The organism is Hymenobacter perfusus (assembly GCF_003944765.1).
In the GTDB taxonomy this organism is placed as follows: Bacteria; Bacteroidota; Bacteroidia; order Cytophagales; family Hymenobacteraceae; genus Hymenobacter; species Hymenobacter perfusus.
In genome coordinates, this window is the sequence record NZ_RWIU01000004.1 from 399,431 (window position 1) to 457,101 (window position 57,671).

The following is a 57,671-nucleotide window of genomic DNA, read 5'->3' on the forward strand; positions in this document are numbered from 1 at the left end:
TCCAGCATCTTTCTGGATTTCAACCTGAAGGAACGGCCCCGGCTATCGAAGTTCGAGTTCACCGGTATTGGCAAGGGCCAGTCTGATGAACTGAAGAACAAAATCAAGCTGATTCGGGGCAAGGTGGTAACCGATGCACTGTTGAGCAATACCCGCTCTCAGGTGCGGAAGTTCTATACCAATAAGGGCTTCCTAGATGCAAAGGTGAATATCACGCAGAAGCCGGACTCCGCGTTGTCGAACAGCGTGGTGCTGCTCATCAACGTGGATAAGGGAGCAAAGGTGAAAATCAACGACATCGTGTTTGAAGGCAATACGGCCTTCTCAGATGGCAAGCTCAAGGGCAAGTTCAAGAAAACGAAGGAGAAGAAGTTTCCAAAACTGTTCAACTCCGGTAAGTATCAGGCCAAGGAGTTTGCCGACGACAAGGATAAGCTGATCGAGTTCTACAACAGCCAGGGCTACCGTGACGCAACCATCCTCTCGGATTCTCTGGCCCGGGTGGGCGAGGGCCTGCGCCTGACGGTGAAGGTAGATGAGGGGCCGAAGTACTACTTCCGCAACATCAGCTGGAAGGGCAACTACTTATACGATGACAAGACACTGGCTTCGGTACTAGGCATCAAGGAAGGCAGCGTGTACAGCAAGGAAACGCTGGATAAGCGCCTGAACTATAACCCTACGGGCCAGGACGTGACGTCGCTCTACATGAACGATGGTTACCTGTTCTTCCAGATTGAGCCGGTAGAAACCAAGGTGGAAGGCGACTCCATCGACATTGAAATGCGTGTGACGGAAGGTGTGCAGGCTCGCATCAAGGATGTGAACATTGCCGGCAACACCAAAACCTCCGACCACGTCGTGCGCCGCGCCCTCTACACGCTGCCCGGCGACAAATTCAGCCGGGAGCAGCTCATCCGCAGCCAACGTGAAATTGCCACGCTGGGCTATTTTGACCCCGAGAAAATTGGCCTCAACCCAGTGCCCAACCAAGCCGACGGAACGGTGGACATCAACTATACGGTGGAGGAAAAGCCTTCCGATCAGATTACGCTTTCGGGTGGCTGGGGCGGTTACGCGGGCTTTATCGGTACGGTTGGCCTCGTGTTCAATAACTTCTCGCTGCGCAAAGCCGGTACACTGCGCAACTGGACGCCGGTGCCTGCCGGTGACGGTCAGCGTCTGGCCTTGAACGTACAGGCCAATGGCTTGCAGTATCAGGCGTATTCCTTCTCCTTCACGGAGCCGTGGCTGGGAGGGCGTAAGCCTAACTCGCTGTCAGTAAGCCTGACCAAGACGATTTACCGCGTTGGGACCAACTTCGATGCCAGCACCGGCAGCTACCTGAAAACCAACGGGGCCAGCGTAAGCCTGGGCCGCCGGCTACGCTGGCCCGATGATTACTTCACGCTGAGCAATGCTCTGTCTATCACGCAGTACAAGCTGAACAACTATCCGGGTCTGGGGGCCGACTTCTTCCCGACCGGAACGGGTAACGCGGCTAACGTAACCTTTAACACCACTCTGTCGCGCAATAGCATCGATAACCCCACGTTCACGCGGCGCGGTTCTTCTCTGTCGTTGAGCGTAAACCTGACTCCGCCTTACTCGCTTTTCCCGGGCTCACACCCCAGCGTGAATGAGTGGGTGGAGTTCCATAAATGGATGTTTGACGCCTCGTGGTTCTCACCTATCGTAGGCAAGCTAGTGCTGAATACACGGGCGCATTTCGGCTTTATTGGCAGCTACAACAGTGCCCGTCCTATTGGGCCATTTGAGCGGTTTAAATTGGGCGGAGCCGGCTTGGGCTACGGTGGTTCTTCTAACTTCATTGCTGGTACCGAATATGTGGGCCTGCGTGGTTACGCCGACCCGAACGAAGCCGATGCGTTGCCCACGGCCCGACAGTCTTCGTCCGGTGGGGTAGTGTACAATAAGTTTGTAATGGAAATGCGTTATCCGGTCAGCCTCAACCCGGCGGCCACGGTGTATGTGCTGGGATTTGCGGAAGCTGGTAACTCCTTCGAGCAGTACACCAACTATAACCCATACAAGCTGTACCGCTCCGCCGGGGTGGGTGCCCGGATTTTCATGTCGGCATTCGGTTTGCTAGGGTTCGATTACGGTTGGGGTTTCGACAAAGTGCCGGTGCAGAGTGCCGGGCAGAAACAAGAAGCCGGCCGCTTCCATTTCATCATTGGTCAGCAGATCCGCTAAGCCTGGCGGCGCGGCGGGCCGTACATCTTCCTTCTTATCTGTATGAACAAATTGTTTTTGTGGACGGCAGCCGTACTGGGCCTGCTATGTGGAGTGATGGGTCCGCAGGTCGCCCAGGCGCAGAAATTCGGCTACGTTGATTCGGAATTCATCCTGAGTAAACTGCCCGACTACACCCAGGCGCAACAGGAACTCAATACGCTTTCTTCGAACTGGCAGAAGGACATCGAGACGCAAAAAAAGGACCTCGACAAGCTCTACCGGAATTATCAGGCCGAAGAAGTGGTTCTTACGGAGGCCATGAAAAAAAAGCGGCAGGACGAGATTCTGAAGAAGGAGCAGGATATTAAAGCCTACCAGAACCGAATCTTTGGCTTTGAGGGCCAACTCTTCAAGAAACGCCAGGAGCTCACCAAGCCGGTGCAGGACAAGGTGTTCGAAGCCGTTGAAAAAGTAGCCAAGAAGAAGCAACTGGCTATTATGTTCGATAAGTCCGGCGACCTGACCATGCTTTATACCAATCCAGTGCATGACTACACGGAATTTGTGCTGGAAGAACTCGGTTTAGCTTCTGAAGACCGGAACCAGCCGGCCCAGAAGGGAGCCGTGAAAACGGTAGCTACCCCAACTGCTCCCGTCGGCGAGGCTGCCACGGAGGACGAACCGGTACCCGGCCGGCAGCCCGCCCGGCCCGCCGCGCGGCCGGCAGCCCGAAAAAAGTAACTTTGCGCATCTAACTCTCTGACTTTTCTCTTTTTGATGACCACTATGAACAAATTCCGCGTTGCGCTGGCTGCTGCCGCCCTTACCTTCACTACGGCTACGGCTTCGATGGCTCAGACTGCCGCACCGCTGAAAATCGGCTATACCAGCGTGGAATACGTGCTGAGCCAGATGCCCGAAAGCAAACAGATTGAGTCGCAGCTTAAAGACTACAGTACCCAGCTCAAGAACCAGCTGGATGCTAAAGCCACCGACTTCCGCACCAAAGGTGAAGCCTACCAGAAAGGAGCGGCTGCCATGTCGGATCCGGTTCGCGCTGATAAGGAAAAGGAATTGCAGAATCTGCAGCAGTCCATTCAGGAGTTCCAGCAGAACGCCGAAAACTCGTTGCAGCAGAAGCAGCAGACGCTGCTGAAGCCAGCCCTGGACAAGCTCCAGAAGAACATCGATGCCGTGGCTGAGGAAAACGGCTATACCTACATTCTGAACTCAGATGGTGCCAGCCCGGTGCTGCTCCACGGCCCCAAGGAAGGTGACGTATCGGATCTGATTCTGAAGAAAATGGGCATCACACCCGGCGCGGCTACCGCCCCCAAGGTAACGACCCCGGCTGCCCCGGCTCCTTCGGCTGTGCCAGCAGCTTCGGCCACCAAAACCAAGACCAAAACTAAGAAATAAGGCATCAACCTGTTTCTGTACTGACCATCGGCACAGCCGGGGCATATGCTCCGGCTGTTGCTGTTTGATAGACACCCACCTGCCACTGTCGCCCAGGAGCAGATGTGGCCACACCCTGTTGATTTGAGCCGTATGTCGGAACTGGAAGAAGACCAGCAATACCTTGCCCAGCCGCCAGTTCCGGTGGCTGCAAATAGTGATGAAGAGGAAGACGATGAGGAGCGGGGCGACGAATTGTATGAGCATCACCGCATCACGGCCAACCGCAAGCAGGAGCTGCTGCGGCTGGATAAGTTTCTGCTAAACCGGCTGCACAGCAGCTCACGCACCCGCATCCAGAACGCCATTAAGGCAGAAGCAGTGCAGGTGAACGACCGGCCGGTAAAGTCGAACTATCGGGTAAAGCCCTTCGATGTCATCACCATCACGCTGCCCGAACCACCTCAAGAGTTTAAGGTCATGCCGGAACCAATGCACCTGGACATTCGCTATGAGGACGCCGAACTACTGCTAGTGAACAAACCCGCTGGCATGGTGGTGCATCCGGCTTTCGGCCATTGGAGCGGCACGCTGGTTAATGGCTTGGCGCATCATCTGCAGGGCCTGCCAACGGGGCGTAACGGCGAAGTCCGCCCGGGGCTGGTCCACCGCATTGATAAGGATACGTCGGGGCTGCTCGTCATCGGCAAGTCAGAGTACGCCATGACGCACCTCTCCAATCAGTTTTTCCACCATACTATTGAGCGAACCTACCTGGCACTGGTGTGGGGGGTACCCAAGGAAACCGAGGGCACCATTTGTACGCACATCGGCCGCAGCCTCAAGGACCGGAAGGTGCAGACCGTATTTCCGGAGGGTGACCAGGGCCGGCACGCCGTGACGCATTACAAGGTGCTGAAGACGTTTGGAAAGGTTGCCCTGGTGCAGTGTAACCTTGAAACCGGCCGCACTCACCAGATTCGGGTGCATATGAAGCACATTGGTCACCCGCTGTTCGGAGATGCTACCTACGGCGGCGACAGAATTGTATACGGCCAGCGCACAGGGGCTTATAAGGTGTTTGCGGAGAAAACCTTGGAGCTGATGCCCCGGCAGGCCCTGCATGCCAAGTCGCTGGGCTTCGAGCACCCCGTTTCGCGTGAGCACCTGCAGTTTGAAGTAGAGCTGCCCGCCGATTTCATGGAATTGCTGGCCCGGTGGGAACAGTATACTGCCGAAAACTAGTTATGGCCGCCAGGGTGCGCTAAAAACGCAAAAGGGCCCGCTACTGGTGTAGCGGGCCCTTATTGATTACCGTAAAGCGAAGTTATTTGCGCTTCACGGGTGCCTTTGCAGCAGGTTTAGTGATTTCACTCACGGCTGTTTTGGCCTGCTGGTCGTTGGGGTCCAGTGTCAGGGCCTGCTGCCAGTAGGGCAGAGCGGTGGTCTTGTCGCCCTTTTGATAGTAGTAGTAACCCAGGTACTTGTTGGCCTCAATCAGGCCCGACTTGTACTTGGACGCATCTTCAGCGGCCGTAGCTACTTTGATGTACTGCTCGTAGTACGGCTTGGCTAGGCCCTGCTTGGAGTCTTTATCCATGTTTGCATTGGCCCGGGCACGCATCTGGTAGCCAGGAATGTAAGTCGGGCGCTCGGTCACTACCATGCTATACAAGCTATCAGCCTGTGCATACTGGCTGTTGAGCTCGTAAGCGCGGCCCAGATACACTTTGTCCGTTAGCTCGCCGCCTTTGTTGGCTGCCATCCGCTGCTTCAGAACCGTAATGGCACTGGGGTAGTCTTTGGCTGCCAAGTAAGCCTGAGCCAACTCATTCTGCAGTTCGGCTGCTTTCTTGGGGTCAGCATCGATGGCCTTCTTGATGATAGCCGCGCCTTCCGTGGTTTTGCCGCCTTTGATGAGCATCTTACCGTAGTACACGTTGTCTTCGGTAATCACTTTGTTCTCAGCCTGAGCTACCTGCAGGTATTTCTGCATAGCAGCCAACGCCTCCTCGTTTTTGCCAGTTTCGTACAGGCTATAAGCCCGCAGACGGTTCATGGTGAGGTTATTGGGTTCCTTGGCCAGAACTTTATCTACCTCTACCAATGCCTCAGGATACTTCTTGGTCAGGTACAGGAACGAAGCATATTTAGCGTCCGTCGTCGAAGACTTCTCGGCCAGCGAGGAGTACTTCTGGAACTGGGTCAACGCGTCGTCGTAACGGCCGGCGAAATAGTAGGTTTCTGCCAGCGCATTATAAGCTGGCGCGTAGTTCGCATCCAAGCTAATGGCCTTGTCGAAGTTGGTTTTGGCTTCGTTGTACGAACGGGCGCGCATGTTCAGCTGACCTTTGCGCACGTACGCCTGCACGTTGTTGGGGTCGGCCAGCGAGGCGCGCTCGTAGCTATTCATCGCCTCACCACCACCGGTTTCGCTTTTTAGATACAGGTCGCCGCGGGCAATCATAAGGGCCGGATCGTCCTTGCCTTTGGCCAGCTTCTCACCGGCGCTAACGTAGGTCAGGGCTTTGGTAGCGTCCTTCACGTCTGATTCCGCGTAGGCCTGCGCAATCATCGTGTATACCTTGGCATCCTTACCTTTCGAGGCCTTCACGGCGTTGTCGAACTGAATTTCGGCTTCGGCAACTTTACCCTGGGCCAGCGCGGCGCGGCCGGCGGCTACCATGGTCATCGGGTCTTTCTGGTTCAGAGAGACCTTGTTGAAATAGTACGCGGCCGAATCCGGCATGTCGCGCATTTGATACAGGCGGCCCAGTTCAAACGCAGTTTCGTTCGATTGGGGTGCACGCAGCAAAGCAGCACGGGCTTCGCCGTAACGCTCCAGCTCAATAGCTTTCTGAGTGCTGGTGGTCTGAGCAAGAGCGGCCGAACCGGTAACAGACAAAGCAGCGAGGAGCGTGAGCTTCCAGGGCTTAAGATTCATGAGCAAAAGGTTTGGTGAAAAGACTTGGGAAGGAAGAGAAAACAGCATTAGTTGGGCTTTACTTCAATCATGCGTACTTGGCCGGTGGCGGGCATTAGGCCCGCTTTCAGCATGATGAGCTGCCCTTTATTGCCTGCCAGGAAGGATGCAAAACCGGTGCCAAGTCCGGCCCGGGCTTCCCGGCTGATAACGTACAGCTCCCGGCGCAGCGGATAAGTTTTCTGGGCCAGATACGCCTGATAAGGCTGAACGTAATCGGATGAAACCGAGCCGGTAGCTTTCGGACTAATACCAGCAACCCGCACACGGCTCAGAAACTTCGGAACCTTGGGGTCATCCCGGTCACTTATCCAGTTCACCCCAATTACCCCAATAGCGTTGGGATGAGTAGCAACGTAATCTAACAGTGCCGGGTTCGATTTAGAGGCAAAAACTCCTTTGGCCAGAGCTCCGCCGCGAGTTACTGAGTCCTGCACGAAGCGGGCCGTGCTGGAGTTGTTGTTGTCGAATACCGCCGTGATGGTACCCAGTTTATTCTTCGCGCTTAGCTGGCTCCACTGCGTTAGCTTACCCGTGAAAATGCCCTGCAGTTGCGCAATGGTCAGCAAAGAGTCAGCATTGCTCGGGTGTACGATAATGGCCACACCATCTACCCCGATACGAATGGTGCGCGGTTCCAACTTCTGGCGCTGGAACGTAGCCCGTTCGTCAGCAGTCAGGTCACGCGCGACAATGGCGAGACGTATGCTGTCCTTGAGGAAAGCCTGCATTACATCCAGCTCCGGCTTGTACTGCGCCTGAATGTGGGCACTAGGATACAGCTTCTGGAACGTGTCTACCTGTGACGTCAGAATAGGAGCAAACGTCTCATCTACACCAATCCGGATGGTACCGCTGCTGGTCGTATCCAACTCTTGCTGGCTACCGGACGAGCTATTGCCGCAACCAACCAACAATGAGCCACACAGCAAACTCGCTCCGATACTCCAAAAGTTACTACGCTTCATCCTGATTTTTTTTGAAATGTTGCTGGTAGGTGCGGACAAATCTAATGATTCCGTAAAAAACGAAGACGGCCGCCAATAAGCGGCGCGGGGTATCAGTGAGGCCAAACAGGCCGGCCGGTGAAAACCAGAGGAACACCCCCACGCAGGCATACAAAGCCGACATGATCAAAGTAAAGTAGCGCACCACAGTCGGTTGGCTGCGGTTGCCTAACCGTTCATCGGTGGTCGGACGTTCAGGAATCATAGCGGGCGAAAAAGCAGGTTGTTAACTCATAAACGTGAAAACGGCACGTTTTTGTTCGATTGTCTCTGGTTTTGAAACAGCAGAACCAAATATGGAAAGCGCAAAAAAAGCCAAAAAACGGCTGGGTTTATGCATCCCAGCCGTTTTTCGACTTCCGAAAAACCAATTCACAAAAGTCTATGTAGTAAGCTGGCCGCTACTCGTATTTAAACGTGATAGGCAGCGTATAGCGCACCGGCACCGCGTGGTTGTTCTGGTAGCCCGGTTTCCAGGCCGGCATCTGCCTGATTACCCGGCCGGCCTCTTCATCGGTGCCGTAGCCCAGGCCCTTTAAAACAGTAACATCGTTGATGGTCCCGTCGGTGTTCACGGTAAATGACATGAACACCTTACCTTCCACGCCCGCCCGCAAGGCCTGCGCTGGATAGTGCAGCTGTTTCTGCAGGTATTTGATAAGCGCGGCATTGCCTCCCATAAATTCCGGCATCTGTTCTACATGCACAAAAGGCTGGGTTACGGCCGGGGCAGCGGGTTTGGTGGCGGTGTCATTACCTACCGGTCCGCTAACAATGGTAGTGCCGCCATTGCCCACTCTGGCTATATCGCCTACCACAACCGGCCCATCTGCAATGACAGGGGCTAGATCGTCCGGTTTCGGCACGTCTTTCACCTGCTCATCCGGAGCCACCCGCGTTGGGATAACGGTGACGGGCCGCACAACCACCGTAACCGTGGCCGGCGGCTCAACGGCAGCAGTTGGGGGCGTAATAGTAGTAGGATCACGAAGAAGCGTTACTACCGGACCTTTTGGTTCAACGATAGGCGGTACATCTGCTACAGGCCAGATACGTTGCACCAGTACGGGTACTGCAATCAGAACTAAGGCCAAGGCAATGGAGATGGTCACGGCTTTGGCAACGTGCTGACCATACACTTTGCGCAGGACGTACGCCCCGTAGGCCTTGTTGCGGCCCTCGAACACCATGTCGTCGAGGGATGGGAGGGAGGTGTGAGCGGCTGTGGTCATGGGCTGGATAGGTTAAGTGAACGATGGACTGGTACAAACCCGGAACGCGTAAAGCCAAACCTCCTTTCTCCCGCACATGCTTACTGGCTGGCTTTCAGATATTCAACGCAGCTCCAAAGAGTGGTAGTATGCGAGCCTACTATATTTTTTTATTGGAGTATAGGAAAAAAAAACCCCGAGCCGGACTCGCGTCCAACTCGGGGCTTATGTTACTTCTGGTCGTAGCCAGAGGGTAAAACTTACTTGATGGCGAAGGTCACCGGAACCGTGTAATACACGGGCACTGGACGACCATTCTGACGGCCGGGGGTAAAGCGGGGCAGGTTCTTGATAACGCGGAGCGACTCTTCGTCGCAACCGGCACCAATGCCTTTCTGCACTTCAGCACCCGTAACACTACCATCGGCACCAACTACGAATTTGATGAAAACTTTGCCTTCCACCTGGTTACGCAGTGCCATAGCGGGGTATTTGATGTTTTTGCCGATATATGCCAGCAAAGCTTCAACACCACCGGGGAAAACCGGCATTTGTTCTACGTAGGTGTAGGGTTTGGTTTCTACCACTTCCTCTACCGCTTTCGTACCTTCACCGGGCTCCAAACCGGCCAAGTCGGCGGGGTTGTCGGTGTTGCCTTTTACGGTTTCGTTGGCTACCACTTTTTCCTTCAATTCTTCCTGGTCCGGAATTTCTTCCTGCTTGCGTACCTCTTCATCTTTCTTGATGACCGGTGGCACAAACTTTACCGTGGAGAGCTTTGGCGGCGGCGGTGGCGGCGCGTCTGGTGGCGGCGGCGGTGGGGGTGGCGGCTTGGTGGCATCCAGCGGTGGGGCTTCCAGCGTATTCACCGTCAGCATTTTGTCATCTACTACCACCTCTTCTTTCTTCAACATGCGGGCCACCAGGGGAAACGCAATGAGAAGAGCAAAGACGGCAATGGCGATGAGAACTGCCCGGGTTACGTGCTTGCCATATACCCGCCGGATTACGTAGGCGCCATAGGCCTTATTGCGCCCCTCGAAGACTATGTCGTCGAGGCTTGCCTGGGCCAACTGCGAGTTGTCCATCATAATCCAGAAGATGTAATGAGTTCCTGGTCATTCTTCGCAATGTCTACCAGCGCGTACTTTTTGGTACCCGTGATGTTCATTTCATCGAGAATATCGACCATATTCTTGTAGTTCGAGTCGTCGGCGGGCTTGATCAGTACTACCAGCTGAGGGTTCCGCTTGCGCTCCAGAAGCACTTGGCGAATACCTTCGGCACCGTAGTTTGATAGCTTCAGCTCGGGCTTCACTTCTCCGCTCAGCAGGCCGTCGTAGTAGTAAAGCTTGTTGTCCTTACCGAGCAGCAGCGTCAAGGCATTCGATGCTTTGATGGCTGGCGGCTCAGGGTCATCGGCCTTCGGCTTTACCGGCATCGCCACTTCCATAACGGTGGGCTTGCTGAAGGTGGTGGTGAGCATGAAGAAGGTGAGCAACAGGAAGGCAAGGTCTACCATCGGGGTCATGTCGATTTTGGTCGACATTTTCTTGGCCCGCTTTTTCCCGCCTTTACCGGAGTCACCTCCTGATTGTTGTATTTCTGCCATGTCTGTGCGGATTAATTACCGGCTACTGGTTTGGTTTCCAGATCGGTAATGAGATTGAACCGGTTAATGTTCTTCTCCTGCATCAGCTTGATGACTTTCCTTACTGTTGGTACGTCCGTCTTGCCGTCACCCTTGATGGCCACGTACTGCGGCTTACCATAGGCTGATTTACGGCTGAGCTGCTGCGCGGTCTGCACCCACTCGATGAACTGGTTGTTAAGTGAGTCGGATGGAATACCATCCTGCTCCACTTTCTTGCGCTGCTCGCTGTCGAGGCTAAGCAGGGCCGGCAGTTTTTCGATGGGGGTACCGAAGCTCGATGCTACGCCTTTGAAAGCCTGAATCTGGGCGGCCGTGAAGCTCACACCATATTTGGCTCCCACCTGCGTCAGCAAATCGGACTTGATAGCGTCATCATCTACGCCGAAGAATACGCGCTTCTTGTCGTCAACCGCAATGGTAATTACGTGTGACTCCGGCAGGCGGATTTCCGAGGTAGAGGAGGGCGTATCCACCACCACAGCCTCTTCTGGGGCAAACTTGGTGGTGAGCATGAAGAAAGTCACCAGCAGGAAGGCCAAGTCCACCATCGGGGTCATATCCAGCGACGGCGAGGTTCTATGAGGCTTTACTTTGGGCATTGCTGGTGTCGTTTAGTAGCGTTATTCAGAAACGAAGTAACCTCTGCTTTAGTGCGTTGCGGCACTAAAAATTAAGCAGGGTGGCTATGGTCGGTTTCGCCGTGCTGAGCAGCGAAGGTCTGAATGATGCTGAAACCAGCTTCGTCGATGCTGTAGGTCAGCTCGTCAATTTTGCTGGTGAAGAAGTTGTAGGCTACGATGGCCAGGGCCGACGTACCGATACCCAGTGCCGTGTTGATCAGAGCTTCCGAAATACCGTTAGCCAGACCTACTGCATCAGGAGCACCACCTTGGGCCAGAGCCGAGAAGGCCTTGATCATACCCAGTACCGTACCGATCAGACCGGTCAGCGTAGCTACCGAAGCCAAGGTTGAGATGATAACGAGGTTTTTCTCCAGCATTGGCAGCTCCAGCGCCGTCGATTCTTCGATTTCCTTCTGGATGGCCAGTACTTTCTGGTCTTTCTCCATGTTGCGCTCACGCGACATCTCTTGGTATTTCACCAGACCGGCACGTACTACGTTGGCTACCGAGCCTTTCTGCTGGTCGCAGGTAGCAATGGCGCCCGTGATGTCGTTCACGTTCAGTTTCTGACGGATGGTGCGAACGAAGGTTTCGATGCTTTTCGAACCTTTGGCGCGGCTGATGGTCAAGGCGCGCTCAATCGAGAAGATGAATACGCACAGGAACATGGTCATCAGGACCGGTACTACCGGACCACCTTTGTACACTACACCGAAGTAGTCGCCGGCGAGGGGGTTGTTGTCATGGTTACCACCTTGGAAGTGGCTCCCGTCGCCCAGGATAAAGATGAAGATCAATACGCTGACAACAAACGCCGCCAAAATGGCGATAACGGCAAACGAGGATGAACCACCGCCCTTGGACTCGCTCTTAGGCGCGGCAGCAGCGGCGGGCCGGGCCGCAGGCTTGTTCATGGCATTCTTTTGTTCCATTGTTCCGGAGAATTAGTGGGTTGTTGGTGAAAGGTTGAACGTACGGGTAAAAAAAAGAAAAACGCTTGGCTGCCTGTTAACGAGTGAACTCTGCTCACCCGCACGCTGCTTAGGTGCCCGAAGGCTGGCAGTGTGGGTCTGCTCGTGTGCGAAGTCCGTCCCAAAAACAGGGGTAGCCTTGGCAAACCTAAATAAAAAACCTGAGTGCCGCCAAATGAAAAATGGGTTTAAACGCTTTAAACCGATGTGGACCTCAAAAAAAGGCTATTTTTATTGCGTTCTTTCACTGTTGCCTCTAGGTAGCCTTTTGGCCTGCTCCCAATAAACGTCCATCTGAGCTAACGTAAGTTGATGTAGCTGGTGGCCGTCCTGCGCCGCCTGGGTTTCAAGATACTGAAAGCGGTGAATGAACTTTCGGTTAGTGCGTTCCAGTGCCTCTTCCGGGTTGATGCCCGCGTGCCGGGCAAAGTTGATGAGCGAAAACAGCAGGTCGCCAAATTCGGCAGCGGCCCGTTCCTGGTTGATTTCTGCGGCCGGAAGTCCGGAAAACTCCGCTCCGAACTCCGAAAGTTCCTCCTGCACCTTTTCCCAGACCTGCTCCGGCTGCTCCCAATCGAAGCCGGCCCCGCGTGCTTTTTCCTGAATGCGCATGGCCTTTACCAGCGCCGGTAACGACGAGGGTACGCCGCCCAGAACCGAAGAGTTGCCTTTCTCCTGAAGTTTCAGCTGCTCCCAGTTGCGCTTCACGGTTTCTTCGTCCTCAGCTTTTACGTCGCCGTAAATGTGCGGGTGGCGGAAGATAAGCTTCTCACACTGGGCGTTGAGCACGTCGGCAATATCGAAGGCACCCTGCTCGCTGGCTATTTTGGCGTAGAAGGTCAGGTGCAGCATCACGTCGCCGAGTTCCTTTTTCAGGTCGGGCAAATCGTGGCGGATGATGGCGTCACTGAGCTCGTAGGTTTCCTCAATGGTGAGGTGGCGCAGGCTTTCCAGGGTCTGTTTCCGGTCCCAGGGGCACTCGGCGCGCAAACGGTCCAGTACATCGAGCAGGCGGCCGAAGGCTTCCAGTTGGGCCGGCCGGCGGGCAGCGGTGTTATATTCCATTAGGCCAAATATACAACGGCTTACGGCTTTTGTGGTAGCTACACGAATAGGATCATGGTGGGCTTCATCCAGACGGGCAGATTCTTTCGTAGGGAAAGCAGGACTGGTTGGCTACTTTTGCGGCCTCATTTCGCCGACTCTCGCACTTTCAACATAGCACAACATACTGTGGCACTGATCAAATCAATTTCGGGCATCCGGGGCACCATCGGGGGCAAGGCCGGCGACGGTCTGACGCCCATTGACGTGGTGAAATACGCCGCTGCTTTTGGTACCTGGGTTTTGCAGCAAACCAATAACAATACCATCGTTATCGGCCGCGACGCCCGCCTGTCGGGCGATATGGTGAGCCGGCTGGTTGCTGCCACGCTGCAAGGGCTGGGCATTCACGTTATCGACCTGGGCCTGAGCACGACGCCCACCGTGGAAATGGCCGTGCCGGCCAAAAACGCGGGAGGCGGCATCATCCTCACGGCTTCGCACAACCCCAAGCAGTGGAACGCGCTGAAGCTGCTCAACAACAAAGGCGAGTTTATTTCGGATGCCGACGGGCAACTGGTGTTGGCTTTGGGCGACTCGGAAGCCTTCGACTTTGCGCCGGTAACCAAGCTGGGTTCTTATACCACAGACGACACGTTTCTGCAAACCCACATCAATACCATTCTGGCCCTGCCGCTGGTCGATAAAGATGCCATCAAGGCCAAGAACTTCCGGGTGGTGGTGGACGCTGTGAACTCCTGCGGTGGGTTTGCTGTGCCGATGCTGCTGGAGCAGTTGGGCGTGGAAATCATCGAGAAGCTGTTCTGTGAGCCGACCGGTGACTTCGCCCACAACCCCGAGCCACTGCCCGAAAACCTGCGTGAAATTGCCAAGACGATGGAAAAAGGCTCCTTCGACCTGGGTATTGTGGTGGACCCCGACGTGGACCGCCTGGCCCTGGTGAACGAGGACGGCACCATGTTCGGCGAGGAATACACGCTGGTGGCCGTGGCCGATTATGTGCTGCAGCAGAATGGCGGCGGCAACACTGTGAGCAACCTCAGCAGCACCCGCGCGTTGCGCGACGTAACCGAGAAGCACGGCGGGCAATACGCGGCTGCGGCCGTGGGCGAGGTGAACGTGGTGAATAAGATGAAGGAAACCAACGCCATCATTGGGGGCGAGGGCAACGGAGGTATCATTTACCCCGAGCTGCACTACGGCCGCGACTCGTTGGTGGGCATTGCGCTGTTTTTGAGCCATCTGGCCAAAACCGACCTGACCATGACGCGCCTGCGGGCCTCATACCCGAGCTACTTTATCTCGAAAAACAAGATTGAGCTGACCCCCGAAATCAACACCGACCAGGTGCTGGTGGAAATGGAAAAGCGTTACGCCAAGCAGCCGGTAAATACCATCGACGGCGTGAAAATCGAGTTTGATAAGGAGTGGGTGCACCTGCGCAAATCGAACACCGAGCCGATTATCCGCATCTACGCCGAGTCGGATTCCAACGCCACGGCCGACCATCTGGCCAATAAAATCATCGGCGACATCAAGGAGATTATCAGCAAATAGCGGCTGCAACGGCACTGTTAATACGGGAAGTGAGTTATTTGCCAGAGCCCTGCGGGGCCGGGGCAGATGGCTCACTTCTCTGCATTTAGAAAGGTATTGCGCGGCCCGGCCCGCCGGAATCCGCTATTTTTGCGGCACAATTTCCTTTTTCATTGGTTTTCACCGCTTTTTGCCCTGCTCATGAACGTGTATTTCGATAACGCCGCTACCACGCCGCTGGATCCCGAAGTGCTGGACGCCATGCTGCCGTTCCTGCAAAACCACTTCGGTAACCCCAGCAGCATCCACGGCCACGGCCGGCAGGTGCGGGCCGCCATCGAAAATGCCCGGAAAACCATTGCCCACCTGATCAATGCCGCGCCGGCCGAAATCGTGTTTACCTCCTGCGGTACGGAGGCCGATAACTACGCTGCCTTCGGGAGCGTGCCGACGCTGGGCCTGACTCACGGCATCACCTCCAAGCTGGAGCACCACGCCGTGCTGCACACGATGCAGGCGCTGGAAAAGCAGGGCATGGAGCTCAGCTACCTCCGGCACGATGCCCAGGGCCGCCTCGATCTGGCTCATCTGGAGGAATTGCTGGCCACCCACCCGCGCACCTTCGTGAGCCTGATGCACGCCAACAACGAAATCGGTAACCTCAACGACATCGTGGCCATCGGCGACATCTGCGCGCAGCACAACGCCGTGTTTCATACCGACACGGTGCAGACGATGGGGCACTACAAGCACGACGTTCAGCAGCTAAAAGCCAACTTTCTGGTGGGCTCCGCGCATAAATTCCACGGGCCGAAAGGCATAGGATTTCTGTACCGCCGCTCGGGCCAGACGGTGAATGCTCTCATTCACGGCGGTTCGCAGGAGCGCAACCAGCGCGCCGGCACCGAAAACGTGTATGGCATTGTGGGACTGGCGAAGTCGCTGGAAATTGCCTACCGTGGCATGGCGGAGCACCAGCAGCATATTCAGGGCCTGAAGGACCGGTTTATGGCGAAGCTGCGGGCTGAAATTGAGGGTGTGGAGTTCAACGGTACCTCGGCCGAATCGGACCAGAGCCTGTACACCGTGTTGAGCGTGAGTTTGCCGCCTTCCGACCTGAACGAGATGCTACTGTTCAACCTCGACATCAACCACATATCCTGTTCGGGCGGCTCGGCCTGCACCAGCGGGGCTAATGCCGGCTCCCACGTTCTCAACGCGCTGGGCTGCGACCCGAACCGGGGCACCATCCGCTTCTCGATGAGCAAGTACAACACGGCGGAGGAAGTAGACTACGCTGTGGTACAACTGGCCAAAATGTACCGCCGGGAGCCGCTGAAAGTATAGCCGGAAGCAGGAGAATATATCATTGGAAAGCCGCCTGTACAACTATGCAGGCGGCTTTTTTGGCGAGTGGCAGCGTCCAGAAATCAATAGGCTCCATCGGCCCCGCCCCCGCCCGAGTGGCCGCCGCCAAACTCGAAGCCATGCGTGGGAGCGGTGGGTACGGTAGCCGTTTGCGCTACCACCAACGACTCCAGATTAAAGGACGTGGGCAGGTCGGCGTCGGCCAATGAGGTGAGACCGTGGCGGGCGGGACGTAGGTAACGAACTGCCCACACCGCCAGCAGCAGGAGGAAAATGCCGCCCAGCACGGCCGCAATTTCGGGGGGCAGTACCGAGCGGTAGTAGCGAAGCGTGAACAGCGAAAACGCCGCTGCTGCCAGCCCGGTCAGCAACCAGAGACGGCTGGGCTTGCGTAGGCCCACGGCAATGTAGGCCAGCGGAATTACGGCCGTGAACAGGTAGAACAATGGCGCCAGCGGAATCTGCTCGGAAAGGTACAGGCCGCTGATTTCGGCATTGCCTTCCCGCACGATGTAGTAGTTGCCGGCTAGGTAGAACGTCGCCAGCGTGAGCACCTCCAGCACCAGCAGGCACGACCGGTAGTAGGGGTAATCGGGCCGTTGCCGTAGCCGGCCCACCAGCCAGTGTACGCCAGTTGCGGCCAGCATCAGCGCAAACGGCAGCAACAGGCGTCCCATCGGGAACAATAACAGCCAGTTGGCCAGCAGCGCCAGCAGCACGAGGTAAGTAGCCGCCGCCGCCAGCCGGTCGGCGTAGCGGAGGGTGGCCAGCAGCAGGAGCCCCCACAGCGGCAGCAGTACCAGCGTTTGGTAGGGGCTGCCAAAACCTGCCGAATAGCGGCTGCCGGGAGGCGTCAGGGATTCGGCCCAATCTGCTAACAGGAGTGCCAGCACGCCCAGGCTAATATAGAGCAGGGCACTATCGGCCCCGGAGCGGTAGTGGCGGGTATTGCGGATAAGCAGTTCCTGCGCGCCCAGGCAGCCCAGCGCCACCGCCCAGCCCAGCAGCCGGAAGTCTTCGATGCGGGCGGCGGCTCCAAACAAAGCCAGCAGCGCCGCCGCCCCGGCCACCCCCACGCACGTAAACAGCACCAGCCCAACGCGCGAAAACAGCCCCGGTCGGTAAAAATCCGGCTTATACGCTGCCTGCAAGGCTTGATGTTGGGTGGCTGTAAGTAGATGGCGGCGAAACCAGCGGGTGGCAGCGGTTTGCATGGCTTCCTGCAGGGCCCATGCTGAGGGGTAGGCTTTCATCTTCATGCCCGACGGAGAAATTCTTTGCTGTGCATGAACAGGACGATAACCCCGCCCGCCGATAACATGAAGTAAAGGGAAATCAGTAATACCCCAGCTTCCCCACCATTGCTGAAGTCGAGCAGGCGGATAAATGAATAGGTCAGGGCGAGGTAGCCGTAGCAGACCCCCATCAGTAGAAAAAGATACGACCGGGCGTGCCGAGCATACCAGATCAGGCCGGCACTCAGCAGTAGCACCAGTAGCACGGCTATCCATTTGGGGAGCCAGGGCTGCGGGTAGTAATCGAAGAGTACGGCGGTGGCCGCCAGCAGCGCCACGTTGGCCCCCAACGAAATGTAGGTGAAGGCGAAGTGAGGCTTGTGCCGGGTAAACTCGGCGTGCAGGCCCGCCGCCGTCAGGGCCAGGCCCAGCAGCACGCCCGCTATGCCCAGCTGGGAGGTAAGCAGGGCGTTGGCCGTGAACACCGACAGCGGCTGCACGCTCACGCCCACCCACGCGCCCAGCGCCGTGAGGCCCATAGCCAGCACGCCCCGGTGGTCGAGGCGGTAGGCCAGGGCCAGAAACAGCACGGCCGGCAGCAGCGTGGCCAGTCCGTAGCGGCTACCGAATAGGTTGAATACGGCTTGGCAATACGTTTCCAGCGCCAGAAACAGCAGGCATCCCAGCAGCAGCGCGTAGTCGGGCAGGAAGCTGCCGGGCGTATTCTGGCCCCACGTAAACGACTGACGTCGCCGCCAGGCATAGCCGAAGCTGGTCAGCATCAGCAGGGCCATTACGGCCAGTAGCACCAGAAACCCAATGCCATCGAGGTGCTGGTAGAGCAGCACGCCCAGCCCGCCGGTGAGCAACGTAACGCCCAGGTATAGCGCCGCCCGTAATTCCTGGTGCAACGACATGGGCCGCGTCTGTTCGTCATCGGCAATGGCCCGGATTTGGGCCGGTAGCAGCAGGCCGCGTGCCTGCAGATCGGCAAGAAGATGCGAAAGGAGCATACACCAGAAAGGGGAGAGGTACGCAGCGAATGTAGCGGAAAGCACGAAACCCCGGTACGCATCGTATTTTGGCCGGCTTCCGTATGGATTGCTCAAACTCCAGCCCGTTCGTTTCATGGCAGACATCAACATTCAACGCAAGAAAAGTCCTCCCAGCCGCTGGCTGATTCTGTTATTGGTGCTGGCCGCGCTGGCTGTGGCAGCCTACTTCCTGTTCCGGGCCGAAACCGCGCCGCCTACCGATGTGCCCGCCCCGGCCGGCTCCGGCATCCCCGCCCCGCCCGACAGCACCACCGGTGCCGAAACCGGCCCCCGTCCGGCCCCCGATGCTGTAGCCGATATGGCTGCTGCGCCGGCTCCGGCCACGCCGGAGGTACTGGCGGCCTTCGCCCAGGGCGATGCTGCCCAGCCCACGTACGGCCGCGAAGGCCTGCGTCTGCTGGCGGCCAACCTAGTGAGCCTAGCCGACCGGGACGACCTGCGCCGGCCCGCCATCCAGACCCGCCGCGACGACCTGACCAGTGCCATCAGCCGCCTGGATGAGGCCGGTACCAGTCTGCGGCCCGGCTACGTGGCTGCCGCCGCCCTTGCCCTAGCCATGCAGCAGCAAAGCTATCCGGCCCTCGAAACGGAGGCCCGCGAGCTGTCGGCCGTGGCCGGAAACCTGAGTGGGCGCACCACCACGGCCGCCGAGCAACAGCAGGTGCAGGACTACTTCACGCGCGCCGCGCGCCTAGCCCAGGCCCTTAACGAACCGCCCCAGTAAGCTCCCAGCCCCCTGTATTTCCCCGTTCTTTCTCCGCTACTATGGAATCTACTACCGACCCTATTCCCTCCAGCCAGGGCCTGCACCTGCGCCGCCTGCGCGACCTGACCGAGTTTGAAGTAGCCGACGGCAACCCCGATGTGCGCGGCTGGGCCGTACGCGGGGCCGACGGTCAGCAATTCGGGCAGGTATTCGAGCTGATTGTGGATGCCGACGCCTTGAAAGTGCGCTACCTTGATGTAGAGCTGGATGAAAGCCTGCACATTAACGAGCGGGACCGGCATATCCTGCTGCCCATCGGGGTAGCCGCCCTCGACGAGGATGCCGACAACGTATTCGTTCCCTCACTTACGGCCCGGAGTGTGCTGGAGTATCCGCCCTACGTCGAAATTCAGATTACCCGGGAATATGAGCAGGCTATGCTACGCGCCCTGAACCTGCCGCTGGCCGAAACCACTGAACCGGATTTCTACAACCAGCCCGGCTACGACGGCTCCCGCTTCTATCAGCGCCGGATTCGGTAGTAGGTCAAAGAGGTCAAAAGTCGAAGCTCCTGTCATTGCCGCACTTTGCTCGCAATGACAGGAGCTTCGACTTTTGACCTCTGGCTTTAAAAACCCTAATGCTGGCGCAGCATATCGGCGACGGTTTCTACCCATTGCGGGTGCGTGTTGAGGCTGGGTACCAGCTGCCAATGTTCCCCGCCGGCTTCCTCAAATAGCTCCTTGAACTCTTCGCCTACTTCGATGGTCGTTTCCAAGCAGTCGGCCACAAAGGCGGGGCTGAAGGCCAGCACGCTCTTGATGCCTTTGGCGGGGAATTCCTTGATTACCTCATCGGTGTAGGGTTGCAGCCACGGGTCACGCAAACGGCTTTGCAGTCGGCTCTGGAAGCAGGTGGTGTACTGCTCGGGCGAGAGGCCCAGGGCTTTGCCCAGCTGCCTTGATGTTTCGAAGCACTGGGCGCGGTAGCAGTAACGGTTGCTTTTGGTGTAGCTGGCGCAGCAGGAGCCCAGCTTGCAGTGGCCGTTGTGGCTGCCCTTCAGCACGTGCCGCTCCGGAATGCCGTGGTAGCTGAACACCACGTGGTCGTAGTCATGCTTGGCCATTTCCTCCTTACCCAGCGTGGCAAACGTGCCCACGAAGCCCGGTACCTCCACAAACGAGCTGATAAACGAGATGCTGGGCACCACCCACCACTTGCTCACAATCTCCATCACCTTCTCCTGCACCGAGCCCGTGCTGGCCGAGGCGTACTGCGGAAACAGCGGTAACACAATGATGCGGTCCACGGCCGCGTCGCGCAGTTCTTGCAGTGCCTTCTCAATGCTGGGGTTCTGGTAGCGCATCCCGAAGGCTACTAGGTAGTCCTTGCCGAGCTTTTCCTGCACCAGCTTCTGTAAGTCGAGGCCGTGGAACAGCAGGGGAGAGCCCCGGTCGGTCCAGAGCTGCTGATAGATTTTGGCCGATTTGGGCGCGCGCAACGGCACCACCAGCCCCTGAAACAGCGGATACCGGATGGCGGCCGGCATGTCTACTACCCGGCCATCGGTCAGAAATTCGTTGAGGTAGCGGCGCACGTCGCCGGTCTGGGGCGAATCGGGCGTACCCAGGTTGACGAGCAGAACGCCGATGCGGCCGTTGGTAGGGGAAGTAGAGGGCATTTTGTTGAGCTGTTGGCTGTTAACCGGAGGGTGCAGGTCTGCGGTGAGAGAAAAAAGCCGGCGGTCCGGCAGCTGCCGGACCAGTTGATTGCGTCATTAACCGGCAAACCGGCTTTTTGACTTTAAATCAACCTGCAAAAGAAGCTAATAGCTGACAGCTAACTGCTAATGGCCTAAAATAACCGTACCTTTGCAGCCCAAATTTCAGATTCTGAAATGAATACATCTTCCAATCCGCACCGCGCCGGCTTCGTGAGCATTATCGGCAAACCCAATGTGGGCAAGTCCACGCTCATGAACGCCCTGATGGGAGAGCGGCTCAGCATCGTCACCAGCAAGGCCCAGACCACGCGCCACCGCATCCTGGGCATCCTCAACGGCGAGGATTTCCAGCTGGTGTACTCCGACACGCCTGGTATCATTCAGCCCAAGTACGAGCTGCACAACGCCATGATGTCGTTCGTGTACTCTTCCTTGGAAGATGCCGACGTGATTCTGTTTGTAACCGATATCTACGAAAAGCACGACGAGGAGCCGGTAGTGGAGCGTCTGCGCAAGATGGTGGATACGCCCATTCTGCTGCTCGTCAACAAAATCGACCAGGCCGACCAAGCCGAGGTGGAAGCCAAGGTGGACTACTGGCGCGAGCACCTGCCCAATGCCACCCGTGTGCTACCTATTTCGGCCCTCGAAAAATTCGGGACCGGCGAGCTGCTGGATCTGGTGCTCGGCTACCTGCCCGTGCATCCGCCTTACTACCCCAAAGACGAGCTGACCGATAAGCCCGAGCGGTTTTTCGCGGCCGAGATGATCCGGGAGAAAATCTTCAAGCTCTACAAGAAAGAGGTTCCGTACAGCTGCGAAGTAGAAATCGAGGAGTTCAAGGAAGACGAGGACATCATTCGAATGCGCTCCATTATTTACGTGGAGCGGTCCAGCCAGAAGGGCATCATCATCGGCCAGCAGGGCGCGGCCCTGAAAAAAGTAGGCACCTGGGCCCGCGAGGAAATGGAGAAGTTCTTCCAGAAGAAAGTCTTCCTCGAAATCCACGTCAAAGTCAACGAAAACTGGCGCACCGACCCCAAGGCCCTCAGCCGGTTCGGGTACCAATAGGTGATTTATTGATTGGTGATTTAGTGAGTTCTTGTGCAAGCAGTGTAAGCGGAAAACAAACTCACTAAGTCACTAAATCACCACTTCATAGTCCTTCCGACCTCACACTCATTTAACTACTCCGGGCACTGCCGAACTTGGTCGGGCCGGCGGCTGGAGTCAGACGCATGAAAAATACCATTGCCATTGTGGGCCGCCCGAACGTGGGCAAATCCACCCTGTTCAACCGCTTAGTAGGCCAGCGTAAGGCCATCATGGACAACGAGTCAGGCGTTACGCGCGACCGGCACTACGGCTACGGCGACTGGACGGGCAAGTACTTCACCGTGATTGACACGGGCGGCTACGTGCACAACTCCGACGACATCTTCGAAGGCGAAATCAACAAGCAGGTAAAGCTGGCTATTGATGAGGCCGACGTGGTGCTGTTCATGGTAGATGCCGATACCGGTGTGCATCACCTCGATGAGGAGTTTGCCAGCGTATTGCGCCGCTACCAGGGCAAAAAGCCTATTTACATCATCGCCAACAAGGCCGATACCAACGCCCGCGCCCACGCTTCCGGCGAGTTCTACACGCTTGGGGTAGGCGACGGCGAAATCTTTCCCATCAGCTCTCAGAGCGGCTCGGGCACCGGCGATTTGCTGGATGCCGTGGTGAGCCATTTTGAGGAAGAAGGCATCGAGGAGCCCGACCTGGGCATTCCGAAAATTGCCGTGGTGGGCCGCCCGAACGTGGGCAAGTCCTCGTTCGTGAACCTGCTGCTGGGTACCGACCGCAGCATCGTGACGGACATTGCCGGCACCACCCGCGACTCCATCCAGGCGCGGTACAATGCCTTCGGCAAGGAGTTCATGCTGGTGGACACGGCCGGTCTGCGCCGCAAAACCAAGGTACACGAAGACGTGGAATTCTACTCCGTGCTGCGCTCCATCCGGGCACTGGAGGAAGCCGATATCTGCGTGGTGATGCTGGACGCTACCCGGGGCATTGAGGCCCAGGACGTGAACATCATCGGCCTGGCCGATAAGAACCGCAAGGGCATCGTGATTTTGGTGAACAAGTGGGACCTGATTGAGAACAAGGAAACCAACACGGCCAAGGAGTTCGAGGCCAAAATCATGGAGAAGATTGCGCCCATTGCGTATCCGCCCGTGATTTTCGTGTCGGTGCTCACCAAGCAGCGCGTGCACAAAGCCATTGAAACGGCCATTGAAGTGTACGAAAACAAGCGTCGTAAAATTCCGACTTCGGAGTTGAACGAGGTGATGCTGAAGGAAATCGAGAAGTATCCGCCGCCTATTCAGAAGGGCAAGCTGGTGCGCATCAAGTACGTTACCCAACTCCCTACCCACAACCCGGTGTTTGCCTTCTTCTGCAACCTGCCGCAGTACGTGAAGGAAAGCTACACGCGCTACTTGGAAAACCGCCTGCGCGAGAAGTTCGACTTTACCGGCGTGCCCATCGGCATCGTATTCCGCAAGAAGTAAAAGGCCACTGCCGGAGTTGGTGAAGAGAAAATGAAAATTTCTTCTGCCGGCCGGGTTACCTTCTGCCAGAACTGCTATAAAGCTTCGATTTCCGGCCCAGGCCAGAAAATTGAAGCTCTTCAAACTGACATTCATTCTCTTACATTCCCCATCATGAAAAAGGTATTGTTCCTCGCCCTGGCTGCTGTTTCGTTCTCTTTCGCTTCGTGCGACAGCAAAACCGAAAACGCCCAGGAAGCTCAGGCTGAAAACGTAGAAGAAGCTGGCGAAGCCAAAGCTGATGCTATGGAAGCTGCTGGCAACGAAGCCGGTGCTGACTCAGTAGAAGCTTCGACCGAAGCCAAAGCCGACGCTATGGAAAACGCTGCTGACGCAACCGACGCCAAGTAAGCCGGCGCGCCGCTCGGCGCCCACAAAAAAGGCGGCTCCCGATATCGGGGGCCGCCTTTTTTTGTGCCGTGACGCGTGCGAGGAAGCAGGGTGGAAAAAAAAGTATGAAAAAAGTTGAGCGGTGACGGGTTACCTTTTTTGCAACCGCTTATAAAGTCCCGATTGACGGTGAAAGCCGCTCGGTCAATCCAACTGAATTTCCATCTCTCACATTCTCCTGATCATGAAAAAAGTACTGTTCCTCGCCCTGGCCGCTGTTTCGTTCTCCTTCGCTTCTTGCGACAGCCAGAAAGAAAACAACATGGAGCAAGCTGCTGACAACGTTGAAGCTAATGGCGAAGCCAAAGCTGATGCTATGGAAGCTGCTGGCAACGAAGCTGGTGCTGACTCGGTAGAAGCTACTACCGAAGCCAAAGCCGACGCTATGGAAGACCAGGCTGACGCTATGCCCAGCCAGGCTACCCCCGCTCCCGCTACGACTCCTGCCCAGTAATTACGGCAGCGTCTAGGACGCAAAAAAGAGGCTCTCCACTTGCGGAGAGCCTCTTTTTTTGTTGGTAGTACCAGCATCGGTTGTGAAGACCGGTTAAAATACCGGCGGGTTCACTCATCAGTTTACCACCTTACCCCAAACGGCGCTGCAACAGGTTATCCACTACTTCGAACAGCTTGCGCGGGGCATAGGTACGCCAGGGCAGGTCATCCAGCTGGCCGCCGAAATTGAGGTAGGAATCTACGTTGTACTGGCGCATTTCGCGGATAACGTGCTCCTGAAAGTTGACGGCCGCAATCCAGCCATCTTCCACGTCCTCAAACCACTCTTCGTAATACGAATCATCGGAGCCGTGGAAGTTGAACACGTTTTCGCCGATGAGCACGAATTTGCGGATACCCTCGTGCGTCATCAGGTCGATGATGTTGCGTTTGAGCAGCATCACGTCGTTTTCAATAGCATCATTCCACTCGCCGATAAACTCAAGAATAGCCGCCTCCGCCTCATAATCCACAAACAGAATTTTCAGGTACAGCGTCTCCGAATCGAGGCTGTCCCACTGCGGATGGATATAGTAACCGTAAATGGTATTGACGTAGCTGTCGAGGCTATTCTCAGCCTCGAACAAAGGGGAGCGGGGGTCTTCGTTGGCCTGATATTGATCCAGCCAGGCGTAATGCGGCTCGAGGGTGTGCATAGAGGAAGGCAGATTGCTTACAACACGAAACGGTAAGCAATAGCAATGTGTTCGGCTACGAGAATGTTCCGCAACAGAATAGCAGGTAAAGCGACATACTGCCAAGTAGCAGTCCGGGCAGTCCAAACAATAAAGCCCATAGTCCTTGGAACCAGTGCTTGCCTCGGAATGCGGCTAGGCTTAAAACAAGTAATACAAGCGCTAGAGGTAGAAAGATACTTCCACCGTCACTTAAGCTCATCAACGCATCACTCGGGTCTAGTTGTAGGACGAGATAAGTCAGCCCCGTTTGCGCTAAAGATAACGCAGCAATAAGCCAGGGTGTGATGGGGGCGTATGCTGGAATGATGCGCATACGCTTCGGTCATGCCTTATACGCCACCAGCGCCGCCCGCACCGAGCCGTGCTGCCGGAGCAATTCAGCGGCTTCGGGCTGAGCAATGCGTAGCTCGTCCATCAGCATTTTCTCGCCCCGATCCACCAGTTTGGCGTTGCTGAGCTGCATATCCACCATTTTGTTGCCCTTCACGCGGCCTAGACGAATGAACGTGGCCGTAGTCAGCATGTTGAGGACCAGCTTCTGGGCAGTGCCGGCCTTGAGGCGGGTGCTGCCGGTAACAAACTCGGGGCCCGTTACTACTTCCACCGGAAACTCGGCCACAGCCGCCACCCCGGAACCCGCGTTGCACACGATGCAGCCCGTTGCCGTCCCGTGCCGGCGGGCCTGCTCCAGCCCGCCAATCACGTAGGGTGTACGGCCGGAAGCGGCAATACCCACTACAATATCCTGCTCATTGATGTCATAGGCCCGCAGGTCACGCCAAGCCTGTTCTGCGTCGTCCTCGGCGTTTTCCACGGCCTTCCGAATGGCTGTGTCGCCGCCCGCAATGATACCAATAACCACACCGTGGGGTACGCCGAAGGTGGGCGGGCACTCGGAAGCGTCCAGAATACCGAGCCGGCCGCTGGTGCCTGCCCCGATGTAAAACAACCGGCCGCCGGCCGCCAAACGGGCTACGGTGGCCTCTACCAGCGCCTCAATTTGCGGAAGTGCCTTCGCCACGGCCTGCGGTACGGTCTGGTCTACGCTGTTGATGCCCGCCAGCAGCTCCGCCGTCGAGAGGGTTTCGAGGTTATTGAAAACGGAAGGACTTTCGGTAGTATTCATGCGGGCAGAACAGGAAGGAAAACAGACTATCGGCCGGATCAGGCCAGCCGCCCGATAACCGGGAATTTGTCAAAAACGTTGGGCGTGTGCGGGGCGTCGTGGTCCAGTTCCCGGGTCAGGTCCTGGCCGGCCCAGTGCTCGTAGTGGTTGCCGCGCTTCCAGAGGCGGGAGCGGGTGACATCGTAAATATTGCCGTGGTACGCCACCCAGATTTCGTCCCGGTCCTGCCCGTTGCGCAAAGCCAGTTGGCCGCGGGTGTACGTGGGCAGATCGGAGTTGTTAGTTGCTGGTTTTTGGTTGTTGGGCGCGGACTTGCCTGAGTCTGCTGACAAGTCTGAGGATACATCATTCATAAGAAGCCAAAAACCAAAAACGAGTACCCAAAAACCAATAAGCTACCCTAGCAGGGCCTGCGTCAGGATCCAGCGGTGGGGCAGGTCGCCCTGGGCTGCGTGCAAGTAATCTTGGTAGCTGCAAGGCACAATGCGCTTCACGTTGCCCGCCAGGTTTACAACCTCCATCCACCAGCGGTCCGTTTGCTGCGACTTGTAGAACACAATCCGGTCGGGGCCGTCCAGCTCAACGTCGTCTAGGGGGCTGTAATCAGGTGGACCATGCAGACCGGCGGCGTAGCGTACGAAGCTGGGACCCCGAAACTCGGTTTCGCGGCGGCGGTGGTAGTACCCTTCGATGAAGTACCAGAGCATGGTGGCCAGTACCATAGCGGCCAGCCCGTGCGTGTCGTAATCGGGACGGTAGCCGTAGAGGCCGAACGAAGTAAGCTGGTCGTTGCAGCCCGCGTACCAGGCCAGCTTGGCCGCTTCCTCGTTGGTAAGCCCGAACGGATTGGCCGGGTAGTAGCCGGGCGCGTCGTTCCAGCGCAGGGCCGCAATGTCAATGCTTACGAAGTCGGCCTGCCGCAGCAACGGTTCTGCCTGCCGGATGTCGTCGCGGATCTGGCCCACGCGCAACGTTTCGAAATGCAGCTTTTCCAGGGCCGTTAGCACATCGGGCGCCACCAAATATTGCTGGTGAGCCAGTTGGGCGAAGTTGAATAGGAAACTGGGCTCGTGCAGCAGCATCCGCCGCAGGTGGCTATCTTCGGAATACGCCGAATCGGGCTCCGCCATATCCACGCGCGCATCAATGGTGGCGAAGCTCACGGGCCGGTCCAGGGTTTCGTAGGCGAGGAACTGGCCGTAGTCCAAGTCGTGAGAGCCGCCCAGCAGCAGCGGAACCGTACCCTGTTCCAGCAGGGCCGCAATAATTTCCCGTAATCGTTGATACGTGTCCTCCAGCGTGAGGCCCGGGCGCAGATTGCCCAGATCCACCAGCCGGCACGGACCAGTGCCTTTCTGCAGGCGATACAGGTAGCGGCGTACCGCGTCAGCCCCGTGCGTAGCGGGAGAGCCGGCCGCACTGCCACGCCATTCGTCCAGTCCAATCAGGGCCAGATCAGCCGCCCGCCAGTCCGGAAACGCGTCCAGAAAGGGCGTGACGTAGCCGGCCAGAGTGGTGGTGGGGGATGCAGAAGCTACCAGCTCTTCGGCGAGCGGGTCAAAAAAGATGGCCAGATTCATCGTGCGCGGAGGGAGCAGACTCCGACAAAGCTACGCAAAAGCGGGCCACGGCCCTATCGGGGTTTTGCAGGCAATAGGAGCTTTCCCGCGAAAAAAGTAGTTATTTAAGCGGTAGTTCCTGTCCGGCTTGCTTTCCGGCGCCGTAGGCAGGCTACTGTTGTTCTCATCTCCAGTTGCCCATCCCACCAACGTCTCCACCACCGCATGGACATCCGCCGTACGTTCGATTTGCTGCCCCAGCTGCAGCAGAAATACAACAAGCCCGACTGCTTCGCCCACAAGCTCAACGGCCAGTACACCCCCATCAGCACCGATACCGTCATCGAGAAAGTCAACCAGGTGAGCCTGGGCTTGCGCAGCCTCGGCATCGGCAAAGATGATAAGGTGGCCATCATTTCGATGAACCGGCCGGAGTGGATGTTTGCTGACTTTGGCATTGCGCAGTTGGGCGCCACCAGTGTGCCCATGTACCCCAGCATCACGGTGGAAGACTACAAATATATCTTCACCGATGCCGGCGTAAAGGCCGTGTTTGTGTCGGATCAGAAGCTGTACGACAAGGTGAAGGAAGCCACGCAGGGCCTGGATATTCCGGCGCAGAACGTCTTCACCTTCGATGAGGTAGCCGGCGCCCGCCACTTCAACGAGCTGCTGGAGCTGGGCAAAAAAGGCAACTCTGCCGACCTGGAGCCGATTAAAGCCGCCGTAGAGCCCCACGACCTGCTGACGCTGATTTACACCTCGGGCACCACCGGCCAGCCCAAAGGTGTGATGCTGAGCCACAACAACATCCTCAGCAACTGCCGCAACGCCCAGCCGTTCGTGCCCGTCACCGAAAACGACAAGGCCCTAAGCTTCCTGCCGCTTTGCCACATCTTCGAGCGAATGGTGACGCACATCTACCTGCTCAACGGCGTGAGCATCTATTACGCCGAGAGCATGGAAAGCATTGCCGAAAACCTGCGCGAGGTGAAGCCCGAAATCTTCACTACCGTGCCGCGCCTGCTGGAAAAAGTGTACGACAAGATTGTGGCAAAAGGCCACGAGCAGACCGGCGTCAAGAAAAGCCTGTTCTTCTGGGCGCTCAACCTGGGCCTGAAATTCGACAACCAGAAGGACGGCGGCTTCCTCTATAACACGCAGCTGGCGCTGGCTAACAAGCTTATCTTCAGCAAGTGGCGCGAGGCACTGGGCGGCAACCTGCGCTGCATCGTGAGCGGCGGCGGGGCGTTGCAGCCGCGTTTGGCCCGCGTGTTCTGGGCCGGCGGCATTCGGGTGATGGAAGGCTACGGCCTCACGGAAACCTCCCCGGTAATTGCCGTGGGCGGCTACGAGCCTGAAAACAACATGATTGGCACTGTAGGCCCCATCATCGACAACACCGAGGTGAAATTCGCCCCCGACGGCGAAATCCTCACCAAGTCGGAGTCGGTGATGCTGGGCTACTACAACAAGCCCGAGCTGACGGCCAAGGAGTTCGACGTCGACGGCTGGTTCCACACCGGCGACATCGGCGAACTGGTAGATGGCAAGTTCCTGAAAATCACCGACCGCAAGAAGGAGATGTTCAAGACCTCGGGCGGCAAGTACATTGCCCCGCAGGTCATTGAAGGCAAGCTTAAGGAGTCGCCGCTGGTGGAGCAGTGCATGGTGGTCGGCGACGGCCAGAAGTTCGCCTCCGCCCTCGTCATCCCCGCCTTCGACGACCTGAAGGGCTGGTGCAAGCGCAACGGCGTGGACTGCAACTGCTCCAACGAGGAGCTGGTGAAGAATGAGAAGGTGGTGAAGATGTACAACGAGCTGGTAAACAAGTACAACGGCAGCTTCGCGCAGTGGGAGCAGGTGAAGCGCATTGCCCTGCTGCCCCAGCTCTGGACCGTGGAAACCGGCGAAATGACGCCTACCATGAAGGTGAAGCGCAAGATCATCACCCAGAACAACCAGGAAATCATCGAGGGCCTGTACCAGAACGCCGAGAAGCCGGCCGGTGCTGGCGGCCACTAGGTCCGGCAAAGTCCGGTAGCTTGTCCGGCCCGCCTGCCGCTTTGCGGTGGGCGGGCCGCTTGCCGGATAGGAGAGTGCCAAATTTTTTTGGCTAACTTAGTATGCAAGCATAACAGTTTTCTGTATGTTTACCGGACTTGCAGTACCCTCCCATGACTCCCGAAGAAACCGTCGATTATAACATCAAAGTTGCCTGGCACGCCATTTCGCGTATGTATAATACGCAGGCCGCCAAGCACGACATCACCACGAGCATCGGCTTCGTGCTGCTGAACATCGACCAGGAAAACGGCACGCCGGCTACCAAAATAGCGCCGCTGCTGGGCCTCGAAACCCGCTCCCTGACGCGCATTCTGCGCTCTATGGAAGAAAAAGGCCTGATCTATAAACAAGCTGACACCCAGGACAAACGCTCGGTGCGCATCTTCCTGACCGAGGAAGGCCTGCGCGGCAAGGAAATTTCCCGCCAGACGGTGCGCCACTTCAACCTGAAGGTGCGCGACAAAATCCCGCAGAGCGAGCTGAACGTGTTCTTTAAGGTAGTCGGCCAGATTACGGGCATGATTGAGGGCAAAACGCTCTACGACGATTTCAAGCTGAAACCCTTGCGCTCCGAGTCGCCGGCCTAGCCGGGCGGCGCGGAGTTTTTTTTACGGGCTGGCCTTTTGCCGAAAGGGCCGCCCGTTTGCGTAAGAACTCGGCATGACGACTAGTTCCGGTCTTTGACTGACGATTAGTATCTGACAACCAATAACTTATTTCTTCCCACCTCATTCCTCCCCACGAATGAATCGTACCATCAAAAAAGTAGCCGTTTTGGGCTCCGGGGTGATGGGCTCGCGCATTGCGTGCCACTTCGCCAACATCGGTGTGCAGGTACTGCTGCTCGACATTGCGCCCAAGGAGCTGCTGCCCGCCGAAGAGGCCAAAGGCCTGAAGCTGGACAACCCGGCCGTGAAGAACCGCATCGTGAATGCCTCGTTGCAGGCAGCCGTGGCGGCCAATCCGTCGCCGCTCTACCGCAAGGCTGATGCCGCCCGCATCAAGACCGGCAACTTCGACGACAACCTCAAGGACATTGCCGGCTGCGACTGGACGATTGAGGTGGTAGTGGAACGTCTCGACATCAAAAAAAGCCTGTTTGAGCGCGTAGAGCAGTTCCGCAAGCCCGGCACGCTCATCACCTCTAACACCAGCGGCATTCCGATTCATATGATGACGGAAGGCCGGTCCGACGACTTCCGGAAGCACTTCTGCGGCACGCACTTCTTCAACCCACCCCGCTACCTGAAGCTGCTGGAAATCATCCCGACGCCGGAAACCGACAAGTCGGTGGTGGATTTCCTGATGCACTACGGCGACCTGTACCTGGGTAAAACCACCGTATTGGCCAAGGATACCCCGGCCTTCATTGCCAACCGCGTGGGCGTTTTCGCTATCATGGACGTGGTGCAGGTGATGAGCGAACTGGGCCTGACGGTGGAGGAAGTAGACAAGCTGACGGGTCCGGTTATCGGCCACGCCAAGTCGGCCACGTTCCGCACTTCCGACGTGGTGGGGCTGGATACGATGATCAACGTGGCCAACGGCCTCGCCCAGAACCTGCCCAACGACGAAGCCAAGCACGTGTTCCAGCTGCCCGACTTCATCAAGAAGATGGCCGAGAACAAGTGGCTGGGCGACAAAACCGCTCAGGGCTTCTACAAAAAAGTGAAGGGCGCCGGCGGCAAGTCGGAAATTCAGGCCCTCGACCTGAACACGCTGGAGTACAAGCCCAGCGCCAAGGTGAAGTTTGCCACCCTGGAAGCCACCAAGCCGATTGAGAAGCTGGCGGACCGCTTCAAGGTGCTGGCCGCCGGCAAAGACAAGGCTGGGGACTTCTACCGCAAGACCTTCGCAGGCCTGTTTGCCTACGTGAGCAACCGAATTCCGGAAATCACCGACTCGCTCTACAAGATTGACGATGCTCTGCGCGCCGGCTTCGGCTGGGACCTGGGCCCCTTCGAAACCTGGGATGCCTTGGGTGTGCAGAAGGGCCTGGAGCTGGCCAAGGCTGAAGGCAAAACCATAGCGCCCTGGGTAGAGGAGATGGTAGCCGCCGGCCACACTGCCTTCTACAAAGTGAGCGAAGCGGGCGTGAAGCAGTTCTACGACATCGAGTCGAAGAGCTACCAAGCCATTCCGGGCATGGAGAACTTCATCATTCTGGATAACCTGCGCGCCACGGGCAAAGTGCTGTGGAAAAACGCCGGGGCCTCGGTGCTTGATATGGGCGACGGTATCCTGAACGTGGAGTTCCACTCGAAGATGAACGCGCTGGGTTCCGACGTAATCCAGGGCTTGCTGAAAGGCGTGGAGCTGGCTGAAAAGGACTTCCGCGGCCTCGTGGTGGGCAACGACGCGCCGAACTTCTCGGCCGGCGCCAACCTGGGCCTCGTGTACATGTTCGCGCTGGACCAGGAGTACGATGAGCTGAACCTGATGATTGCCCAGTTCCAGCAGGCCATGATGCGGATGCGCTACAGCAGCATTCCGGTGGTGGGCGCGCCCCACGGCCTGGCCCTTGGCGGCGGCTGCGAGTTGAACCTGCACTGCGACCGGGTGGTAGCGGCGGCCGAAACCTACATGGGCCTCGTGGAATTCGGCGTAGGCCTGATTCCGGGCGGCGGCGGCACCAAGGAAATGACCCTGCGTACCGCCCTCAAGTACGAGGAAGGTGAGCCGGAGTACAACCTGCTGCGCAACGCCTTCATGACGGTGAGCACCGCCAAAGTATCCACCTCGGCCCACGAAGCCTTCGACCTGGGCTTCCTGCGCCGCGGCGACGAAGTGGTGGTGAACTCCAACCGCGTACTGGCCCAGGCCAAAGCCGCCGCCATTGAGCTGGCCGAGGATGGCTACACCCAGCCGCTGCAGAAAACCAACATCAAGGTGCAGGGCAAAGGCGCCCTGGGCATGTTCCTGACTGGCGTGCACGCCATGAAGCAGGGCAACTACATCTCCGACCACGACGTGAAGATTGCCAACAAGCTGGCCTACATCATGTGCGGCGGCGACCTGAGCAGCCCCACCGAAGTATCGGAGCAGTACCTGCTGGACCTGGAGCGCGAAGCCTTCCTCAGCCTCACCGGCGAACGGAAAACGCTGGAGCGGATTCAAAGCATCCTGACGACTGGCAAACCGCTGCGGAACTAACAACGGTGGCCTCACCCCCTAGCCCCCTCTCCGAAAAGAGAGGGGGAACTAGCCCTAGAAAAACTAGATTTTAGTTTTAGCGCTGCCCCTCATAGCAGAACGAAAACTAGCCTCTAGTCCCCCCTCTCCTTTTCGGAGAGGGGGCTAGGGGGTGAGGCGACTAGAGCTACCCACCTTCTCTAAGACTCAAAACCATGAACGCATATATCGTAGCAGGCTACCGCACGGCCGTTGGCAAAGCCAACCGTGGCGGTTTCCGCTTCACCCGCCCCGATGACCTCGCCGCCGACGTCATCAAGCACCTGGTGGCCTCGGTGCCCCAGCTGGACCCCACCCGCATCGACGACGTGATTGTGGGCAATGCCGTACCGGAGGCCGAGCAGGGCCTGCAGATGGGCCGCCTGATTTCGCTGCTGGCACTGCCGATGAACGTGTCGGGCCTCATCGTGAACCGCTACTGCGGCTCCGGCGTGGAAACCATTGCCATGGCCGCCGGTAAAATTGCCGCCGGTATGGCCGACTGCATCGTGGCCGGTGGTACCGAAAGCATGAGCCTGGTGCCTACCGTGGGCTGGAAAACCGTGCCCAATTACAAGCTCGCCCAGCAGCACCCCGACTACTACCTCGGCATGGGCCTCACCGCCGAAGCCGTGGCCCAGGATTACGGCATCACCCGCGAAGACCAGGACCAGTTTGCCTACAACTCCCACCAGAAGGCCATCAAAGCCATTCAGGAAGGTAAGTTCAAGGACCAGATTGTGCCCGTAACCGTGGAGGAAACCTACCTCGACCAGGCCACCGGTAAAAAGAAAAACCGCTCGTTCGTAGTGGACACCGACGAAGGCCCCCGCGCCGATACCTCCCTAGAGGCCCTAGGCAAGCTGCGCCCGGTGTTTGCGGCCAACGGCTCGGTAACGGCCGGTAACTCCTCGCAGACCTCCGACGGTGCCGCTTTCGTCATCGTTATGTCGGAGCGCATGGTGAAGGAGCTGAACTTAGAGCCGATTGCCCGCATGGTGACCTACGCCACCGAAGGCATCGACCCGCGCATCATGGGCATGGGCCCCATTAAGGCCGTGCCGAAGGCGCTGCGCCAAGCCGGCATGAAGCTCCAGGATATCGACCTATTCGAGCTCAACGAGGCCTTCGCCTCCCAAAGCCTCGCCGTAATGCGTGAGCTGGACATGGACCAGAGCAAAGTGAACGTGAACGGCGGCGCCATTGCCCTCGGTCACCCGCTGGGCTGCTCCGGCGCTAAGCTCAGCATCCAGCTGTTCCACGAGCTGCGTGCCCGGGGCCAGAAGTACGGCATGGTAACCGCCTGCGTCGGCGGCGGCCAGGGCGTAGCCGGCATCTACGAGCTGCTGAAGTAACCTAATGCTGGGATGAATTGCCCAACGGGCTTCGTCCCAGCACTGCTTTTTGAACGGACTATGAAAAAGCGACTTCGGAAGAAGACATACCGTAGCGAATTTCAGGAATTCGGCTGGTACGTCACCCTCGTTTTAAAGAGCGATGCGGCCCAGCAAGGCTCCTCGCTGTGGGAGCCCCTGATGGCGCAGGTAGACGACTTGGACCTAATGATGGGTGGCTCCCTGGTGTCCTTCTTCGTGCAGCCCGTGATTCGGATAACCAAGGAGCAGACCCAGCACCGCCAACAGCAGCTGCAGCAGTGGCTAACCCAGCGGCCCGAAGTGGCCCAGGCGACCAGCTCGGCCCTGACGGACGCCTGGTATGGGCCTTTCCCACGGTAACCTTTGAAAAGAGAAGCTCTGACTTGGTTGGAGCTTCTTTTTTCAGAAAGTAGTCGGCAAGCATAACATATTTTTGTATCTTTCGGTACGACAAAACAACGGGGCTTACTTGCCGGTAAATAGTAGGTAAGCCGAGTAGTTTCTGGTTTTGACTTCAACATTTCCCACTCAATTCAACCTTCACCCATCATGGAAGTAGCTAACCAACTTGTGAAAGGCGGCGAGTTTATCATCAAGGAAACCGACGCCCAGGACGTATTCACGCCCGCCGATTTTTCGGAGGAGCAGAACATGATGCACCAGACCGCTCTCGACTTCGTGGAGAAGGAAGTGCAGCCGCTGCTCGAGCGCCTCGATAACCACGAGGAAGGACTTATGCGCGGCCTGATGGAAAAGGCTGGCCAGCTGGGCCTGTTCGGCGTGAGTATTCCCGAGCAGTACGGCGGACTGGACATGGACTTCCCCACGTCGCTGCGCGTGACGGAGGGTGTGGGTGGTGGCCACTCGTTCCCGGTGGCCTTCGCGGCCCACACGGGCATTGCCATGCTGCCCATTCTATACTTCGGCAACGAGGAGCAGAAAGCCAAATACCTGCCCGGCCTCACCAACGGTGAGCTGATGGGTGCCTACTGCCTCACCGAGCCCGGCTCCGGTTCCGACGCCCTGGGCGCCAAAACCAAAGCCATGCCCACCGAAGACGGCGAGCATTATGTGCTCAACGGCCAGAAAATGTGGATTACGAACGGTGGTTTCGCCGACGTATTCATCGTTTTCGCTCAGGTGGACGGTGATAAGTTCACCGGCTTCATCATCGAGAAAGAAACGCCCGGCCTGAGCCTCGGCAACGAGGAGCACAAGATGGGCATCAAGGGTTCCTCGACCCGCCAGGTGTTCCTGTCCGACGTGAAAGTGCCGAAATCGGCGGTGCTGGGCGAGATTGGCAAAGGCCACCTCATTGCCTTCAACATCCTGAACATCGGCCGCATCAAGCTGGCTGCCGCTTGCCTGGGTGCTACCAAAATGGCTTCCACGCTGAGCGTGAAATATGCCAACGAGCGGGTGCAGTTCAAGCTGCCCATCAGCAAGTTCGGCGCTATAAAGTACAAGCTGGCCCAGCAGGCCGTGCGTATCTACGCCGTGGAATCGGCTATTTACCGCGCTGGCATGGACATCTACCGCATGGAGCAGGAGTTGCTCAGCAAAGGCCAGAGCCACAACGAGGCTCTGCTGGGTGCTGCCCGCGAGTTTGCCGTGGAGTGCGCTTTGCTGAAAGTGGAAGGCTCGGAAGTGCTTGACTACGTGGTGGATGAAGGCGTGCAGATCTACGGTGGCTACGGCTTCTCGGCCGACTACCCGATGGACCGCGCTTACCGGGATTCGCGCATCAACCGCATCTTCGAGGGCACCAACGAAATCAACCGCATGCTGCTCGTAGACATGATCCTGAAGAAGGCTATGAAGGGCGAACTGGATCTGATGGGTCCGGCCCAGGCCGTGCAGCAGGAACTGATGGCTATTCCGGACTTCAACCTGGAAGAGGAAACCGGCCTGTTTGCGGCCGAGAAGAAAACCATTGCCAAGCTGAAGAAGGCCATTCTGATGGTAGCCGGTACGGCCGTGCAGAAGTACATGAACTCGCTCGCCAAAGAGCAGGAAGTACTGATGAACATTGCTGATATGGCCATCAAGGTATACACCGCCGAAAGCACCCTGTTGCGCGTGGAGAAAGAAGTCGCCACCAAAGGTGAGGAGGCCGTTTCGACGCAAATCGACATTGCCCGCGTGTACCTCTACGACACCATCGACCAAGTAAACAAGTTCGGCAAAGACGCTATCGGCACCATGACCGAGGGCGACGAGCAGCGTCTGCTAGCCATGGGCCTGAAGCGCTTCACCAAGTCGGACCTCTACAACGCCAAGGAGGCCCGTCGTCGCATCGCCGACCACCTCATTGCCGCCAACGAGTACACCTACTAAATCACAGATTGACGCGGATTCTTTCGCGGATTTCACGGATTTTGTGGACGGTGCTGGCAGGCGCTTTCTACTAACCGTGAAGCCGGGAAAACCTCAGGAAACAGCAAGCCGCTCCCGGTTCGGGGGCGGCTTGCTGCGTATTTGGCCTATTGTCATTCCGACCAAAGGGAGGAATCTGGGCGGGGCCGCTAGAACGTTGTAGAGACGCAACATTTTGCGTCTCGTCGTTGCTAATGTTGTTTGATATGCGCGGTGCCGTTGTTCAACGACGAGACGCAAAATATTGCGTCTCTACAACGTTCTAGCGGCCTTAAAAACGCAGTTAGGCACAACGCCAACGGTCGGGCTGCCGTTTGCTGATACATCTCCCACCTTCAATTCCATCCACTTATGGCCAACGAACAGGTACAGGGCAAGGACTTCTACGAGAGCGTGCTGCGGTTTTACGACCACGCGGCCAGCTTCTCCAAGCTCGACCCCGGCATTATCGCCCAGATCCGGGCCTGCAACAGCATTTATAAGGTCAACTTCCCGGTGGAAGTAGACGGTCACGTGCAGGTGTTCGAAGGCATTCGGGTGCAGCACAGCCACCACAAGCTGCCCAGCAAGGGCGGCATTCGGTACAGCGTATATGTAGATGAGGAGGAAGTAATGGCCCTGGCCACGCTCATGACCTTCAAGTGTGCGCTGGTAGACGTGCCGTTCGGCGGCGCAAAAGGCGGCGTGAAGATCAACCCGCGCACTACGCCCGTCAATATCCTGGAGCGCGTGACGCGGCGCTACGCCAGTGAACTGATCAAAAAGAACCTTATCGGACCTGGCATGGACGTGCCGGCCCCCGATTACGGCACCGGCAGCCGCGAAATGGCCTGGATTGCCGATACGTACATGACCTTCAAGTACGGCGACACCAACGCGCTGGGCTGCGTAACGGGCAAGCCGGTAGGGCAGGGCGGTATCCGGGGGCGGACCGAGGCTACGGGCCTGGGCGTGTTTTACGGGCTGCGTGAGCTGCTGCTGGATGAGCCGATGCTGAAGAAAGCGGGCTTGAGCAGCGGCATTGCCGGTAAGCGCATCATCGTGCAGGGACTGGGCAACGTGGGCTACTACGCGGCTCATTTCTGCCAGGAAGAAGGCGCCCTCATCACCGGCATTGCCGAGCGGGAAGGCGGCATTTACAGCGAGAAAGGCCTCGACGTGGCCGCCGTATTCAAGCACCGCGAGGCAACAGGCTCCATCATGGGGTTCGCCGGGGCGCAGGACGTAGCCGAGTCGTTGGATCTGCTGGAGTACGAGTGCGACGTGCTGCTGCCGGCTGCGCTGGAAAACCAGATTCATGAGGGCAACGCGGCCAACATCAAGGCCAAGATTATTGCCGAAGGAGCCAACGGCCCCACCACGCAGGGCGCCGAGAAAATCCTGCTGGAGAAGGGCATCATCATCCTGCCCGACCTCTACCTCAACGCCGGCGGCGTGACGGTATCTTACTTCGAGTGGCTGAAAAACCTGTCGAACGTGCGGTTTGGCCGCATGGGCAAGCGGGCTGAGGAAGGCGCCATGCGCCGGCTGGTAGCCACCATTGAGCGCACTACCGGCAAGACCATAACGCCGGAAGAACGCCAGCAAATCGTGCATGGTGCCGACGAAATCGACCTCGTACGCTCCGGCCTCGAAGACACGATGATTACCGCCTACCAATCCATCCGCAAGGTGATGGACGAGGTAGAAGGCATCACCGACCTGCGCACCGCCGCTTTCTACAGCGCCATCGAGAAAATCGGCGTCAGCTACCAATCCCTCGGCATCTTTCCATAAACCGACTAACCTGCCAGTATACAAAGAGCCGCTCCTGAAAACAGGAGCGGCTCTTTGCGTTAAAACAGGTATATCAGGACAGATGCGTCAGAACAGATCTGCGGCATCAGGGCCATCTATAACATCTGTGATTTACTTCACCACAATCTTGTTCAGCATCAGGGCCGCTGATTTTTTGCTGGGGCGGCTTACACCGATGAGCGTTTTGGCATCCAGCCAGCCGGTGAAATCCTTGACGTAAGAAGGGTTCTGGTCCGAGGCCACGTTCAGGCCCAGGCCTTTCGGCTCCGATACCACGCCCGTCTGCACGTTCAGGCGGCGCAGGTACAGGTCCGACTTGTTCTTGAGCTTCTCCCAAGTCACCACCTGCACCTCGGGCCCGAATACGGCGGCCCGGTAGCCAATGCTGCTGTAGCCCTCGGTAGCCGGCGCTACCTGGTCCTTGCCGATGATGCTGTGCCAGGTGGGCGACTGGAACTCGTTGTAGCCGAACAGGTGCAGCTCGCGGGTGTGGCCGGGCGAGTCGTCGCCACCTTCCTCGTATTTTTTCTCGGCCACTACCACCAGCTGCTTGTCGTCGGTGAGCAGCAGGTCGGTGAGATACATATCTTCGAGGCGCTTGGCGGCGCTGCCGTTGGCTTTGTTGACTTCGGCTAGGTACTCGGGCGTGAACTTGAACTCGGGCGCGAACTTCATGTCGCCCTCGGCCGAGAAGTCGAACTTCACCACCTTCAGGCTGTGGTAGAGGCCGGTTTCCCGCTCGTTGCAGATGGCGGCGGCGTACAGCGTGTTATCGGCCAGCAGCCGAAAGCGGGTATCAAACACGTTTACCACTTTACCCCCAAACGTACCGCCTACCGATACCGACATCACCTTCACCTCAGGCGAGTCGTTGCGGTAACGGCGCACGGTGAGCTTTTTCATCTCGTCACCTACCAGCGTTACCAGCTGGGAGCCGTCGTTGCCTACGTGTACAGTGCTGGAGAAAAAGCCGCCCTGGTCATGAAAATCATAGGTGCGGTCCTTGACTTTGGTGAGCTTCTCGTCGTAGATGCTGGCGCTTATGGCCTTGATCTGCGCGCCTTGCGTGAGGTAGCGCCACACCACCAGCTTGGTGCCGTCGGGAGAAAAAGACGCGCCGGGCCGCCGGTCACGCGTACCAACTTCGATGAGCTTTTTAACCGGAGTTTTTTGGCCACTAGCTATATCCAAAGTGTAACCTCCTAACTGTTGGGCTGCTCCGGTGGCTTGGTGAACCAATACAGTAATCTGGCTGGTGCTACGGTTGAATCCGTCAATGGCTTCACCAGCGGCTAGAGGGAGAGCCGTACTCCACAGCCGCTTTAAGTCGGCATCATAACGCTCCACCGCATATTCTGTAGCCGACTTGTGAGCCAGAATCACGAAACCGCCGGTGGGTAAGGTCAATGTTTTGCTGCCAACCCGTTGGTTGTACCGGTCATCAGTTTGCTCCGGTAAGTAGCTGAAAGCAGCCGATTTAACCCGTTGGGCTACTGTCGATGCCGGGGCCAGCAGGAGGGTAGCCAAGCCGAAACCAGACGCGAACAATAAAGGAAAACGCACAGACAAAGACAGTTAGGTGAATGAGCAGGCTCAAATCATAAAAATGTACTCTCCAAAGGTATCCAACTTCGGCTGCACTTCGTACACTCCCCGCTTTGCCACGACAATGTTAAGCCTATCACAGAACAAGCCCCTGTGTTTTACAGTCTATTAGTCTGTAAATGAAGGTGGTATCGTTTGGTTGATAAGCTAAACAATAAAAGCATCCATATTCTGAGGGAATAGGCGAAATAGATTGTGAATATAAAAAAGTGTAAATTCTGTATATTCATAGTTCTGTTTTCTTATCCCACAGAAAATAAGTCTTAGGTCGTGGTAAAGGCTTTTTTCCTGTTTTTCTTGTATTTGTTTCAGTCGTTTCTAGGATTACAGGCTTTCCGGTCTGAAATTTGCAAAACGGCCGGAGCCTCATAAACCGGCAGTACCCTATGAAGTCTTTACTACGTTTCTCTCTTATGCTTTCGCTTGTAGTGATAGGTAAGATCAATCAGCAAGCTACTAGTTCAGTAGCTACAACCAGCAAGAATTCTGTGCAATTTCCCGCACGAAACGCCTCGTTTTTCCAAACGTCTACCGCTGTCAAGCGAAAGATTGAGGGTGGTGGGTCGCGGTTCTGGCAATCTACCGCCCCAACCGTCGTAACAGTTAGCAACCTGGAATAACCTTCGTATCAGGCGACTTTTTTCGGAAGTCGCCTTTTTTATGCCTGCTGTTTTCGCACAACGGCCCGGCCCCAACTATAGTAGTTCGGGACCGGGCCGTTGTTTGCGTACAGGATTTATAGAGGAGCTTAACTGATGCGGCTCCAGTTCACGGCCGTAGCGGGCAGGCTCTCGATGTGGCGGCGAATGGCCTGGTTTTCATGCTTCACCAGATCAGGGTCTTCGGCCAAGATGGCCTGGGCGGCGGCCCGGCTCTCACTCAGAATGCGGCCGTCCTTGGCCAGATCGGCAATCAGCAGGTCGAGGACGCCGCTTTGCTGGGTGCCCATCAGGTCGCCGGGGCCGCGCAGCTTCAGGTCGATGTCGGCAATTTCGAAGCCGTTGTTGGTGCGCACCATCGTTTCGATGCGGGTGCGCGAGTCCTTGCTGAGCTTGTAGCCGCTCATCAGAATGCAGTAGCTCTGGTCGGCACCCCGGCCCACGCGGCCGCGCAGTTGGTGCAGCTGTGAGAGGCCGAACCGCTCGGTGCTTTCAATCACCATGACGGAGGCATTAGGCACGTTTACGCCCACCTCAATAACGGTGGTGGCCACCATAATCTGGGTTTCATTTTTCACGAACCGCTGCATCTCGGCGTCCTTTTCGGCCGCGCTCATGCGGCCGTGCACGATGCTGATCTGGAACTCGGGGAAGGCGCGGGCCACGCTTTCGTAGCCGTCCATGAGGTCCTTGTAGTCGGCCATCATCTCGCTTTCCTCGATGAGCGGGTACACAATGTACACCTGCCGGCCCAGCCGGATCTGGTCGCGCAGGAAGCCGAATACCTTGAGGCGGTTGCTGTCGAAGCGGTGGACCGTGACGATGGGCTTGCGGCCGGCCGGCAGCTCGTCAATCACCGACACGTCCAGGTCACCGTAGAGCGTCATGGCCAGCGTGCGCGGAATGGGCGTGGCCGTCATCACCAGCACGTGCGGAATTACGTGGGGATTTTTCTGCCAGAGCTTGGAGCGCTGCGCCACCCCGAAGCGGTGCTGCTCGTCCATGATGGTGAGGCCTAGGTTCTTAAACTGCACCACATCTTCGAGTAACGCGTGGGTGCCCACCAGCATGTGCAGCTCGCCGGAGCGCAGCTGCTCGTGCAGCACGCGCCGTTCGGCGGTGCGGCTGCTTCCCGTGAGCTTCCCGATTTTCAGCCCCAGTAGGTCGGCAAAGCCCTTCAGGCCCACGTAGTGCTGGTCGGCCAGAATTTCGGTAGGGGCCATCAGGCAGCTTTGCGCCCCGTTGTCGGCGGCCATGAGCATGCTGATGAAGGCCACGATGGTTTTGCCCGAGCCCACGTCGCCCTGTAGGAGCCGGTTCATCTGCTGGCCCGCGCAAAAATCCTTATAGATGTCGTGGATTACGCGCTTCTGGGCCCCGGTTAGGTCAAACGGCAGCACGTTTTTGTAGAAGTGCACCAGCGTGGGTACCTCCTTGAAAATCTGGCCGGCCAGCGTGACTTTGCGCTGGTCGCGCTGGCGCAGCAGCTTGAGCTGCACGTAAAACAGCTCCTCAAACTTAAGCCGGAAGCGGGCTGTCTGGAGCAGTTCGGTGCTCTGTGGAAAGTGAATCTGCTGAATGGCTGTGGCCTTGTCCATCAGCGCGTACTGCTGCACCAGCGCCGGCGACAGGGTTTCCCGCACGTGGGGCAGAGCAATCTTCAGCAGATCGGCCACCATGCGCATGATGGCCTTACTATCGACGCGATGGTAGTTCTTGAGCTTCTCGGAGGTGTTGTACACCGGCTGCAGGTAGCTCTGACCGACTTTCTGCTCGGTCACCTCTTCCATCTCGGGGTGGGCCATCTGGGGCCGGCCGTTGAACATCGTGGGTTTGCCGAACACGATGTACTCCTGGTGGTTTTTAATCACCTTTTCTAGGTAGTTCACGCCCTTGAACCACACGAGCTCCAGCTCCCCGCTGGCATCGGCTACCTTAGCTACCATGCGCTTCTTGGGGCCTTCGCCAACCACTTCGCGGTTGCGCAGAATGCCCTTCACCTGCACAAACGGCAGGTCGTCGTGCAGGTCGCAGATATTGTAGAACTGGGTGCGGTCGAGGTAGCGGAACGGGTAGCGCTGGATCAGGTCGCCGTAGGTGAACAGGTTCAGCTCCTTTTGCAGCAGCTGCGCCCGTTGCAGGCCCACGCCCCGCAGATACTCAAGTTTGGTCTGAAAGAAGTTGCTCAAGGGAAAATGGCTGGATTGCTGAACGGCTCAATGGCTTTCGCCCTCTACCGGGTAGACAAGCAGCCGTTCACCAGTTCAACAATTTGACAGTTACTTGTATTGCAGCGTATTCAGCAGGCGCACCACGTCCTGCTTCACATACTCAATCACCGGGGCCAGCGAGTCGTTGGCGGTGGCGGTACGGAAGTAGAGCGCGCCCCGGAAGAAGTGGCGGGTGCTGTCGGTGGTGTAGAATTGAAACTGGCTGGGAACCTCACCCTGCAACTCAAACACCGCCACGCGCTGGCCGTGGGGCGTTTTGAGCATGGTTTCATCAATAGCCGTGGCCTTGATTTCGTGCTTGCTGGTGAGCTTGCGGGCATCTTCCAGCAGCTTGCTGTACAGCTGCGGCCGGCCCTTCAGGTCGGCGTAGGTAATCTGTACGTTGGCCTTCAGCTGCGGGTAATACACATTAATCCAATTCGGCTGGGCCAGATAGGAGGAGTCGCGCAGGATTTTGGCGTAGCGCGAGTACTCGAACGTGTACGGCCGGCCGGGCGCCAGCTGCTGGTAAGCGTGCGGCGGCAAATCGATGCGGTTGTAGCCCTTGGGCTTGGGGGTGAAATCGGGCGCGGAAGTGCAGCCGGCGGCCAGCAACAACAACGTACAAACCGTACCAGCGGCACGCGAAAAGGAGGAAACGACCATGCAGAAGCGGGACGGAGGAAGCAGTAAAGGTAACCAGGAAACCAACGCTTCGCCCGCCCGTGTTCCGGCCCCGCCGGAAAAATATGCCCAAGCAAAACCCCGCCGGAACACGAAGTCCCGACGGGGTTTCTGCCTGAAGAAAGCAACCGGTTAAAACGGTAACTGATCCAGCTCCGGTTCCTGCCGGAAAGTGGTAGGCGCTTCAGCTGCTGCCGATGATGCGGCAGGTTGGCCTTCGGTGTGAGGGCGGCCCCCGAGCAAAGAAATTTCCTCGGCTACAATTTCGGTCACGTAACGCGTCTGGTTGTCTTTGTCCTGGTACTGGCGGGTGCGGATGCGGCCCTCCACGTACACCTGCTGCCCCTTACGCAGGTACTTCTCGGCTAGTTCGGCTAGACCGCGCCAGGCGGCCACGGTGTGCCACTCGGTCCGCTCCACGCGGTTTCCCTGCTTGTCTTTATAATACTCGTTGGTAGCCATGGTGAAGTTGGCTACCGAGTTGCCGCCTTCCAGATGCCGCACCTCCGGGTCTTTGCCCAAATGACCAATCAAAATGACTTTGTTTACGCTTGCCATACGGTTTGAAGAGAAGTAGTTGAAAGTAAAGAAATAAGAGCTGAGTACTGTTGTATAAAGATAGGGAAAGTAAAATTATATGCCAATATAATTAGGTGATTAAATCCCTGAATTACTAATGTAATTGGTAATAAGAATCGATTTCGGCAGTTCCTCAATTTCGGCGGCCCGGTACGCAGCCAGGCCAGTTGCTGCCAATGTAGCGGTGGGCAGCGGCGTTTCCAGCCAGACCGCATGAAACTTCGCCTCCACCTTCTGGTGGCTCAGCACATGCCGTAGCGCGGCCGTCGGCTCCTCAACCCGGTCGGTAGCCACCCGGCCCCCCAGGCTTTCCACCACCTCCACCACGGCCACCGCCTGCAGCTCCGCCGATTCGGTTTCGTGCAGCGCGAAGTCGTAGAGGCCCTCCCAGATATCCTTGGGGCCGCGCTTGCGCAGATATACTGTGTCGGCGTGACGCAGCACCAAGTAGTGGAAGTAGCGGGTGCGGGCGGCCTTGGCCTTGCTTTTTACCGGCAACTCCTGCACCATGCCATGCTGGAAAGCAAAGCACTGCTGCTGCAGCGGGCAGAACAAGCAGTCGGGCTTGGCTGGGGTGCATTGGATGGCCCCAAACTCCATAATGGCTTGGTTGAACTCGGCCGGCTGGTCGGCCGGAATCAGCGTATCGGCCAGTTGCTGGAATGCCTTGCGGCTAGCCGGGGCGGCAATATCCTGGGTGAGGCCGAATACCCGCGCCAGCACCCGGAACACGTTGCCATCGAGCACGGCCACCTGTTCATCGTAGGCGAAGGAGGCAATAGCGGCGGCCGTGTACTGACCTACGCCGCGCAGCTTCAGCAACTCATGATACGAGCCGGGGAACTGCCCACCGTACTCCTGCACTACTTGCTGGGCCGTGTGGTGCATGTTGCGGGCCCGGGAGTAATAGCCCAAGCCCTGCCAATGGCGCAGTACCTCATCCTGCGGGGCAGCGGCCAGATCCTGCACAGTGGGGTAAGTCGTGACGAAATCTAGGTAGTAGGGGAGGCCCTGTTTCACCCGGGTCTGCTGCAAAATCACCTCCGATAACCAGATGGCGTACGGGTCGCGGGTGTGCCGCCAGGGAAGGTCGCGGCGGTGACGCGGGTACCAATTCAGCAGGGCGGCGGCAAACCAGGAAGGAGGAGCGGTTGTTAAGGGAGAAGGCAAGGCTTTGAGAAAGAATAAGTTGGATGCAACGCAGAGGTTAAAGTGGATTGCAGGAAAACGGTTTGTAAAACCAAAAAAGGGGACTACCTTTGTGCCCCTTAAAACGTAGGCAAACTCTTACCGGGCAAGTGCTTACGTTTTAAGGATGGCATGATTTTGCCGAACAGAATATTTTTCACTCCCAGTACACTTACCAGCGTGACTAAAGCAGAAGTAATTGCCGAAATTGCCGACAAGACCGGCATCGAGAAAGCAGACGTTTCGGCTACCGTAGAAGCCTTCTTCAAAGTCGTGAAGGACTCCATGGCAGATGGCAACAACATCTACGTGCGTGGCTTTGGCTCTTTCGTAAACAAGAAGCGCGCTAAAAAAGTAGCCCGCAACATCTCGAAAAACACGTCGATTATCATCGACGAGCATTTCATCCCCAGCTTCAAGCCGTCGAAGACCTTCATCGGGAAGATCAAAAACAGCAAGAAAATCAAAGAACTGGCTGCCTAAGCACCCATTGTTGTAATATTGCCGGCTGTGCCGCCGGGAATTCCCTTTTGGAACCTCGGCGGCCGGCTTTTTTTTCGTGCTGATGGCAACTACCACTTCTTCTTCCAAGCATCAAGTACTTGTGCTGGCCCTGGCGTTTGCGCTGGTGGCCGGTTTGTTTTTGTTGCCGAAGGTAATTGTGAAGCCGAAGGAAGGCAAAGGCACTTTGGCGCAAAACGCGGCCCGTACTGCTAACCGCGACAACGGAGCCGCTGCGCCTTCCACGGCCGGTAGTGGCCTCGACGAGCACGGCCACCCGGCCGGCAGTCACGACGAAGGCGGTACTGCCGAACAGCCCCACATGACTATGCCTGCCGCTCAGCGTCGCGAAATAAGCGCGTTGGTGGGCAGGTTTACTGCCGAAGCTGACCAGACAGCTAAACTGCGCTTGGCGCAGCAGCTGGCCGAGAAGTATAAGGCCGTGGAGCGGTTTGATAGTGCCGGTTACTACTTGGAGCAGGTAGCCATTGCCCGCCCCGGTGAGCAAACCTGGAAGCGTGCCGCCGACGAGTACTTCGAAGCGTACAGCTTTGCTACTACAGAGGAGCGTCAGAAACTGCTCGGGGCCAAGTGTATGGAGCTGTACGAAAAGGTGTTGAAAAACAACCCGGACAACCTCGATGCCAAGACCAATTTAGGAATGGCCTATATGTCAAGTGCCAATCCGGTGCAGGGCATTACGCTTATTCGGGAAGTTCTGACGGCTGATCCGCGCAACGAAAAAGCCCTGTATAACCTTGGTTTACTGGCTATTCAGAGCGGACAGTTTGATAAAGCCGCCGAACGTTTTCAGGAGTTAGCGAAAGTAAACCCGGAAAACGTCAACGGACAGTTTTATCTTGGCGTCACGTTAGCGAAAAACGGCGCGAAGGAAGAAGCCAAAAAAGCCTTTCTGAAAGCCAAAAGCATCAGCCCTGATCCGGCCTTGGCCGCCTCGGTGGATGAAGAGCTGAAAAAGCTGCAATAGTGCGTTTTTAGTTGTTCAACGCTCGTTTTTCGGACCTCTTCGGGTCTGCACAAACGGCCGGACGAACAACAAAAGACAAGTAACGAAAAACAAAACCTCACCTTAACCCACATCAACATGCCCTGCGGTAAAAAGAGAAAGCGTCATAAGATTGCCACTCACAAGCGGAAGAAGCGTCTGCGCAAGAACCGTCACAAGAAGAAGTAAGCCCTCCCGGGGTTTGCTGGCGGACTTTTTTCAGTAGAAAACGGCTTCGTCTATCTTTCACTTAGGTTCTCTGAGAGTGGCCATAAGTTTGCTTTCCCCGTGGCTTGGAAGGGAAGCCGGTGCCTTGCGCGCTGGCTTCCCTTTACGGGTTTCGGGGGCAGCGGCAGGTATATTCTTAGCAGCAGCCATTCTAACCGCTTAATCCATTGAGTAACGAATTAATCATTAATTCTACTCAGGACGGAGAACGGATTGCCCTGCTACAGGACAAGCGGCTCATCGAATATCATTTCGACCGCAACGACACTGCCTACTCGGTTGGTGACATTTTCCTGGGTACGGTCAAGAAAGTTATGCCCGGTCTGAACGCCGCGTTCATTGACATCGGGTACCAAAAAGATGCCTTTCTGCACTACGGCGACCTGGGGGAGAATTTTCCTTCCCTAGTGAAGTGGGGCAAAGGCGTCCAATCGCAGAAAATACCCGTCGGCCCCCTGAAAACTTTCGAGTTTGACGGGACGCTCGACAAAGTCGGCAAAATCGACAATGCCTTGAAGAAGGGCCAGCAGCTGCTGGTGCAAATCATCAAGGAGCCGATTTCTACCAAGGGGCCGCGCTTGTCCATGGATATTTCCATGGCCGGCCGCTACCTGGTGCTGGTGCCGTTTTCCAACACCATCAGCGTATCCAAGAAGATTGTCAGCAAGACGGAGCGGGAGCGGCTTAAGCGGCTTATTGCTTCTATCAAGCCCGACAATTTTGGCGTAATCATCCGCACCGTGGCCGAGGGTCGCGAGGTGGCTGAGCTCGACCGGGATATGCAGAATATGGTGGAGAAGTGGAACACGCTGTTCCTGAACCTGAAGGCGGGGAAACCCAACGATAAGATTCTGGGCGAGCTGGGCCGCACCTCCTCCATGCTGCGCGACATGCTCAACGAGTCGTTCGATGCCATTACCGTGGACTCGGCGCCGATGTATGAGGAAATGCGCAGCTATTTGCAGCAGATTGCGCCCGACAAGCTGGGGCTCCTGAAGCTGCACACCGGCAAGGTGAAAGTCTTTGAGCAGCACGGCATTGAGAAGCAGCTGAAAACGCTGTTTGGCAAAACCGTGACGGTGCCCAGCGGCGGTTACCTCGTCATCGAACACACGGAAGCTCTGCACGTTATCGACGTAAACTCCGGTAACAAGAGCAACCAGGAAGGCGACCAGGAGGCCACGGCCCTGCACGTGAACCTCGCGGCCGCCAAAGAAGTAGCCCGCCAGCTCCGGCTGCGCGACATGGGCGGCATCATCGTCGTCGATTTCATTGATATGAAGTCGGGCGAGAGCCGCAAGAAGGTGGAGGATACCGTGCATAGCATCATGAAACATGATAAAGCCCGGTACACTATCCTGCCCATCACCAAGTTTGGCCTGCTTCAGATTACCCGGCAGCGCGTGCGGCCGGCCGAAGCCATTGTAACCGGCGAGGTGTGCCCCACCTGCGGCGGTACGGGCAAGATTTCGGCTTCCATCCTCGTGACGGACGAAATCGACAACAGCATTGATGACCTGCTGGTAGCTCAAAACCAGTCGGGTATTACGCTTTCGGTGCATCCTTTCCTGCACGCCTACTACACCAAAGGGTTGGTGAGTCGGCAGATGAAATGGTACCTGAAGTATTACAAGTGGGTAAAGGTGATGAAGGACACCAGTCTGGGCCTCACCGAGTACCGCATTGAGGACGAGCACGGCGAGGAAATCGAGCTGCACTCGGCCGCGGCGGCCATGAGCCGGTTGCAGGACCGGGAACTGGAAATAATTGACTGACGGATTTTTTCTGCGAGAAAACTCCTCCTGATAGAAGAAAAGCCCGCTTTGCTGGATGCAAGGTGGGCTTTTTGTTGCCCTGCCAGGCCATTGCCGGGAGAAGGTGGCTCTCTGGCCTTTCAGCCATTGGAAGCGGATATTAGGATAGCAAAACGGTTCATTCAGCCAGAAATGCCAGCCGTTCGGCGAGGTTAAACGTACTTTCGACGTAGCACCTTACCCTTCTGCAATGGATTCGTTACTCCCGGTACCTCCTGGTCTTCTAACCGCGGTGCAAGCGCACGAGCGGATTAAGGAGTTGGAGCAGGAACTGCGCCAGGTGAGAGAGGAGGCCCGCACAATTGAAGCCCGTTTGGGGCAACTGGTAAACCACCTGCAGGAAGGCATCTTGCTGACCGACCATACTGGACGGATTGCTCTGGTTAATGACCGGTTTTGTGAGCTGTGGGAGCTAGAGGAACCGGCCGACCACTGGTTGGGCCGCAGATGGGAGGAAATGGCCGCTGTGATGGTGCCCCTGGCCGCAGATAGTACCGTGTTCGAACATCGGATACATGCTTTGCGGTCAGCTGGCCAGCCGGTGTTCAACGAACTGGTAGAACTGCAGGACGGCCGCGTACTGGAGCGTGATTTTGTGCCGGTGCGGCAGGTAGATGGGCTGGATGCCCGGACCCTGATCCGGTTGCGTGATGCTACGGAGTATCAACGGGCTACGGAACAGCTGCGGGCGGTAGCCAGTATTCCCGGGCAGAATCCAAACCCTATCTTCCGCATCGATGCCGACGGACAGGTGCTGTACAGCAATACGGCCGCTAATGCGCTACACGCCGGTCTGGAGGAGAAGGACCAGAACCGCCTGCTTGCGAAAGTCCAGCGGCTAGCGGCGGCAGCACTAAGTCAGAACACTCCCTGGCAGGTGGATATTCCGGTAGGAACCAGCTTTTACGCGGTATTTGTGGCTCCTTTCCCTGAAGAAGGCTACGCGAATCTATACCTGGTTAACATTACCAAGCGCATGCTGGTGGAGCAGGAGCTGAACCACGCCAAGGATGAAGCTGAAGCTGCCGTGCGGGCCCGGGAAAACTTCCTGGCCAATATGAGCCATGAAATCCGGACGCCGATGAACGGAGTACTGGGCATGGCGGCTCAGTTGGGCAAAACCCGCCTCGATACCCGGCAGCAGGATTTACTGCGCATCATCCGGACTTCCGGCCAGCACTTGCTTAGCATTATCAATGACGTGCTGGACATGGCCAAAATTACGTCGGGCAAGCTGGAGTTCGAGCAAACGGCCTTCAACCTCTGCGACTCAATGAGTGAGGCTCTGCAGCCGCTCATGCACCAGGCTATTGAGAAAGGAATTACCGTTTCGGGTACTTTGCTGAAGGAATCATGCCCGCTACCATGGGTGCTGGGCGACCCGTACCGCATCAATCAGATTCTGATTAACCTGATGGCCAATGCCGTGAAGTTTACGGAGCGCGGCGGGCACATCAATGTAGTAGGCCGCCAGGTAAACTCAACGCCCGAAACATTGACGGTAGAGTTTTCCGTGACGGATACGGGTATCGGTATCCCGGAGGCGCAACAGGTCCGAATATTTGAAGGCTTTACCCAGGCCTATGCCGATACAACCCGGCACTTCGGCGGAACCGGACTGGGACTCAGTATTTCGCGGGCCATTGTGGAGCAGCTGAACGGGACCTTTGCTGTGGAAAGTGAAGTGGGCAAGGGCAGTACGTTCCGGTTTCAGCTGGCCCTGCCGCGCACGCCCGCCCTAGTGGAAGCCCCGGCTATAGCTTCCTATAATACCGGCGCGTTACTCGGCCGGCGCGTGCTGCTTGTGGAAGACAACCAGATTAACCGCGACGTGGCCCGTATGCTGCTGGAGGAATGGGGCGTTGTGGTGGATGAGGCTGAAAATGGCCAGCAGGGTGTAGATATGTATCAGCAGCAGCTCTACGACGCCGTGTTAATGGACATTCAGATGCCGGGTATGAGCGGTCTGGATGCTACGGCTATCATCCGGCAACTGCCCGATGCCCGGCAGGCTAACGTCCCGATTCTGGCCCTTACGGCCAATGCCTTCCGGGCCGATAATGTGCGCTACCTGGCGGCCGGTATGAATGCCTGCCTGGCCAAGCCTTTTGAGGAAGCAGAATTGTATCAGGAGCTCGAAAACCTGCTGCAAGGGTCCAACACGGCCGCCGTTGCCACGCTCAGCTACGACCTGACCAAACTCCGGGCCCTGTCGCACGGGCGGGAGACATTTGTGGGGAAAATCATCCGTTCCTTTCTGGCCAATGTACCTGCCAGCATCGCCCAGCTGGAAGCCGCTGCCGCCAGCGGCGACTGGCCGCAGGTTGCCGCGCTGGTGCATCACATCAAGCCCGGGATAGAATCATTGGGCGTGCGGGAAGTGGCCGGGGCACTGCAGCAGTTGGAGCAACTGGAAACCGGGCACGAAGCCGTAGCCCGACCTTTGCACGAAGCCGTAGCGCGCCTCGTGGCCCAGGTGAAGCGCGCGTTACATGAGCTGCCTCGGGAACTGCCGGCCAGCACGTAGCTTTTTACAGTCCCCGTAATTGGCTGTAAAATGCCTCCTGGTACGATTTACCCACGGGTACTTCATATTTGCCCAGCGCCAGCATGTTGTCCTCGATGGCATCGATGCGCTGGGTATTGACGATGTAGCTGCGGTGAGCCCGCACGAAGTGTGCGAACGGCAGCCGGTCGGCCAGGGCTTTGAGCGTGAGGTACACAATGTGCTTTTGCGTGCCCGTGACCAGAATAGAGTAGGTTGACATGGCTTCGATAAAGAGCACGTCATCGAAATTGAGGCGGAGCATGCGCGTGCCCACTTTAATGAACAGCTCGGAGCCTTTTGCCTCCACGGAGGCAACGGAGGCGGGGCCGGTTTTGGGCTTCTGCCGGTCCAGCACCCGGGTAACGGCCTGCGTGAAACGGGGCAGGTCTACGGGTTTTACCAGATAGTCGGCCACCTGCAGTTCAAAGGCATCCACGGCAAAGTCCCGGTGGGTGGTGACCATAATGATGGCCGGGGCCGGCTGGGGCAGCAGGCGCGCCAGTTCCAGGCCGGTCAGGTGAGGCATTTCGATATCGAGCAGCAGCAAATCGGCGTTGCCGCCTTCCCGGAAATACTGGAGGGTTTCCAGGCTGCCTGGCAGCGAGGCTACCAGTTCCAGCTCCGGCGTAAGCTCCACCAGATGCTCCAGCGTCAGGCGGTTGATTTCGTTGTCATCAACGATAACACAGGCAAAAGGTGCGGGCATGGGCGGAGAACAAGAAAGACGCGAAAAGAGCCTGACAAGCCGGGGCAAAATTTTCGGCAGCAGTAGCAACGGGCCCCTTATCTGTACAGCCTGCAAGGTAAGCGCGGTAGGGCACAGGGACGGGCTGAGTTCGACCTATTTGGCTGAACCAGAGCGTTGACTCGATGAATACCCCCGGATTCTGGGTTGCACGAAGTTCCGGGCAGCCCTGTTAAGCGGTGCATAGCGCAAACCGTTCGGAGAGAAAATACTCCAGTTCAGGACGTAGGACACTGCGTTAGGCTACTGCCGGTCCAAAAGAGCCCGGATAGGAAGTAGGTTTGAGGTGTCTTTCATTCCGAAGATGCTTGCCACTCTCTCCCGCACCTGCCGTCATGAAAAAAATCCTCTACACGTTGTTGCTGTCTTTTCTGCTGGCCTGCAGCACCCAGGCGGCCCTGCGTCCGGCACCCCGCCGCGCGGCCTTTGTAGCCGCTGATGCGGCACTCACTGCTCGTTCCCTGCAACTGACCTGCTACCTCACCGACGTACTTCGGCTATCCGATAAGCAAGCCCGCGAGGTACGGCGCGCCACGCTCACGGAGCTGCAACAGCAGAAAAATACCACATCCAAGCGAGCCGTAATAAAATATGACGCTGCGCTGCTACGGATTCTGAATGCCGGTCAGTACAGCACCTTCCGGTGGCTGCAGGACCGCCAGCCGGTAGCAAACCTGCTCATCAATCCCGACGCCGCTAAAGTTGCACAACGGTAAGAGGCAAGTGCTTTCAGAATTTATCCGGCATCTACCATAACGCCCCGCTCGCAGTGCTGGAAAGCAGCTGCGGGCGGGGCGTTATGGTAGCGTTTCGAACTCAGCTCAGAACTTGATACCCAGATCCAGCGCAAACTCGCTATTCTTCAGTTCCACGTCTTTGAATCCTCGCTCGTCACCGAAGTAGTTGTCGATGTTGAGCAGGCCCCGGTGGTAGCTCAGGCCGGCTAATACTTTAGTACTCTGGCCCAACTGATACTCCACGCCGAAACCCGCCCGCAGACCGGCATCCGGCACGATAACGTACTTGGACGCTTTGGTTTCGACGTTAGGCGTGTTGGATCCAGGGTCGGTGAAGCGCTTTTCTCCATCAATGCGGCCGGCAATGGCGGCGTTGAGCGAGCCGCCCAGCTGGAAGTACAGCTTGGTGTCGGTAGCAATGTCGTTGGTGAACAGCTTTACCGTGAGCGGCACCTGCAAATACTGCAGGCCTACTTTCTGCTCCACCCGCACGTTACGGGCCGGATCAAAGTAGCTGATGGTGCCGCCTTTGCCCGTCAGCTCCAGGCCGGTGCTGAAAGCATAGTTCTGGCCGAAAAAATAATCGACGATGATACCGCCCCCGATGCCGAGCTTGGATTTCTCGTTTTGAAAGCCATAGGCAGTGGGCGAATCGGCCCGCAGATGCGTAACCGACGGGGAAACTTTCAATCCGATTTCAACCTGTGCGGAGGCCGCACTGATGGTGACGCCGCTAATGAAGAGGGCAAGCAGGGCTTTTTTCATGATAGCTACGGAATTACGATGCAAGGAAACACGAAGCCACGGCACTCGGCCGTTGGGATTTGGCTAATTTCGCCCCAAAGATAGAAGCGTGATGCATATTCCTGCCCGTTTGCGTACCCTGCTGGCCTTACTGGCCGCCAACACTGGTCTGCTGGCCTGTAGCCGCAGCCAGGAAAGCTGTGAGCTGAATCCGGAAGTAGCCAAAGTTTCGGCCCCGGTAAACCTGGAGCGACTGGAGAAACCGTTCTTTCAGATCAAAACCACGGCCGATGCTGACCTCTTTTTGCGGGACAACGGGCTTTTTGCCCGACAATTTCTGCAGAGCGGGCAGTATCCGGCGGGGGTATTGTCGGCCACGCTCACGCGGTTGGCCACCAACGTAAAGCTCCAGCAACTGGGTGCCCAGGCTGATACTACTTTCAAAGCCGCTGAACTGGAACAACAGCTACGGCCCATGTTCCAGCACATCCGGTACTTCTTTCCGGCGTTTCGGGTGCCACCCGTCAAAACCTTTGTGAGCGGCCTGAGCCAGGACTTGTTCGTGAACGACAGCCTGCTGGTACTTAGCACCGACTTTTTCGTGGGACCCAAAGCCAGCTACCGGCCCAACGTGCCGGAGTACATCAAGCGGCGCTATACCAAGGAGCATCTGGTGCCTACCGTGGCGCTGGCTATCAGCAGCAAGTACAACCAGAAGCAGCTCACCAACCAGACCATGCTGGGGGAAATGGTGCAGTTTGGCAAGTCGCTCTACTTTGCGGAGAAAGTCCTGCCCTGCACGCCCGATTCGCTTATCATTGGCTACAGCGACCAGGAAATGGCCGGGGTACATTTTAACGAAGGGAAAATATGGGCGCATTTTATCGAGAAAAACCTGCTCTATAACACGGCCCCATTTACTATTCAGAAATATATCGGGGAGCGGCCCAACATTCCGGAAATCGACAAGACTTGCCCGGGCCGGGTAGGAGCGTGGATCGGCTGGCAGATTGTGCGCAAGTACATGGCTGAAAACCCCACCGTAACGCTAAAGCAGCTGATGGCGGAGAAGAATGCCCAGCGCATCCTAAACGCATCCCGTTACCGACCCAAGGTGAACCGGGGCAAGGCGAGCTAAGGCGCAAAATGAGGCTCAACGGACCATGCTTTGGTGAGGAAACGAGCTGCTCACTAGTCAAAACTCAGCATTCAGCACGCACCAGTAGATGCACATTGCCGTTTTCAGCCAGTATCACACCAACCCCGACTGTCCTGCTACCAGCCGGCATTATTCGTTGCTGGCGCAACTGGCTAAAACGCATCGTATCACGCTCATTACCACCCGCACCTGGGAGCGGCAGCGCCTGACGCAGTTATTCCCGTGGGTGCCGGAAGGAGTGGAAATGCGGGCAGCTGAGGTGCCCTATGAAAACCGCATGGGGGTGGCCCGGCGGGCTTTATCGTTCGGGCAGTACGCGGCGTATGCGCTGCGGGAAGGCCTGCGGATAGACAAGCCCGACGTTATCTGGGGTATCAGTACGCCCCTGACGGCGGCGTGGGCCGCCGCTCAGGTGGCCCGCTGGCGGCGCGTACCGTGGGTGTTTGAGGTGCAGGACCTGTGGCCTTCCTTCCCAATTGCTATGGGCGCGGTACCCAACCGGCTGGCGCAACGCAGCCTGTATGCCCTGGAGCGCAGCCTCTACCAAGCGGCCCGGCATATCCTGCCTCTGTCACCCGACATGACCGAATACGTGCGGCAGTCAGGTATTCCCGCCGATAAGGTTACTACCGTACTGAACGGCACTGATCTGGACCTGGCGGCGCAGGCAACGGACGCGGCTGTGGAGGAGTTGCGTCGGGAATGGAGGCTGCAAGGGCGCCGGGTAGTGCTGTACGCCGGCACCTTTGGGCGGGCGAATGATATTCCGCTGCTGATAAATGCCGCTATTCAATTAGCTCCGCTGTGCCCGGAGGTGGTGTGGCTGTTTATGGGGCACGGGTTCTACAACGGGCTGCTGGAACAGGCTGCGGTGAGCTACCCATTCATCCGGGTGGTGCCGCCGCAGCCGCGCCACGCAGTTTTCACCTGGTTTAAGTTGGCCGATATATCGGTGGCTCCCTTTCTGGGCCTGCCGGTATTGGATGCCAATTCACCCGCCAAGTTCTACGACAGCTTGGCCGTAGGTACGCCGGTTATCGTCACAAACCCCGGCTGGACGAAGCACCTAGTAGAGCAACAACAGTGCGGCTGGTATTCCCCCGCCAGTGATGCTGGTGCTTTAGTGGAGAAACTAGCTCACCTGTTTCAGGCACCTGATGAACTGCGCGCTGCTGGCGCGCGCGGCCGGCAAGTAGCCAAGACAGAATTCGACCGCCAACAGATAAGCAGAACAGTGCAGCAAATATTGGAAGCGGCCCATCTGTAGCAGGGGACTTATAAACCTGCTATAACCACTTATATACTAAGTTGTGCTTATTAGTTTTTAAATGTGGCTGTCAGAGGGCTTTAGGGTTCTTTTAATGGGTAGCTTAGTAGATGTAGTGCTCTGCTTGTTTACTACTTCCGCGTAGTATTTGCACCAGCTGGTGAGCGGACATACCGCGCATTTGGGTGAGCGGGCAACGCAGATGTAGCGGCCGTGCAAAATCAGCCAGTGGTGCGCCTTGGGCACCAGGGCTTCCGGAATGTAGCGTAACAAATCTTTTTCCACCGCCAGCGGCGTGGTGGCTGTTTTGCTTACGAGGCCCAGCCGGTGCGACACCCGGAATACATGGGTGTCCACGGCCATGGCGGGCTGGTTGTAAATCACCGAGACGACGACGTTGGCCGTTTTGCGCCCCACTCCGGGTAGCCGCTGCAACTCCTCAATCGTGCTGGGAACCTCGCCTCCAAAATCCTGCACCAGCATGCGGCCCAGCCCCGCCAGATGCTTGGCCTTGTTATTAGGGTACGATACGCTACGGATAAACGGAAAAATGTCCTCCACCGAAGCCGCTGCCAGCTCGGCCGGCGTAGGAAAATGCTCCAATAGCGCGGGCATTACCTGGTTTACGCGCTTATCGGTACACTGGGCGCTGAGCACTACAGCTACAATCAGCTCATAGGGGTTGGAGTAAATCAGTTCCGTTTCCGGCTCGGGGAAATGCGTAGTGAAGTACTCCAGGAAATGACGAAACCGTTCGGGCTTGCGCATGAGGATAGCTAAGAGAAGTGAAGCAGTCAATAAAGCTGGCAGAGCACAAAAAGACGCGCCGCGAAGTTACCATCCTAGGTAGCTTCGCGGCGCGTTTCCTCTCGTAAGTAACTGTAGCAGGCTATTCTTTTCGCAGAAAGGTGCGGGAATATTGAAGTAGGGAGTCGGTAGTGCGTTGGCTGGGCGTTCTGGACAAATTGTTCAGGGCACGCTGGGCCAGCAGTAGGTCGGCACAGGAAGCGGCTAATTCGGCGTCGTGCAGCAACGCGTTTTCAACCTGCTGCTGCTCCTTAGCTGGCAATTCGTTGTACACGTACCGAAGCAGTGTCTCGTGGGTAAAGGTTTTGATCATAGAAAACGGGTTGTGCGGCCATTTTTTTCCGCAGGTTGATCAGCGCATAACGCATCCGCCCCAGCGCAGTATTAATGCTAACCCCCGTCGCGTCGGCAATTTCCTGAAAGCTCATGTCGCCGTAATGGCGCATAATCAGGACTTCTTTCTGCGCCGCGGGCAGCTCCTGAATCAGTTCCCGAAGCCGGGCGTGGGTTTCATCCCGCGTCATGGCAGCTTCGGCTCCCTCTTCTGCCAACGACAACGAGTTGAACGCGTGACTTGTTGTATCAAGGTTCAATAAAGGACTGCGTTTTTCGCGCCGGAAGCAGTCAATGGCCAGATTGTGCGCAATCCGGCAAATCCAAGACGAAAATTTCCCTTCCTCATTGTAGCGGCCGCTCTTCATAGTATGAATGGCCTTGATGAAGGTATCCTGCAACAGATCTTCCGCCACGTCTTCGTCGCGAACAATGAGCATGATAGTAGTGAATACGCGGGCTTTGTGC

51 protein-coding genes (2 of these 51 running past the window's edge) are annotated in these 57,671 nt (G+C 57.2%); 26 read left to right on the forward strand and 25 right to left on the reverse strand.

Annotated elements, in window-relative coordinates:
• The 4 genes in view from bamA to EI293_RS14040 are tightly spaced (at most 45 nt apart) and all read left to right on the forward strand, a layout consistent with a single transcriptional unit that may run on beyond the window.
• Nucleotides 1-2,217, forward strand: partial view of an outer membrane protein assembly factor BamA gene (gene bamA / locus EI293_RS14025; RefSeq protein ID WP_125438880.1) — the 3' portion only. 315 nt of this gene lie to the left of the window's left edge; the window shows 2,217 of its 2,532 coding nt (coding positions 316-2,532); the start codon falls outside the window, past its left edge; the stop codon is at nucleotides 2,215-2,217.
• A gap of 42 nt (nucleotides 2,218-2,259) precedes the next feature.
• Nucleotides 2,260-2,940, forward strand: a complete 681-nt coding sequence (locus EI293_RS14030; protein WP_125438882.1) for an OmpH family outer membrane protein — start codon at nucleotides 2,260-2,262, stop codon at nucleotides 2,938-2,940.
• 45 nt (nucleotides 2,941-2,985) lie between these two features.
• A complete protein-coding gene (locus EI293_RS14035) occupies nucleotides 2,986-3,618 on the forward strand; it encodes an OmpH family outer membrane protein (RefSeq protein WP_246010642.1) in 633 nt (210 codons plus the stop codon).
• 45 nt (nucleotides 3,619-3,663) lie between these two features.
• A complete protein-coding gene (locus tag EI293_RS14040; protein ID WP_246010643.1) occupies nucleotides 3,664-4,842 on the forward strand; it encodes an RluA family pseudouridine synthase in 1,179 nt (392 codons plus the stop codon).
• Between the two features lie 82 nt (nucleotides 4,843-4,924).
• Here EI293_RS14040 and EI293_RS14045 read toward each other — a convergent pair whose 3' ends face one another.
• The 9 genes from EI293_RS14045 to mazG all read right to left on the reverse strand — a co-directional run bounded on the left by EI293_RS14045 (nucleotide 4,925) and on the right by mazG (nucleotide 13,111).
• Nucleotides 4,925-6,541, reverse strand: a complete 1,617-nt coding sequence (locus tag EI293_RS14045) for a tetratricopeptide repeat protein (RefSeq protein ID WP_170170377.1) — start codon at nucleotides 6,539-6,541, stop codon at nucleotides 4,925-4,927.
• A gap of 47 nt (nucleotides 6,542-6,588) precedes the next feature.
• The gene (locus tag EI293_RS14050) at nucleotides 6,589-7,452 is read right to left on the reverse strand and encodes a PstS family phosphate ABC transporter substrate-binding protein (RefSeq protein WP_246010644.1); all 864 of its coding nucleotides are present in this window, start codon (nucleotides 7,450-7,452) and stop codon (nucleotides 6,589-6,591) included.
• A gap of 85 nt (nucleotides 7,453-7,537) precedes the next feature.
• The gene (locus EI293_RS14055) at nucleotides 7,538-7,792 is read right to left on the reverse strand and encodes a hypothetical protein (protein WP_125438892.1); all 255 of its coding nucleotides are present in this window, start codon (nucleotides 7,790-7,792) and stop codon (nucleotides 7,538-7,540) included.
• 196 nt (nucleotides 7,793-7,988) lie between these two features.
• Nucleotides 7,989-8,819 (reverse strand): energy transducer TonB, encoded by an 831-nt coding sequence (locus EI293_RS14060; protein ID WP_125438894.1) that lies wholly within the window; start codon nucleotides 8,817-8,819, stop codon nucleotides 7,989-7,991.
• Nucleotides 8,820-9,058: 239 nt separating this feature from the next.
• Nucleotides 9,059-9,889 (reverse strand): energy transducer TonB, encoded by an 831-nt coding sequence (locus EI293_RS14065; protein ID WP_246010645.1) that lies wholly within the window; start codon nucleotides 9,887-9,889, stop codon nucleotides 9,059-9,061.
• Nucleotides 9,886-10,410, reverse strand: a complete 525-nt coding sequence (locus EI293_RS14070) for an ExbD/TolR family protein (protein WP_125438895.1) — start codon at nucleotides 10,408-10,410, stop codon at nucleotides 9,886-9,888. Before EI293_RS14070 ends, EI293_RS14065 begins: the two co-directional genes overlap by 4 nt.
• A gap of 11 nt (nucleotides 10,411-10,421) precedes the next feature.
• On the reverse strand, nucleotides 10,422-11,051 hold the full coding sequence (locus EI293_RS14075) for an ExbD/TolR family protein (RefSeq protein ID WP_125438897.1): 630 nt from the start codon (nucleotides 11,049-11,051) through the stop codon (nucleotides 10,422-10,424).
• A gap of 71 nt (nucleotides 11,052-11,122) precedes the next feature.
• Complete coding sequence (locus EI293_RS14080) at nucleotides 11,123-11,989, reverse strand: MotA/TolQ/ExbB proton channel family protein (protein ID WP_211339590.1); 867 nt, start codon at nucleotides 11,987-11,989, stop codon at nucleotides 11,123-11,125.
• Between the two features lie 288 nt (nucleotides 11,990-12,277).
• A complete protein-coding gene (mazG, locus tag EI293_RS14085) occupies nucleotides 12,278-13,111 on the reverse strand; it encodes a nucleoside triphosphate pyrophosphohydrolase (protein WP_125438901.1) in 834 nt (277 codons plus the stop codon).
• Nucleotides 13,112-13,279: 168 nt separating this feature from the next.
• Between mazG and glmM the strand changes: the two genes are divergently transcribed.
• Both glmM and EI293_RS14095 read left to right on the forward strand, forming a co-directional pair.
• Nucleotides 13,280-14,668, forward strand: coding sequence for a phosphoglucosamine mutase (glmM, locus tag EI293_RS14090; RefSeq protein WP_125438903.1), 1,389 nt, complete (start codon nucleotides 13,280-13,282; stop codon nucleotides 14,666-14,668).
• A gap of 180 nt (nucleotides 14,669-14,848) precedes the next feature.
• Nucleotides 14,849-15,994 carry a cysteine desulfurase family protein gene (locus tag EI293_RS14095; protein WP_125438905.1) on the forward strand — a complete coding sequence of 382 codons (1,146 nt, stop codon included), beginning with the start codon at nucleotides 14,849-14,851 and terminating at the stop codon, nucleotides 15,992-15,994.
• An 83-nt stretch (nucleotides 15,995-16,077) separates the two neighbouring features.
• On the opposite strand, the gene EI293_RS14100 is transcribed toward EI293_RS14095, so the two are convergent.
• Both EI293_RS14100 and EI293_RS14105 read right to left on the reverse strand, forming a co-directional pair.
• A complete protein-coding gene (locus EI293_RS14100) occupies nucleotides 16,078-17,274 on the reverse strand; it encodes a hypothetical protein (RefSeq protein ID WP_148103281.1) in 1,197 nt (398 codons plus the stop codon).
• The gene (locus tag EI293_RS14105; RefSeq protein ID WP_170170378.1) at nucleotides 17,271-18,263 is read right to left on the reverse strand and encodes a DUF2157 domain-containing protein; all 993 of its coding nucleotides are present in this window, start codon (nucleotides 18,261-18,263) and stop codon (nucleotides 17,271-17,273) included. The genes EI293_RS14100 and EI293_RS14105 overlap by 4 nt, the downstream gene beginning before the upstream one ends.
• A gap of 115 nt (nucleotides 18,264-18,378) precedes the next feature.
• Here EI293_RS14105 and EI293_RS22120 point away from each other — a divergent pair, with 115 nt between their 5' ends.
• Both EI293_RS22120 and EI293_RS14115 read left to right on the forward strand, forming a co-directional pair.
• Entirely contained in the window at nucleotides 18,379-19,029 is a 651-nt protein-coding gene (locus EI293_RS22120) for a hypothetical protein (RefSeq protein WP_170170379.1), read from the forward strand.
• A 41-nt stretch (nucleotides 19,030-19,070) separates the two neighbouring features.
• A complete protein-coding gene (locus EI293_RS14115) occupies nucleotides 19,071-19,553 on the forward strand; it encodes a PRC-barrel domain-containing protein (RefSeq protein WP_125438910.1) in 483 nt (160 codons plus the stop codon).
• Nucleotides 19,554-19,648: 95 nt separating this feature from the next.
• Here the strand turns inward: EI293_RS14115 and hemH are convergent, their stop codons facing one another.
• A complete protein-coding gene (gene hemH / locus EI293_RS14120) occupies nucleotides 19,649-20,692 on the reverse strand; it encodes a ferrochelatase (RefSeq protein ID WP_125438912.1) in 1,044 nt (347 codons plus the stop codon).
• 216 nt (nucleotides 20,693-20,908) lie between these two features.
• Between hemH and era the strand changes: the two genes are divergently transcribed.
• The 4 genes from era to EI293_RS14140 all read left to right on the forward strand — a co-directional run bounded on the left by era (nucleotide 20,909) and on the right by EI293_RS14140 (nucleotide 24,178).
• Nucleotides 20,909-21,805: a GTPase Era gene (era, locus tag EI293_RS14125; RefSeq protein WP_125438914.1), complete on the forward strand. Its 897-nt coding sequence runs from the start codon at nucleotides 20,909-20,911 to the stop codon at nucleotides 21,803-21,805.
• A gap of 167 nt (nucleotides 21,806-21,972) precedes the next feature.
• Nucleotides 21,973-23,295: a ribosome biogenesis GTPase Der gene (der, locus tag EI293_RS14130; protein WP_125438916.1), complete on the forward strand. Its 1,323-nt coding sequence runs from the start codon at nucleotides 21,973-21,975 to the stop codon at nucleotides 23,293-23,295.
• Between the two features lie 30 nt (nucleotides 23,296-23,325).
• Nucleotides 23,326-23,685: a hypothetical protein gene (locus tag EI293_RS14135; protein ID WP_211339588.1), complete on the forward strand. Its 360-nt coding sequence runs from the start codon at nucleotides 23,326-23,328 to the stop codon at nucleotides 23,683-23,685.
• Nucleotides 23,686-23,908: 223 nt separating this feature from the next.
• On the forward strand, nucleotides 23,909-24,178 hold the full coding sequence (locus EI293_RS14140; RefSeq protein ID WP_125438918.1) for a hypothetical protein: 270 nt from the start codon (nucleotides 23,909-23,911) through the stop codon (nucleotides 24,176-24,178).
• Between the two features lie 130 nt (nucleotides 24,179-24,308).
• Here EI293_RS14140 and EI293_RS14145 read toward each other — a convergent pair whose 3' ends face one another.
• The 4 genes from EI293_RS14145 to EI293_RS14160 all read right to left on the reverse strand — a co-directional run bounded on the left by EI293_RS14145 (nucleotide 24,309) and on the right by EI293_RS14160 (nucleotide 27,623).
• Entirely contained in the window at nucleotides 24,309-24,875 is a 567-nt protein-coding gene (locus EI293_RS14145; RefSeq protein ID WP_125438920.1) for a hypothetical protein, read from the reverse strand.
• Between the two features lie 364 nt (nucleotides 24,876-25,239).
• Entirely contained in the window at nucleotides 25,240-26,043 is an 804-nt protein-coding gene (gene murQ / locus EI293_RS14150; RefSeq protein WP_125438922.1) for an N-acetylmuramic acid 6-phosphate etherase, read from the reverse strand.
• A 38-nt stretch (nucleotides 26,044-26,081) separates the two neighbouring features.
• Nucleotides 26,082-26,375, reverse strand: a complete 294-nt coding sequence (locus EI293_RS14155; protein ID WP_246010647.1) for a cytochrome b5 domain-containing protein — start codon at nucleotides 26,373-26,375, stop codon at nucleotides 26,082-26,084.
• Between the two features lie 63 nt (nucleotides 26,376-26,438).
• Nucleotides 26,439-27,623 (reverse strand): formimidoylglutamase, encoded by a 1,185-nt coding sequence (locus tag EI293_RS14160; protein ID WP_125438926.1) that lies wholly within the window; start codon nucleotides 27,621-27,623, stop codon nucleotides 26,439-26,441.
• Between the two features lie 204 nt (nucleotides 27,624-27,827).
• Here EI293_RS14160 and EI293_RS14165 point away from each other — a divergent pair, with 204 nt between their 5' ends.
• The 7 genes from EI293_RS14165 (at nucleotide 27,828) to EI293_RS14195 (ending at nucleotide 38,368) form a co-directional block, all read left to right on the forward strand.
• Entirely contained in the window at nucleotides 27,828-29,627 is a 1,800-nt protein-coding gene (locus EI293_RS14165) for an AMP-dependent synthetase/ligase (protein ID WP_125438928.1), read from the forward strand.
• A 152-nt stretch (nucleotides 29,628-29,779) separates the two neighbouring features.
• Nucleotides 29,780-30,256: a MarR family winged helix-turn-helix transcriptional regulator gene (locus EI293_RS14170; protein ID WP_125438930.1), complete on the forward strand. Its 477-nt coding sequence runs from the start codon at nucleotides 29,780-29,782 to the stop codon at nucleotides 30,254-30,256.
• Nucleotides 30,257-30,413: 157 nt separating this feature from the next.
• A complete protein-coding gene (locus tag EI293_RS14175; protein ID WP_125438932.1) occupies nucleotides 30,414-32,822 on the forward strand; it encodes a 3-hydroxyacyl-CoA dehydrogenase/enoyl-CoA hydratase family protein in 2,409 nt (802 codons plus the stop codon).
• A 194-nt stretch (nucleotides 32,823-33,016) separates the two neighbouring features.
• A complete protein-coding gene (locus EI293_RS14180) occupies nucleotides 33,017-34,195 on the forward strand; it encodes an acetyl-CoA C-acyltransferase (protein ID WP_125438934.1) in 1,179 nt (392 codons plus the stop codon).
• A 60-nt stretch (nucleotides 34,196-34,255) separates the two neighbouring features.
• A complete protein-coding gene (locus tag EI293_RS14185; RefSeq protein ID WP_170170380.1) occupies nucleotides 34,256-34,576 on the forward strand; it encodes a 50S ribosome-binding protein YggL in 321 nt (106 codons plus the stop codon).
• 189 nt (nucleotides 34,577-34,765) lie between these two features.
• Nucleotides 34,766-36,553 (forward strand): acyl-CoA dehydrogenase family protein, encoded by a 1,788-nt coding sequence (locus EI293_RS14190; protein WP_125438938.1) that lies wholly within the window; start codon nucleotides 34,766-34,768, stop codon nucleotides 36,551-36,553.
• Nucleotides 36,554-36,943: 390 nt separating this feature from the next.
• Nucleotides 36,944-38,368: a Glu/Leu/Phe/Val family dehydrogenase gene (locus tag EI293_RS14195; protein ID WP_125438940.1), complete on the forward strand. Its 1,425-nt coding sequence runs from the start codon at nucleotides 36,944-36,946 to the stop codon at nucleotides 38,366-38,368.
• A gap of 132 nt (nucleotides 38,369-38,500) precedes the next feature.
• Here the strand turns inward: EI293_RS14195 and EI293_RS14200 are convergent, their stop codons facing one another.
• The 5 genes from EI293_RS14200 to mutY form a co-directional block, all read right to left on the reverse strand.
• The gene (locus tag EI293_RS14200) at nucleotides 38,501-39,952 is read right to left on the reverse strand and encodes a hypothetical protein (RefSeq protein ID WP_125438942.1); all 1,452 of its coding nucleotides are present in this window, start codon (nucleotides 39,950-39,952) and stop codon (nucleotides 38,501-38,503) included.
• A gap of 790 nt (nucleotides 39,953-40,742) precedes the next feature.
• Nucleotides 40,743-42,842, reverse strand: a complete 2,100-nt coding sequence (gene recG, locus EI293_RS14205; protein ID WP_125438944.1) for an ATP-dependent DNA helicase RecG — start codon at nucleotides 42,840-42,842, stop codon at nucleotides 40,743-40,745.
• Nucleotides 42,843-42,932: 90 nt separating this feature from the next.
• Complete coding sequence (gene gldD, locus EI293_RS14210) at nucleotides 42,933-43,529, reverse strand: gliding motility lipoprotein GldD (protein WP_125438946.1); 597 nt, start codon at nucleotides 43,527-43,529, stop codon at nucleotides 42,933-42,935.
• Between the two features lie 150 nt (nucleotides 43,530-43,679).
• Complete coding sequence (locus EI293_RS14215) at nucleotides 43,680-44,105, reverse strand: single-stranded DNA-binding protein (RefSeq protein WP_125438948.1); 426 nt, start codon at nucleotides 44,103-44,105, stop codon at nucleotides 43,680-43,682.
• Nucleotides 44,106-44,204: 99 nt separating this feature from the next.
• Nucleotides 44,205-45,296, reverse strand: a complete 1,092-nt coding sequence (gene mutY, locus EI293_RS14220) for an A/G-specific adenine glycosylase (protein WP_125438950.1) — start codon at nucleotides 45,294-45,296, stop codon at nucleotides 44,205-44,207.
• Nucleotides 45,297-45,494: 198 nt separating this feature from the next.
• Here mutY and EI293_RS14225 point away from each other — a divergent pair, with 198 nt between their 5' ends.
• The 4 genes from EI293_RS14225 (at nucleotide 45,495) to EI293_RS14240 (ending at nucleotide 51,390) form a co-directional block, all read left to right on the forward strand.
• Nucleotides 45,495-45,797, forward strand: coding sequence for an HU family DNA-binding protein (locus EI293_RS14225; protein WP_044000827.1), 303 nt, complete (start codon nucleotides 45,495-45,497; stop codon nucleotides 45,795-45,797).
• Nucleotides 45,798-45,879: 82 nt separating this feature from the next.
• Entirely contained in the window at nucleotides 45,880-46,803 is a 924-nt protein-coding gene (locus EI293_RS14230) for a tetratricopeptide repeat protein (RefSeq protein ID WP_246010649.1), read from the forward strand.
• A gap of 413 nt (nucleotides 46,804-47,216) precedes the next feature.
• A complete protein-coding gene (locus EI293_RS14235) occupies nucleotides 47,217-48,824 on the forward strand; it encodes an Rne/Rng family ribonuclease (RefSeq protein WP_125438952.1) in 1,608 nt (535 codons plus the stop codon).
• 229 nt (nucleotides 48,825-49,053) lie between these two features.
• The gene (locus EI293_RS14240) at nucleotides 49,054-51,390 is read left to right on the forward strand and encodes an ATP-binding protein (protein WP_125438954.1); all 2,337 of its coding nucleotides are present in this window, start codon (nucleotides 49,054-49,056) and stop codon (nucleotides 51,388-51,390) included.
• A 4-nt stretch (nucleotides 51,391-51,394) separates the two neighbouring features.
• On the opposite strand, the gene EI293_RS14245 is transcribed toward EI293_RS14240, so the two are convergent.
• Nucleotides 51,395-52,117, reverse strand: a complete 723-nt coding sequence (locus EI293_RS14245; RefSeq protein WP_125438956.1) for a LytR/AlgR family response regulator transcription factor — start codon at nucleotides 52,115-52,117, stop codon at nucleotides 51,395-51,397.
• Nucleotides 52,118-52,491: 374 nt separating this feature from the next.
• Here EI293_RS14245 and EI293_RS14250 point away from each other — a divergent pair, with 374 nt between their 5' ends.
• Complete coding sequence (locus tag EI293_RS14250; protein ID WP_125438957.1) at nucleotides 52,492-52,872, forward strand: hypothetical protein; 381 nt, start codon at nucleotides 52,492-52,494, stop codon at nucleotides 52,870-52,872.
• Between the two features lie 105 nt (nucleotides 52,873-52,977).
• Here the strand turns inward: EI293_RS14250 and EI293_RS14255 are convergent, their stop codons facing one another.
• The gene (locus tag EI293_RS14255) at nucleotides 52,978-53,658 is read right to left on the reverse strand and encodes a porin family protein (RefSeq protein ID WP_125438959.1); all 681 of its coding nucleotides are present in this window, start codon (nucleotides 53,656-53,658) and stop codon (nucleotides 52,978-52,980) included.
• A 109-nt stretch (nucleotides 53,659-53,767) separates the two neighbouring features.
• Here EI293_RS14255 and gldB point away from each other — a divergent pair, with 109 nt between their 5' ends.
• Entirely contained in the window at nucleotides 53,768-54,775 is a 1,008-nt protein-coding gene (gene gldB / locus EI293_RS14260; protein ID WP_246010651.1) for a gliding motility lipoprotein GldB, read from the forward strand.
• A gap of 88 nt (nucleotides 54,776-54,863) precedes the next feature.
• On the forward strand, nucleotides 54,864-56,063 hold the full coding sequence (locus EI293_RS14265; protein WP_125438961.1) for a glycosyltransferase family 4 protein: 1,200 nt from the start codon (nucleotides 54,864-54,866) through the stop codon (nucleotides 56,061-56,063).
• Between the two features lie 57 nt (nucleotides 56,064-56,120).
• Here EI293_RS14265 and nth read toward each other — a convergent pair whose 3' ends face one another.
• Entirely contained in the window at nucleotides 56,121-56,831 is a 711-nt protein-coding gene (gene nth / locus EI293_RS14270; protein WP_125438963.1) for an endonuclease III, read from the reverse strand.
• A 290-nt stretch (nucleotides 56,832-57,121) separates the two neighbouring features.
• Nucleotides 57,122-57,671, reverse strand: the 3' portion of a protein-coding gene (locus tag EI293_RS14280; protein ID WP_125438965.1) for an RNA polymerase sigma factor. 86 nt of this gene lie beyond the right edge of the window; 550 of the gene's 636 nt are visible here — the last part of the coding sequence; its start codon lies beyond the right edge, outside the window; the stop codon is at nucleotides 57,122-57,124.

Bases quoted from the DNA above. Each gene is read 5' to 3' on its own strand.
- EI293_RS14030 (WP_125438882.1), top strand. From the start codon at position 2,260: ATGAACAAATTGTTTTTGTGGACGGCAGCCGTACTGGGCCTGCTATGT.
- EI293_RS14035 (WP_246010642.1), top strand. From the start codon at position 2,986: ATGAACAAATTCCGCGTTGCGCTGGCTGCTGCCGCCCTTACCTTCACT.
- EI293_RS14040 (WP_246010643.1), top strand. From the start codon at position 3,664: ATGCTCCGGCTGTTGCTGTTTGATAGACACCCACCTGCCACTGTCGCC.
- EI293_RS14045 (WP_170170377.1), bottom strand. From the start codon at position 6,541: ATGAATCTTAAGCCCTGGAAGCTCACGCTCCTCGCTGCTTTGTCTGTT.
- EI293_RS14055 (WP_125438892.1), bottom strand. From the start codon at position 7,792: ATGATTCCTGAACGTCCGACCACCGATGAACGGTTAGGCAACCGCAGC.
- EI293_RS14060 (WP_125438894.1), bottom strand. From the start codon at position 8,819: ATGACCACAGCCGCTCACACCTCCCTCCCATCCCTCGACGACATGGTG.
- EI293_RS14065 (WP_246010645.1), bottom strand. From the start codon at position 9,889: ATGATGGACAACTCGCAGTTGGCCCAGGCAAGCCTCGACGACATAGTC.
- EI293_RS14070 (WP_125438895.1), bottom strand. From the start codon at position 10,410: ATGGCAGAAATACAACAATCAGGAGGTGACTCCGGTAAAGGCGGGAAA.
- EI293_RS14075 (WP_125438897.1), bottom strand. From the start codon at position 11,051: ATGCCCAAAGTAAAGCCTCATAGAACCTCGCCGTCGCTGGATATGACC.
- EI293_RS14080 (WP_211339590.1), bottom strand. From the start codon at position 11,989: ATGAACAAGCCTGCGGCCCGGCCCGCCGCTGCTGCCGCGCCTAAGAGC.
- mazG (WP_125438901.1), bottom strand. From the start codon at position 13,111: ATGGAATATAACACCGCTGCCCGCCGGCCGGCCCAACTGGAAGCCTTC.
- EI293_RS14095 (WP_125438905.1), top strand. From the start codon at position 14,849: ATGAACGTGTATTTCGATAACGCCGCTACCACGCCGCTGGATCCCGAA.
- EI293_RS14100 (WP_148103281.1), bottom strand. From the start codon at position 17,274: ATGAAGATGAAAGCCTACCCCTCAGCATGGGCCCTGCAGGAAGCCATG.
- EI293_RS14105 (WP_170170378.1), bottom strand. From the start codon at position 18,263: ATGCTCCTTTCGCATCTTCTTGCCGATCTGCAGGCACGCGGCCTGCTG.
- EI293_RS22120 (WP_170170379.1), top strand. From the start codon at position 18,379: ATGGCAGACATCAACATTCAACGCAAGAAAAGTCCTCCCAGCCGCTGG.
- EI293_RS14115 (WP_125438910.1), top strand. From the start codon at position 19,071: ATGGAATCTACTACCGACCCTATTCCCTCCAGCCAGGGCCTGCACCTG.
- hemH (WP_125438912.1), bottom strand. From the start codon at position 20,692: ATGCCCTCTACTTCCCCTACCAACGGCCGCATCGGCGTTCTGCTCGTC.
- era (WP_125438914.1), top strand. From the start codon at position 20,909: ATGAATACATCTTCCAATCCGCACCGCGCCGGCTTCGTGAGCATTATC.
- der (WP_125438916.1), top strand. From the start codon at position 21,973: ATGAAAAATACCATTGCCATTGTGGGCCGCCCGAACGTGGGCAAATCC.
- EI293_RS14135 (WP_211339588.1), top strand. From the start codon at position 23,326: ATGAAAATTTCTTCTGCCGGCCGGGTTACCTTCTGCCAGAACTGCTAT.
- EI293_RS14140 (WP_125438918.1), top strand. From the start codon at position 23,909: ATGAAAAAAGTACTGTTCCTCGCCCTGGCCGCTGTTTCGTTCTCCTTC.
- EI293_RS14145 (WP_125438920.1), bottom strand. From the start codon at position 24,875: ATGCACACCCTCGAGCCGCATTACGCCTGGCTGGATCAATATCAGGCC.
- murQ (WP_125438922.1), bottom strand. From the start codon at position 26,043: ATGAATACTACCGAAAGTCCTTCCGTTTTCAATAACCTCGAAACCCTC.
- EI293_RS14160 (WP_125438926.1), bottom strand. From the start codon at position 27,623: ATGAATCTGGCCATCTTTTTTGACCCGCTCGCCGAAGAGCTGGTAGCT.
- EI293_RS14165 (WP_125438928.1), top strand. From the start codon at position 27,828: ATGGACATCCGCCGTACGTTCGATTTGCTGCCCCAGCTGCAGCAGAAA.
- EI293_RS14170 (WP_125438930.1), top strand. From the start codon at position 29,780: ATGACTCCCGAAGAAACCGTCGATTATAACATCAAAGTTGCCTGGCAC.
- EI293_RS14175 (WP_125438932.1), top strand. From the start codon at position 30,414: ATGAATCGTACCATCAAAAAAGTAGCCGTTTTGGGCTCCGGGGTGATG.
- EI293_RS14180 (WP_125438934.1), top strand. From the start codon at position 33,017: ATGAACGCATATATCGTAGCAGGCTACCGCACGGCCGTTGGCAAAGCC.
- EI293_RS14185 (WP_170170380.1), top strand. From the start codon at position 34,256: ATGAAAAAGCGACTTCGGAAGAAGACATACCGTAGCGAATTTCAGGAA.
- EI293_RS14190 (WP_125438938.1), top strand. From the start codon at position 34,766: ATGGAAGTAGCTAACCAACTTGTGAAAGGCGGCGAGTTTATCATCAAG.
- EI293_RS14195 (WP_125438940.1), top strand. From the start codon at position 36,944: ATGGCCAACGAACAGGTACAGGGCAAGGACTTCTACGAGAGCGTGCTG.
- gldD (WP_125438946.1), bottom strand. From the start codon at position 43,529: ATGGTCGTTTCCTCCTTTTCGCGTGCCGCTGGTACGGTTTGTACGTTG.
- EI293_RS14215 (WP_125438948.1), bottom strand. From the start codon at position 44,105: ATGGCAAGCGTAAACAAAGTCATTTTGATTGGTCATTTGGGCAAAGAC.
- EI293_RS14230 (WP_246010649.1), top strand. From the start codon at position 45,880: ATGGCAACTACCACTTCTTCTTCCAAGCATCAAGTACTTGTGCTGGCC.
- EI293_RS14240 (WP_125438954.1), top strand. From the start codon at position 49,054: ATGGATTCGTTACTCCCGGTACCTCCTGGTCTTCTAACCGCGGTGCAA.
- EI293_RS14245 (WP_125438956.1), bottom strand. From the start codon at position 52,117: ATGCCCGCACCTTTTGCCTGTGTTATCGTTGATGACAACGAAATCAAC.
- EI293_RS14250 (WP_125438957.1), top strand. From the start codon at position 52,492: ATGAAAAAAATCCTCTACACGTTGTTGCTGTCTTTTCTGCTGGCCTGC.
- EI293_RS14255 (WP_125438959.1), bottom strand. From the start codon at position 53,658: ATGAAAAAAGCCCTGCTTGCCCTCTTCATTAGCGGCGTCACCATCAGT.
- EI293_RS14265 (WP_125438961.1), top strand. From the start codon at position 54,864: ATGCACATTGCCGTTTTCAGCCAGTATCACACCAACCCCGACTGTCCT.
- nth (WP_125438963.1), bottom strand. From the start codon at position 56,831: ATGCGCAAGCCCGAACGGTTTCGTCATTTCCTGGAGTACTTCACTACG.